The organism is Amycolatopsis dongchuanensis (genome assembly GCF_039542405.1).
GTDB classification, from domain to species: Bacteria; Actinomycetota; Actinomycetes; order Mycobacteriales; family Pseudonocardiaceae; genus Amycolatopsis_E; species Amycolatopsis_E sacchari.
The window spans coordinates 56,676-110,300 of sequence record NZ_BAABIB010000088.1 but is presented as its reverse complement, the minus strand read 5'-3'; the positions used below and the strand labels follow the sequence as shown (position 1 = coordinate 110,300).

The 53,625-nt window shown below is 73.1% G+C and carries 58 protein-coding genes and 1 pseudogene (2 of these 59 running past the window's edge); 22 read left to right on the top strand and 37 right to left on the bottom strand.

All coding sequences use genetic code 11. The annotated features are described in order from the left end of the window. Positions 1 to 583, top strand: the end of a protein-coding gene (locus ABFX51_RS23715) for a PucR family transcriptional regulator (protein ID WP_346054965.1). It extends 1,061 nt beyond the left edge of the window; 583 of the gene's 1,644 nt are visible here — the last part of the coding sequence; the start codon falls outside the window, past its left edge; its stop codon occupies positions 581 to 583. Between the two features lie 4 nt (positions 584 to 587). Here the strand turns inward: ABFX51_RS23715 and ABFX51_RS23710 are convergent, their stop codons facing one another. From ABFX51_RS23710 to ABFX51_RS23700, 3 genes are all read right to left on the bottom strand, one after another. Then, positions 588 to 950 carry an STAS domain-containing protein gene (locus tag ABFX51_RS23710; RefSeq protein ID WP_346054964.1) on the bottom strand — a complete coding sequence of 121 codons (363 nt, stop codon included), beginning with the start codon at positions 948 to 950 and terminating at the stop codon, positions 588 to 590. A gap of 125 nt (positions 951 to 1,075) precedes the next feature. Further along, complete coding sequence (locus tag ABFX51_RS23705) at positions 1,076 to 1,474, bottom strand: helix-turn-helix domain-containing protein (RefSeq protein WP_346054963.1); 399 nt, start codon at positions 1,472 to 1,474, stop codon at positions 1,076 to 1,078. 106 nt (positions 1,475 to 1,580) lie between these two features. Further along, positions 1,581 to 2,009, bottom strand: a complete 429-nt coding sequence (locus ABFX51_RS23700) for a pyridoxamine 5'-phosphate oxidase family protein (protein WP_346054962.1) — start codon at positions 2,007 to 2,009, stop codon at positions 1,581 to 1,583. A 196-nt stretch (positions 2,010 to 2,205) separates the two neighbouring features. Here ABFX51_RS23700 and ABFX51_RS23695 point away from each other — a divergent pair, with 196 nt between their 5' ends. Further along, the gene (locus ABFX51_RS23695) at positions 2,206 to 3,084 is read left to right on the top strand and encodes a universal stress protein (protein WP_346054961.1); all 879 of its coding nucleotides are present in this window, start codon (positions 2,206 to 2,208) and stop codon (positions 3,082 to 3,084) included. Between the two features lie 25 nt (positions 3,085 to 3,109). On the opposite strand, the gene ABFX51_RS23690 is transcribed toward ABFX51_RS23695, so the two are convergent. The 5 genes and pseudogenes from ABFX51_RS23690 to ABFX51_RS23670 form a co-directional block, all read right to left on the bottom strand. After that, the gene (locus ABFX51_RS23690) at positions 3,110 to 3,364 is read right to left on the bottom strand and encodes a hypothetical protein (RefSeq protein ID WP_143249771.1); all 255 of its coding nucleotides are present in this window, start codon (positions 3,362 to 3,364) and stop codon (positions 3,110 to 3,112) included. Between the two features lie 74 nt (positions 3,365 to 3,438). After that, a pseudogene (locus ABFX51_RS23685) lies at positions 3,439 to 3,723 on the bottom strand (SCO6045 C-terminal-like domain-containing protein); the annotation flags it as partial. A 36-nt stretch (positions 3,724 to 3,759) separates the two neighbouring features. Beyond that, complete coding sequence (locus tag ABFX51_RS23680) at positions 3,760 to 4,563, bottom strand: MbnB/TglH/ChrH family RiPP precursor modification enzyme (RefSeq protein WP_091504289.1); 804 nt, start codon at positions 4,561 to 4,563, stop codon at positions 3,760 to 3,762. Beyond that, positions 4,563 to 5,453, bottom strand: coding sequence for a TIGR04222 domain-containing membrane protein (locus ABFX51_RS23675; protein WP_091503661.1), 891 nt, complete (start codon positions 5,451 to 5,453; stop codon positions 4,563 to 4,565). Before ABFX51_RS23675 ends, ABFX51_RS23680 begins: the two co-directional genes overlap by 1 nt. Before the next feature lie 43 nt (positions 5,454 to 5,496). Beyond that, positions 5,497 to 5,904 carry a hypothetical protein gene (locus ABFX51_RS23670; protein WP_091503663.1) on the bottom strand — a complete coding sequence of 136 codons (408 nt, stop codon included), beginning with the start codon at positions 5,902 to 5,904 and terminating at the stop codon, positions 5,497 to 5,499. A 241-nt stretch (positions 5,905 to 6,145) separates the two neighbouring features. On the opposite strand from ABFX51_RS23670, the gene ABFX51_RS23665 reads away from it, so the two are divergent. Further along, the gene (locus tag ABFX51_RS23665; RefSeq protein ID WP_346054960.1) at positions 6,146 to 7,072 is read left to right on the top strand and encodes a TauD/TfdA dioxygenase family protein; all 927 of its coding nucleotides are present in this window, start codon (positions 6,146 to 6,148) and stop codon (positions 7,070 to 7,072) included. A gap of 39 nt (positions 7,073 to 7,111) precedes the next feature. Beyond that, positions 7,112 to 7,777, top strand: a complete 666-nt coding sequence (locus tag ABFX51_RS23660; RefSeq protein WP_346054959.1) for an HAD family hydrolase — start codon at positions 7,112 to 7,114, stop codon at positions 7,775 to 7,777. On the opposite strand, the gene ABFX51_RS23655 is transcribed toward ABFX51_RS23660, so the two are convergent. Genes ABFX51_RS23655 through ABFX51_RS23635 form a run of 5 tightly spaced genes read right to left on the bottom strand, consistent with a single transcriptional unit; the run spans position 7,774 to position 10,978 of the window. Beyond that, positions 7,774 to 8,466 (bottom strand): ABC transporter permease, encoded by a 693-nt coding sequence (locus ABFX51_RS23655; RefSeq protein WP_091503668.1) that lies wholly within the window; start codon positions 8,464 to 8,466, stop codon positions 7,774 to 7,776. The genes ABFX51_RS23660 and ABFX51_RS23655 overlap by 4 nt on opposite strands. Further along, positions 8,463 to 9,278, bottom strand: a complete 816-nt coding sequence (locus tag ABFX51_RS23650; RefSeq protein WP_091503669.1) for an ATP-binding cassette domain-containing protein — start codon at positions 9,276 to 9,278, stop codon at positions 8,463 to 8,465. Before ABFX51_RS23650 ends, ABFX51_RS23655 begins: the two co-directional genes overlap by 4 nt. Then, positions 9,275 to 9,610 carry a PadR family transcriptional regulator gene (locus ABFX51_RS23645; RefSeq protein ID WP_091503671.1) on the bottom strand — a complete coding sequence of 112 codons (336 nt, stop codon included), beginning with the start codon at positions 9,608 to 9,610 and terminating at the stop codon, positions 9,275 to 9,277. The genes ABFX51_RS23650 and ABFX51_RS23645 overlap by 4 nt, the downstream gene beginning before the upstream one ends. Positions 9,611 to 9,643: 33 nt before the next feature. Further along, positions 9,644 to 10,648, bottom strand: coding sequence for a glycoside hydrolase family 172 protein (locus tag ABFX51_RS23640; protein WP_091503673.1), 1,005 nt, complete (start codon positions 10,646 to 10,648; stop codon positions 9,644 to 9,646). Positions 10,649 to 10,654: 6 nt separating this feature from the next. Next, entirely contained in the window at positions 10,655 to 10,978 is a 324-nt protein-coding gene (locus ABFX51_RS23635; protein ID WP_091503674.1) for a putative quinol monooxygenase, read from the bottom strand. 135 nt (positions 10,979 to 11,113) lie between these two features. Between ABFX51_RS23635 and ABFX51_RS23630 the strand changes: the two genes are divergently transcribed. Continuing rightward, a complete protein-coding gene (locus ABFX51_RS23630; RefSeq protein ID WP_091503676.1) occupies positions 11,114 to 12,121 on the top strand; it encodes a Rieske (2Fe-2S) protein in 1,008 nt (335 codons plus the stop codon). Here ABFX51_RS23630 and ABFX51_RS23625 read toward each other — a convergent pair. Continuing rightward, a complete protein-coding gene (locus ABFX51_RS23625; protein ID WP_091503677.1) occupies positions 12,118 to 12,708 on the bottom strand; it encodes a TetR/AcrR family transcriptional regulator in 591 nt (196 codons plus the stop codon). The genes ABFX51_RS23630 and ABFX51_RS23625 overlap by 4 nt on opposite strands. A gap of 43 nt (positions 12,709 to 12,751) precedes the next feature. On the opposite strand from ABFX51_RS23625, the gene ABFX51_RS23620 reads away from it, so the two are divergent. Further along, the gene (locus ABFX51_RS23620; RefSeq protein ID WP_346054958.1) at positions 12,752 to 13,549 is read left to right on the top strand and encodes a class I SAM-dependent methyltransferase; all 798 of its coding nucleotides are present in this window, start codon (positions 12,752 to 12,754) and stop codon (positions 13,547 to 13,549) included. Here ABFX51_RS23620 and ABFX51_RS23615 read toward each other — a convergent pair. The 6 genes from ABFX51_RS23615 to ABFX51_RS23590 form a co-directional block, all read right to left on the bottom strand. Further along, complete coding sequence (locus ABFX51_RS23615) at positions 13,530 to 14,021, bottom strand: MSMEG_6728 family protein (RefSeq protein ID WP_346054957.1); 492 nt, start codon at positions 14,019 to 14,021, stop codon at positions 13,530 to 13,532. The two genes, ABFX51_RS23620 and ABFX51_RS23615, sit on opposite strands and share 20 nt — an antisense overlap. Before the next feature lie 16 nt (positions 14,022 to 14,037). After that, entirely contained in the window at positions 14,038 to 15,513 is a 1,476-nt protein-coding gene (locus ABFX51_RS23610) for an FAD-dependent oxidoreductase (protein ID WP_346054956.1), read from the bottom strand. Then, on the bottom strand, positions 15,510 to 16,193 hold the full coding sequence (locus ABFX51_RS23605) for a class I SAM-dependent methyltransferase (RefSeq protein WP_346054955.1): 684 nt from the start codon (positions 16,191 to 16,193) through the stop codon (positions 15,510 to 15,512). Before ABFX51_RS23605 ends, ABFX51_RS23610 begins: the two co-directional genes overlap by 4 nt. 85 nt (positions 16,194 to 16,278) lie before the next feature. Next, complete coding sequence (locus ABFX51_RS23600; protein WP_346054954.1) at positions 16,279 to 16,593, bottom strand: lycopene cyclase domain-containing protein; 315 nt, start codon at positions 16,591 to 16,593, stop codon at positions 16,279 to 16,281. After that, entirely contained in the window at positions 16,590 to 16,907 is a 318-nt protein-coding gene (locus ABFX51_RS23595; RefSeq protein WP_091503686.1) for a lycopene cyclase domain-containing protein, read from the bottom strand. Before ABFX51_RS23595 ends, ABFX51_RS23600 begins: the two co-directional genes overlap by 4 nt. A gap of 18 nt (positions 16,908 to 16,925) precedes the next feature. Continuing rightward, a complete protein-coding gene (locus ABFX51_RS23590) occupies positions 16,926 to 17,882 on the bottom strand; it encodes a phytoene/squalene synthase family protein (protein WP_346054953.1) in 957 nt (318 codons plus the stop codon). A 263-nt stretch (positions 17,883 to 18,145) separates the two neighbouring features. On the opposite strand from ABFX51_RS23590, the gene ABFX51_RS23585 reads away from it, so the two are divergent. Further along, positions 18,146 to 19,045 (top strand): hypothetical protein, encoded by a 900-nt coding sequence (locus ABFX51_RS23585; RefSeq protein ID WP_346054952.1) that lies wholly within the window; start codon positions 18,146 to 18,148, stop codon positions 19,043 to 19,045. Between the two features lie 2 nt (positions 19,046 to 19,047). Here the strand turns inward: ABFX51_RS23585 and ABFX51_RS23580 are convergent, their stop codons facing one another. Together ABFX51_RS23580 and ABFX51_RS23575 are read right to left on the bottom strand one after the other, a co-directional pair. After that, the gene (locus ABFX51_RS23580; RefSeq protein ID WP_346054951.1) at positions 19,048 to 19,191 is read right to left on the bottom strand and encodes a hypothetical protein; all 144 of its coding nucleotides are present in this window, start codon (positions 19,189 to 19,191) and stop codon (positions 19,048 to 19,050) included. Positions 19,192 to 19,392: 201 nt separating this feature from the next. Next, entirely contained in the window at positions 19,393 to 19,752 is a 360-nt protein-coding gene (locus ABFX51_RS23575) for a hypothetical protein (protein WP_346054950.1), read from the bottom strand. A 339-nt stretch (positions 19,753 to 20,091) separates the two neighbouring features. On the opposite strand from ABFX51_RS23575, the gene ABFX51_RS23570 reads away from it, so the two are divergent. Together ABFX51_RS23570 and ABFX51_RS23565 are read left to right on the top strand one after the other, a co-directional pair. Continuing rightward, entirely contained in the window at positions 20,092 to 21,765 is a 1,674-nt protein-coding gene (locus ABFX51_RS23570; protein ID WP_346054949.1) for a PHP domain-containing protein, read from the top strand. Further along, positions 21,747 to 22,334: a hypothetical protein gene (locus ABFX51_RS23565; RefSeq protein WP_346054948.1), complete on the top strand. Its 588-nt coding sequence runs from the start codon at positions 21,747 to 21,749 to the stop codon at positions 22,332 to 22,334. Before ABFX51_RS23570 ends, ABFX51_RS23565 begins: the two co-directional genes overlap by 19 nt. Here the strand turns inward: ABFX51_RS23565 and ABFX51_RS23560 are convergent. Then, positions 22,325 to 22,957 carry a TetR/AcrR family transcriptional regulator gene (locus ABFX51_RS23560; protein ID WP_091503695.1) on the bottom strand — a complete coding sequence of 211 codons (633 nt, stop codon included), beginning with the start codon at positions 22,955 to 22,957 and terminating at the stop codon, positions 22,325 to 22,327. The genes ABFX51_RS23565 and ABFX51_RS23560 overlap by 10 nt on opposite strands. A 127-nt stretch (positions 22,958 to 23,084) precedes the next feature. Between ABFX51_RS23560 and ABFX51_RS23555 the strand changes: the two genes are divergently transcribed. The 3 genes from ABFX51_RS23555 to ABFX51_RS23545 are packed head-to-tail and all read left to right on the top strand — an operon-like array spanning position 23,085 to position 27,043. Continuing rightward, complete coding sequence (locus ABFX51_RS23555) at positions 23,085 to 24,566, top strand: flavin-containing monooxygenase (protein WP_346054947.1); 1,482 nt, start codon at positions 23,085 to 23,087, stop codon at positions 24,564 to 24,566. Positions 24,567 to 24,578: 12 nt separating this feature from the next. Further along, positions 24,579 to 26,084, top strand: coding sequence for a long-chain-fatty-acid--CoA ligase (locus ABFX51_RS23550; protein ID WP_091503698.1), 1,506 nt, complete (start codon positions 24,579 to 24,581; stop codon positions 26,082 to 26,084). Next, positions 26,081 to 27,043 carry a phosphotriesterase family protein gene (locus tag ABFX51_RS23545; protein WP_091503701.1) on the top strand — a complete coding sequence of 321 codons (963 nt, stop codon included), beginning with the start codon at positions 26,081 to 26,083 and terminating at the stop codon, positions 27,041 to 27,043. The genes ABFX51_RS23550 and ABFX51_RS23545 overlap by 4 nt, the downstream gene beginning before the upstream one ends. A 1-nt stretch (position 27,044) precedes the next feature. Here ABFX51_RS23545 and ABFX51_RS23540 read toward each other — a convergent pair whose 3' ends face one another. Then, on the bottom strand, positions 27,045 to 27,713 hold the full coding sequence (locus tag ABFX51_RS23540; protein WP_346054946.1) for an esterase/lipase family protein: 669 nt from the start codon (positions 27,711 to 27,713) through the stop codon (positions 27,045 to 27,047). Positions 27,714 to 27,954: 241 nt separating this feature from the next. Between ABFX51_RS23540 and ABFX51_RS23535 the strand changes: the two genes are divergently transcribed. Further along, positions 27,955 to 29,988 carry an AMP-binding protein gene (locus ABFX51_RS23535; RefSeq protein ID WP_346054945.1) on the top strand — a complete coding sequence of 678 codons (2,034 nt, stop codon included), beginning with the start codon at positions 27,955 to 27,957 and terminating at the stop codon, positions 29,986 to 29,988. Here ABFX51_RS23535 and ABFX51_RS23530 read toward each other — a convergent pair. The 6 genes from ABFX51_RS23530 to ABFX51_RS23505 all read right to left on the bottom strand — a co-directional run bounded on the left by ABFX51_RS23530 (position 29,985) and on the right by ABFX51_RS23505 (position 34,374). After that, positions 29,985 to 30,989, bottom strand: coding sequence for an aldo/keto reductase (locus tag ABFX51_RS23530; RefSeq protein WP_346054944.1), 1,005 nt, complete (start codon positions 30,987 to 30,989; stop codon positions 29,985 to 29,987). The two genes, ABFX51_RS23535 and ABFX51_RS23530, sit on opposite strands and share 4 nt — an antisense overlap. A gap of 95 nt (positions 30,990 to 31,084) precedes the next feature. After that, positions 31,085 to 32,014: a non-homologous end-joining DNA ligase gene (ligD, locus tag ABFX51_RS23525; protein WP_346054943.1), complete on the bottom strand. Its 930-nt coding sequence runs from the start codon at positions 32,012 to 32,014 to the stop codon at positions 31,085 to 31,087. Between the two features lie 98 nt (positions 32,015 to 32,112). Further along, the gene (locus ABFX51_RS23520) at positions 32,113 to 33,054 is read right to left on the bottom strand and encodes a sigma-70 family RNA polymerase sigma factor (RefSeq protein WP_245782823.1); all 942 of its coding nucleotides are present in this window, start codon (positions 33,052 to 33,054) and stop codon (positions 32,113 to 32,115) included. A gap of 76 nt (positions 33,055 to 33,130) precedes the next feature. Beyond that, positions 33,131 to 33,718: a TetR/AcrR family transcriptional regulator gene (locus tag ABFX51_RS23515; RefSeq protein WP_346054942.1), complete on the bottom strand. Its 588-nt coding sequence runs from the start codon at positions 33,716 to 33,718 to the stop codon at positions 33,131 to 33,133. Next, a complete protein-coding gene (locus tag ABFX51_RS23510; protein WP_346054941.1) occupies positions 33,715 to 34,194 on the bottom strand; it encodes a GNAT family N-acetyltransferase in 480 nt (159 codons plus the stop codon). The genes ABFX51_RS23515 and ABFX51_RS23510 overlap by 4 nt, the downstream gene beginning before the upstream one ends. Before the next feature lie 51 nt (positions 34,195 to 34,245). Then, on the bottom strand, positions 34,246 to 34,374 hold the full coding sequence (locus ABFX51_RS23505; protein WP_346054940.1) for a hypothetical protein: 129 nt from the start codon (positions 34,372 to 34,374) through the stop codon (positions 34,246 to 34,248). A gap of 190 nt (positions 34,375 to 34,564) precedes the next feature. On the opposite strand from ABFX51_RS23505, the gene ABFX51_RS23500 reads away from it, so the two are divergent. After that, on the top strand, positions 34,565 to 34,951 hold the full coding sequence (locus ABFX51_RS23500; RefSeq protein WP_091503714.1) for an STAS domain-containing protein: 387 nt from the start codon (positions 34,565 to 34,567) through the stop codon (positions 34,949 to 34,951). A gap of 10 nt (positions 34,952 to 34,961) precedes the next feature. Here the strand turns inward: ABFX51_RS23500 and ABFX51_RS23495 are convergent, their stop codons facing one another. Next, positions 34,962 to 35,114: a hypothetical protein gene (locus ABFX51_RS23495; RefSeq protein ID WP_177228477.1), complete on the bottom strand. Its 153-nt coding sequence runs from the start codon at positions 35,112 to 35,114 to the stop codon at positions 34,962 to 34,964. A gap of 12 nt (positions 35,115 to 35,126) precedes the next feature. Continuing rightward, positions 35,127 to 35,309, bottom strand: coding sequence for a hypothetical protein (locus tag ABFX51_RS23490; protein WP_091504290.1), 183 nt, complete (start codon positions 35,307 to 35,309; stop codon positions 35,127 to 35,129). A 59-nt stretch (positions 35,310 to 35,368) separates the two neighbouring features. Here ABFX51_RS23490 and dinB point away from each other — a divergent pair, with 59 nt between their 5' ends. The 3 genes from dinB (at position 35,369) to ABFX51_RS23475 (ending at position 38,732) form a co-directional block, all read left to right on the top strand. Continuing rightward, a complete protein-coding gene (dinB, locus tag ABFX51_RS23485) occupies positions 35,369 to 36,565 on the top strand; it encodes a DNA polymerase IV (protein WP_346054939.1) in 1,197 nt (398 codons plus the stop codon). 68 nt (positions 36,566 to 36,633) lie between these two features. Continuing rightward, a complete protein-coding gene (locus tag ABFX51_RS23480) occupies positions 36,634 to 37,542 on the top strand; it encodes an SRPBCC family protein (RefSeq protein ID WP_346054938.1) in 909 nt (302 codons plus the stop codon). A gap of 14 nt (positions 37,543 to 37,556) precedes the next feature. After that, entirely contained in the window at positions 37,557 to 38,732 is a 1,176-nt protein-coding gene (locus ABFX51_RS23475) for a zinc-dependent alcohol dehydrogenase (RefSeq protein WP_346054937.1), read from the top strand. A 21-nt stretch (positions 38,733 to 38,753) separates the two neighbouring features. On the opposite strand, the gene ABFX51_RS23470 is transcribed toward ABFX51_RS23475, so the two are convergent. The 3 genes from ABFX51_RS23470 to ABFX51_RS23460 are packed head-to-tail and all read right to left on the bottom strand — an operon-like array spanning position 38,754 to position 41,503. Beyond that, on the bottom strand, positions 38,754 to 39,764 hold the full coding sequence (locus ABFX51_RS23470) for an LLM class flavin-dependent oxidoreductase (protein ID WP_346054936.1): 1,011 nt from the start codon (positions 39,762 to 39,764) through the stop codon (positions 38,754 to 38,756). A 37-nt stretch (positions 39,765 to 39,801) separates the two neighbouring features. Beyond that, the gene (locus ABFX51_RS23465; protein ID WP_346054935.1) at positions 39,802 to 40,416 is read right to left on the bottom strand and encodes an FMN reductase; all 615 of its coding nucleotides are present in this window, start codon (positions 40,414 to 40,416) and stop codon (positions 39,802 to 39,804) included. After that, a complete protein-coding gene (locus tag ABFX51_RS23460) occupies positions 40,409 to 41,503 on the bottom strand; it encodes an LLM class flavin-dependent oxidoreductase (RefSeq protein WP_091503724.1) in 1,095 nt (364 codons plus the stop codon). Before ABFX51_RS23460 ends, ABFX51_RS23465 begins: the two co-directional genes overlap by 8 nt. 1,279 nt (positions 41,504 to 42,782) lie before the next feature. Between ABFX51_RS23460 and ABFX51_RS23455 the strand changes: the two genes are divergently transcribed. The 5 genes from ABFX51_RS23455 to ABFX51_RS23435 all read left to right on the top strand — a co-directional run bounded on the left by ABFX51_RS23455 (position 42,783) and on the right by ABFX51_RS23435 (position 46,808). Further along, positions 42,783 to 43,772: an alpha/beta hydrolase gene (locus tag ABFX51_RS23455; protein WP_346054934.1), complete on the top strand. Its 990-nt coding sequence runs from the start codon at positions 42,783 to 42,785 to the stop codon at positions 43,770 to 43,772. 21 nt (positions 43,773 to 43,793) lie between these two features. Further along, the gene (locus ABFX51_RS23450; RefSeq protein ID WP_346054933.1) at positions 43,794 to 44,732 is read left to right on the top strand and encodes a helix-turn-helix domain-containing protein; all 939 of its coding nucleotides are present in this window, start codon (positions 43,794 to 43,796) and stop codon (positions 44,730 to 44,732) included. A 74-nt stretch (positions 44,733 to 44,806) separates the two neighbouring features. Beyond that, positions 44,807 to 45,100: an ArsR/SmtB family transcription factor gene (locus ABFX51_RS23445; RefSeq protein ID WP_091503729.1), complete on the top strand. Its 294-nt coding sequence runs from the start codon at positions 44,807 to 44,809 to the stop codon at positions 45,098 to 45,100. Between the two features lie 22 nt (positions 45,101 to 45,122). Beyond that, positions 45,123 to 46,127 carry an LLM class flavin-dependent oxidoreductase gene (locus tag ABFX51_RS23440; protein WP_091503730.1) on the top strand — a complete coding sequence of 335 codons (1,005 nt, stop codon included), beginning with the start codon at positions 45,123 to 45,125 and terminating at the stop codon, positions 46,125 to 46,127. A gap of 270 nt (positions 46,128 to 46,397) precedes the next feature. Beyond that, complete coding sequence (locus ABFX51_RS23435; protein ID WP_346054932.1) at positions 46,398 to 46,808, top strand: STAS domain-containing protein; 411 nt, start codon at positions 46,398 to 46,400, stop codon at positions 46,806 to 46,808. 16 nt (positions 46,809 to 46,824) lie between these two features. Here the strand turns inward: ABFX51_RS23435 and ABFX51_RS23430 are convergent, their stop codons facing one another. Both ABFX51_RS23430 and ABFX51_RS23425 read right to left on the bottom strand, forming a co-directional pair. After that, positions 46,825 to 47,697: a TauD/TfdA dioxygenase family protein gene (locus tag ABFX51_RS23430; protein ID WP_346054931.1), complete on the bottom strand. Its 873-nt coding sequence runs from the start codon at positions 47,695 to 47,697 to the stop codon at positions 46,825 to 46,827. 14 nt (positions 47,698 to 47,711) lie between these two features. Continuing rightward, on the bottom strand, positions 47,712 to 53,625 hold the 3' portion of the coding sequence (locus ABFX51_RS23425; RefSeq protein ID WP_346054930.1) for an amino acid adenylation domain-containing protein. It continues 2,762 nt past the right edge of the window; the window shows 5,914 of its 8,676 coding nt (coding positions 2,763-8,676); the start codon falls outside the window, past its right edge; it ends in the stop codon at positions 47,712 to 47,714.

Sequence of the window (53,625 nt, the reverse complement as noted above, 5' to 3'; positions counted from 1 at the left end):
GCACCCGCGGTGCGCCGCCGCGCTCGTCGGCGACGTCGCGTACGGCCTGGTTCCGGTGGCGCGCACGGGAGATCCCGAGCAGCGCGCGGTGCGCATCGCCTCCGACTTCCTGGACCGGGTGGGGGAGCGGGTGCGTGTCGTGGCGGGGATCGGGCCGGTCGCGCAGGACGGGGCGGGGCTGGCCGAGGCGCGGGCGAGCGCCGACCGCGCGCTGCGGGTGCTCCGCTCGGAGCGGGCGGGCGGGCGCCGGGTCGCGCGGCTGGCCGACGTGCACGTCGAAGCGCTGCTGCTGGAACTGCGGGACCTGGTGACCGCGCGGGGTGACCGGCCGACGGGGCCGGTGGCGCGCCTGTTCGCCTACGACGAGGAACACGGCACGAGGCTCGTCGAAACGCTGCGAGCCTGGCTGGACGCGTTCGGTGACGTGATCGCCGCCTCGGCCGCGGTTTACGTGCACCCCAACACTTTCCGCTACCGGCTGCGCCGCCTCGCCGAGGTGGGCGGCATCGACCTCACCGATCCGGAGGCCCGCTTCGCGGCGATGCTGCAGCTGCGGGTCGTCGCCCCGCCGCGTTCCGTATAACGACCTATACGGCCAGGGAATTCAGCGCGGCGTCCAGGGTGTCGTGGACGACCAGCACCTGGTCCAGTCCCACGAGGCTGAGGACGCGCCGGACCAGTCGCGTCGAAGCGACGACCCGGACGGCGAACCCGTCCCGGCGGCCGCGGGTGAACAGCCCCGCGACCACGTCGACGCCTGCGGCGGACAGGAACCGGACCCGGCCCAGGTCGAGCACCAGAGCGGCCGGGGCCTCCGCGGTGGCCAGCGCCAGCGCCCTGGACAGCACGGCGACGCTGGAGACGTCGATCTCGCCGTCCGCGGTGAGCACGCGCACACCGGTGCGGGTCCACGTCGTGGTGACGGAGAGCAACGCGTGTGGTGCCACCACGGAAGGGCACGACAGAGGGTTCACAGGACCTCGGCTCGCTGGCAGGAATGGTCTGGCGAGCCACCGCTGCTTTATAACCGTGGCGCGTCCAGCTTAGCCCACGTCCGGCCTCGCCGTCCGCCACCTCAGGGGCGCGCCGGCTGCGGGATGCGGAGCTGTCCGAGGACCGGGCCGGCGGGCAGGTGCAGCGCGGCGCAGGCCGCCCGGACGTACTGGACGGGGCAGGGCTCACCGGAGTCGACGAGCGCGGGGAGGTCGACCCGGAACAGCCGGGCCAGCGCGAGGAGCGTGTCCTCGTCCCCCGGTACCAGGCGCCCGTGGAGCCAGCCCTGGACGGTGGCCTCACGCCGGCCGGTCGCCGTGGCGAGCTGGGCCGCCGTGAGCCCCCGGGCGGTGACCAGCGCGCGCACCCGGCAGGGGGCGACCCGCCCCGCCTCGTGGCCGGTGCCGTGGCAGCGCACCACCCGGGCCCGCCGCAGCAGGGCGTCCGCCCGGAAGCGGGGCGCGGGAACGTGTGGAGCCATGATCGTGAATGGTCCGGACCGGGCGGGCAAAAACCACCCTTCCCGGTGAAAATGGACACAAAGGACCGTCCGGAGTGGACGTGTCCGCGCGCGGAGCGGCGCCGCCTCAGCTGGCGGCGGCGTCCGTGACGGCGCCGGGTTCGGCCAGCCGCAGCAACCGGCCGCTGACGATCTCGATGGGGATGCGCAGGAAGTGCGAGCGCTCGCCGTCGGCCCACGGCCGGTGCCCGGGGCCGGACAGGGCGACCAGGTCGGCCACGTCGGTCACCGGTTTGACCTTGCCGATCACGACCACGCTCCAGCCCGTGTGCGTCGCCGGGTCGATGCTGTCCACCTCGAAGGCCACGACCTCCTTGGTGAGCCTCGCGATCGAGCCCGAGCGGCTGGTCCGCACCACGATGTCCCCGTCGTGCAGGAAGAAGTTCACGGGCCGGACGGTGGGGAGTGCGTTCTCGGAGAACGCCAGCCTGCCGACGGGCTGGGTGGCCAGCAGCTCCACGCATTCCCTCGGCGTCAGCGGCCGGATCTCGCTCATGACCGCTCCGTCCGGACAGTAGGCACCATCAACATCGACATCCAGTCTGCCCGCCTGGCGAGCGCGGGCAGGAGGGTCCTTGGTCCTCAAAGTCCGGGACGGTCTTCCGCAGCGGTGCGTTTTTCCCGTTCCTACCGTGGATCCCGGCCCCGCTACCGGGGGCCGGACGTGGTGACCGGGAACAGGGAGAAGAGCGATGACTGACCTCAACGGCGCGATCGTCGCCGGTGTCGACGGTTCCGCGCAGGCGCTGCGGGCCGTCCGGTGGGCGGCCGCGGAAGCCGCGCCCCGCAACCTCGGGCTGCACCTGGTGTCCGGGGCCGAACCGGCGCTGGGCTACTACGGCGCCGGGCTGCCCGTGCCGCCGGAGTCGGTCGACGCCGTCGAACAGCTCGCGCGCACGCAGCTGGCCGAGGCCGCGGCCGAGGCGCGCAAGGTGGCGCCGGGCCTCGCCGTGACCACCGAGCGTGCGCAGGTCCCGCCGGTGCCGCTGCTGGTCGACGTGTCGAAGCGGGCGCACTCGATCGTCCTGGGCGCACACGGCCGCGGCGGGTTCGCCGGCATGCTCGCCGGTTCGACCGCGACCGCCGTCGTGGCACGCAGCGACTGCCCCGTCGTGGTGGTCCGCGGCGAGGAGCACGAGGGCGGTCCCGTCGTGGCCGGCGTCGACGGCAGCCCGGGGAGCGTGGCGGCGCTCGGGCAGGCGTTCGACGAAGCGGCGTGGCGGCGCGCCCCGCTGGTCGCGGTGCACGCGTGGCGCGACGTGGACTACGCGCTCGGCGCGCCGCTCGAGTACGCGCTGATCGAGGTCGAGCCCAGCGAGCGGGAACAGGCGCGGGTGCTCGCCGAAAGCCTGGCCGGCTGGCAGGAGAAGTACCCGGACGTCGAGGTGGAGCGCGTGGCGGTCAAGGACCGCCCGCGCCACTGCCTGCTGGAGTGGAGCGCCGAGGCACGGCTCGTCGTGGTCGGCAGCCGCGGCCGCGGCGGGTTCCAGGGCCTGCTGCTCGGCTCGACGAGCCAGGCGCTCGTGCAGCACGGGCGGGCACCGGTGATGGTGGTGCGGGCGCGCGGCTGACCCTTTGTCCACAGTGGACGGAGGTTCAGCTGTTCTCCCGCAGCCGCACGTCGTCGGCCCGGGAACGGGCCACGCGCAGGCCGGGGCACCAGCCGGAGGTGGTGGTGCTGTACCGGCGCCGGTTCGGCGGCGGGGCGAGGTGGCCGTGCAGGTGCCATTCGCGCCCGTCGAAGGCCCAGTGCAGCAGGTCCTCCTCCCACGGCCGGTCCAGCAGCGCCTGCCGCTGCGCCAGCTCGTGCTGCGTCGCCAGGAACTCGCGGATTCGTGCCAGGAACCTCATGTCTGCCAGGGTCCCCGGAACGACGGTGTACCACGAGTGGCAGTCCGGCACGTTGTCGTCAAAATGCTGCCACGTCACCGCCACCAGCGGCGGCGGAGGTGCCCCTGCCTCCGCGCCCACGCCACGAAGGCGCGCGCGTCCTCCCGCGCGCGAACGCCTTCCGTGCGCGGGTGCGCACGGGCGTACTCGGCGAACAGGTCCGGAAAGCGCTCTCCGAGCCGCCGGCACTCGTCCGGCGCCAGCTTCGCCACGACCCGGCCGCGCTTGGCCCGCAAGGCGGCGGACTCGACGCGCAGCCGTTCCTCGTCGAAGCCCTCCGGTGGCGGTGCCCCGGTGAGCAGGGCCCGCGGCAACGCGGCCTGCGCCGCCGCGAGCCGGTCCCGCCGCGGCTGTTGTCATCCCGTGCCCAGTGCCGCGCGGATGGCCGCCAGTTCGGCGGCCAGCTCGCTGTCGGCGGGGAAGTCGTCGTCGCGTTCGAGCAGGACGCCCGGCGGATCGGTGCGGGCCGCCAGCTCGGTGAGCAACGCCAGCACCTCCGGCCGCACCGGGTGGGCGTGCGTGTCGTGGTACACGCCGTCGTGCTCCACGCCCCCCGCGATGTGCGTGTACGCCAAGCGTTCCAGCGGAAGCTCGTCCAGCAGCGCCACGGGATCGGTGCCCAGGTTGCGGGCGTTGGCGTACAGGTTCGCCACGTCGACGAGCAGCAGGCAGCCCGTCCGCCCGGTCAGCTCGGCCAGGAACTGGCCCTCCGTCAGCTCCGCGTCCGGCCACTCCAGCAGCGCCGCGATGTTCTCCAGCGCCAGCGGCACGGAAAGCGCTTCCTGGACCGCGCGGACGTTGGCCACCAGCACGTCCAGCGCCTCCCGCGTGCGGGGCACCGGCAGCAGGTGCCCGGAGTCCAGCCCGCCCGCGCGGACGAAGCACACGTGATCGCTCACCAGCGGCGCGTCGAGCGCCTCGGCCAGCTCCGCCAGGTGCCGCACCCGCGCCGGGTCCGGTGGTTCCGCGCCGCCGAGTGACAACGACACCGCGTGCGGCAGCACCGGCGTGCCGCGTTCCCGCAGCACCGCCAGCGATTCGGGCAGCCGGTCCGGCCGCACGTTCTCGGCGACCACCTCGACGAAATCCACGCCCGGCAGCCGTTCGACGGTCAGGTCCAGCTCCGGCCGCCAGCCGAGCCCGACACCCAGCGCGCCCATCAGCCGCCGCACCCGCCTCCGCCGCACCCGCCGCCACCGCACGAAGAACCGCTGTTGCACGACGACCCGCTGCTGCACGACGACCCGCTGCTGCACGACGACCCGCTGGAGTCACCCCCGGACGACCCCGGGTAGCCGGTCGCGCGCAGCTGCTGGGCGATCGCCTCGTCCGGGTAGGCCACCAGCCCGCCCGCGGCGACCAGGCCCACCGCACCCGCCAGCACCGGTACCCGGATGTGGCTGTGCCGCCGCGGTTCGGCGCCCAGCACGGCCGAGCGCACGTGGGCACCGGCCCGGCTCAGCCACCGCGCCCGCGGCCGCAGCGCGACGCCCGCGGCGACGGCCGCCAGCACCACCAGTACGACCAGGAACCCGACCGGCCGGTGCAGCCGGATGCCGTTCACCAGCCGCGCCACCCCCAGCGCCACGACGGCGAGCAGGGGCAGCGCGGTCACGAACAGGGTGCTCACCCGGGGCGGGACGAGCAGCCCGCGCTCGGTGAGCGACGCCTGGACCGCCCGCACCGGAGCGGAGGTGCCCAGCACCGAACGGACCTGCCGCAGCGTGCTCCCGCCGCGTTCCTTGACGTGGTCGAACACGGCCTGCCGCAGCGGGGAGCCGGTGGCACGCCTGCCCACCGCCCGCAACCGGCCGCCCCGCTGCACGCGCAGCCGCTCGGCGTGCACCAGCGCGGCCACCGCCGTGTCGACGAGGCGCTTCGGGCCGCCGACCAGGAAGGCCGCCTCGTCCACGGTCAGCATGGCCTGCGCGCCCGCGGCCGGCCGCCACGCCAGCAGGTACCGCAGCGCGGCCGTCAGCGCGCCCGCGACCAGCAGCGCGCCCACGTACACGCCGAGGAACTGCGGCCCCGACAACCCCCAAGGCTCCATGGCGGGAGCCTAACCCGGGAAAAGGATCTTCCGGGGCGAAACGTCAGTAGTCGTCACGACCTGTTATCTGCTCCTCGAGCAGCTCGGCCGAGCCGGTCACCAGTTCCAGCGGGTCGGTGAACTCGTTGATGTCGAGGTTCTTCAGCGGCAGCGAATGCCGCAGCACGAGGTACTCGCCCATGACGACGGCGCCGCCGACGACGGTGGTGTGCCCGATCTCGGCCAGCACGGAGTGCAGGTCGCACTCGTCCACGCGCGCGAACGGCGTCGCGATCTGCACCCACTCCTCGCGCTTGTCCAGCACCTCGCGCGCGATGACCACCATCTGGGTGCGTTCCTCGTCCTCCGGGTCCTTGCGGAAGCGCAGCCGGATGCGCAGCTCCTCCGGCTCGTCCCGGATCACGCGATACGACTGCCGAATGAACGTCACGAGCTCGCGCCAGGTCGCCACCCGCGCTCCCTTCTCGCCGGACCGACTGCGGATCGTGAGCAGTCAAGCACACCGGGCGGGCGGCGACGAGTCCCGGGATGTGAACGGGGTTGACCGGGCGCGCGGTGGCTGGCGACCATCGGTGCCATGTCGAACGTGACCGCTCTCCTGCGGCGCCGTGGTCGCCTGGGCTCGCCGCCGCACTGACCTCGCCGCCGCTTTCCCTTCACCCGCAAGCCTTTTCTCGAGCGAGGAGTTCGACATGACGGTGGACACCCGTGCCCTCCTGCGTCCCGCCCGCGTCCCGGATCCCGGCATCCTGGAAGGCCCGCGCGTGCTGCGCCGGCTGCCCGAAGGCGTCGAGTCCCGGCCCTACGACCTGTTCACGCTGCGCCCGCTCGGCCGGGTCATCGGCGCCGAGATCGAGGGCGTCGACCTCGCGCGGCCGCTCACCGCGCCGCTGCGCGCGGAGCTGAACCGGGCGCTGCTGGAGTGGAAGGTGCTGTTCTTCCGCGACCAGGACATCACGTCGGAACACCAGCGCGCGTTCGCGAGGAACTGGGGCGAGCTGGAGACGAACCCGTTGCTGCCCAAGGGGAACTCCGACGAGGTCACGCGGTTCGCCCGCGACGCGCGGATGCCCGCGTTCGAGAACATCTGGCACACCGACGTGACCTTCCGGCCCAACCCCGCGCTCGGCTCGGTGCTGCGGCTGGTGCGCGTGCCACCGCAGGGCGGGGACACGATGTGGGCCGACATGGCCGCCGCCTACGACAACCTGCCCGCCGGCGTGCGGGAGCGGATCACCGGCCTGCGTGCCGTGCACGACTTCGTGCCCGGGTTCGTCCGCTTCTCCGACCCGGAGTTCCTCGCCGCGCGCCAGGCCGAGTTCCCGCCCGTCGAGCACCCCGTCGTGCGCACGCACCCGGAAACGGGGCGCCGCACGCTGTTCGTGAACCCGGCCTTCACCACGCACATCGTCGGCCTGCCGCGGGAGGAGAGCGACGAGCTGCTGCGGCTGCTTTTCGTGCAGGCGCACGTGCCGGAGTTCCAGGTGCGGTTCCGCTGGACCGAGAACGCCGTGGCGTTCTGGGACAACCGCGCCACCCAGCACTACGCCGTCAACGACTACGCACCGCACGCCAGGATCGCCGAGCGCGTCGCGATCGCGGGGGACCGGCCGTACTGACGGGTTTGTCCCGGGGGCGCCGAGGGCAATCCTGGCCGCATGAGTCGTGTACTGGTCCTCGACGTGGACGGCACCCTGGTCGACACCAACTACCACCACGCGCTGGCGTGGTTCCGCGCCTTCCGGCGGTTCGACGTGACCGTGCCGGTCTGGCGCATCCACCGCGCGATCGGCATGGGCGGGGACCAGCTGGTGCCCACCGTCGCCGGGCAGGACGTCGAGGACCGCCTCGGCGACAGCGTGCGGGACGCGTGGAAGAAGGAGGTCGACGCGATCCTCGACGAGGTGTGCCCGATCGAGGGTGCGCGCCGCCTGCTCGAAGCCGCCCGCGACGCCGGGTACACCGTCGTCCTCGCCAGCTCGGGCAAGCCCGACCACGTCGACAAGTACCTCGACCTGCTCGACGCACGCGAGCTGGCGAACGACTGGACCAGTTCCGGCGACGTGTCGGAGACGAAGCCCGAGCCGAACCTGATCGAGGTCGCGCTGCGCAAAGCCGGTGACGACGAGGCCGTCGTGGTCGGGGACTCGGTGTGGGACTGCCAGGCGGCGGAGCGGATCGGGCTGCCGTCGGTCGCCGTCCGCACGGGCGGGTTCGGGGAGCGGGAACTGCGCGACAACGGCGCTTCCCGGGTGTACGAGAACCTCGACGACCTGCGTGCGGACCTGCCGAACCTGCCCACGGGGAAGCCCCGCCGGAGCTAACGCGCGGACAGGAACCGCACGTGGGAGTGCCGCCGCAGCCGGATCCTCGTCGCGATGGCCACGACGGCCAGCAGCGCCACCGCGCTGAGCACCCCGTGCACCAGCCCGCGCGCGAGGTAGGCCGCGCCCACGTGGTCGATGGCGTAGGTGCCGATCTCCCGGCTGAACCAGAACGGCAGCACCCTGGCGAGCGGGCTTTCCGGATCCGCCATCATCTGCAGGCCCACCACGGCCAGCAGCACCAGCGTGCCCTCCAGCTCACGGGGGAGCACGGCGCTCAGCGCCAGCCCGAACGGCGCCGACACCAGGATCGTGAGCGCCATGATCAGCGCGATGGAGCCGTAGCGGACGTCGTGCTGGTCCACCAGGACGAGCACGAAGTAGGGGGCCGCCAGCACCGCGCCCGTCAGCCACAGCGCGACGAGCCTGCCGAGGCAGAGGTGGCGGCCGCGGTAGCCGGACAGGCGCAGCCGCGGTTCGAGACCCCGGCTCGCGTTCCCGGCGAACAGCGCCGCCGTGCTCAGCGCCCAGCCGAGGCCGAGGCACACGAAGCGGATGGACTGGCCGAGGTGGTCCCCGCGCCTGCTGAGGTAGAACGCCAGCGGCAGCAGCAGGAGGATCACCAGCACCGCCCGGCGCCGCAGCAGCTCCCGCAGCGCCATCTCGCACACCGTGCCGATCTTGGTCATGCCACCGCCCTCCGCGCCGGGGTCAGGTCGAGCACCAGGTCCACGTCGTCGATCCGGTCCAGCAGGTGCGTCACGACGACGACGGCCTTGCCCGCGTCCCGCCACCGCCACAGCAGCTGCCAGAAGTCGAGGTAGGTGCCCCGGTCGAAGCCCTGGTAGGGCTCGTCGAGCAGCAGCACGTCCGGCTCGCCCAAGGTCGCGAGCAGCAGGTTCAGCTTCTGCCGCGTGCCGCCGGAGAGGTGGCGCGCCTGGCCGGCGTCCCGCGGGTCCCAGTCGAGGTCCGCGGCCCTCCGGCGCCCGGTGCCGATCGCGTCCCCGCGTGCCATGCCCCGGCCGGCGCCGACGAGGACGAAGTGCTCGTCGGGTACGAGGAAGTCCGCGGTACCACCGTCCTGCGGGCAGTAGCCGAGGGTGCCGTGCACCCTGACCTCACCGGTGTCCACTCGCGACAGTCCCGCGCAGGCACGCAGGAAGGTGCTCTTGCCGCAGCCGTTGGCACCCACGACGGCCGCGATCTCACCGGCGCGCACGGTCAGGTCCACCCCGTCGAGCACCGTGCGGCGGCCGAGCCTCTTCGTGAGGCCGCGGACCTCCAGCAGGACGTCCCCGGCGGGACGCCGCGGGCGCCCGACGCTGTCGGCGACCGCGGTCGCGTAGGCGGCGGGGGAGCCGAACACCCGGACCGGGTGCCCGCCGCTCTCGCGCAGGTGCGCCGCCGCTTCGGCGAGCACGCCCCGCGCGGTCTCCGGTGGCACTCCGCGCCGGTGCAACTCACCGGCGAGCGCGGAGAACCAGTCGTGGTGCCCTCTCATGCCTGCCCCTTCCCGAGGATCGAGGCCACGCCACGGGAGAAGACCTCCCAGTCGGCGGTGAGCTCCCGCAGGGCCCGCCTGCCCGCGGTGGTGGCGCGGTAGTACTTGCGGGCGGGACCGGTCGTCCCCTCCCGCCACACCGACTCGACCAGGTGGTCGCGTTCCAGGCGCAGCAGCAGCGGGTAGAGCGTGCCGCCGGGGATCTCGCCGAGCCCGGCCGCGGCGAGCTCCCGGGCGAGTTCGTAGCCGTACGACTCGCGCCGCGCCAGCAGCGCCAGCACGCAGGGGGCGAGCACGCCTCGCAGCCACTGGGCCCGCCGGTCGGAATCCATGCGGACAAGCTAGCGCACCACTAGGTAGCGGTCCTACCTAGGCTGGGCGTACCAGTACGCCGTGGTCGAGACGGCGGCGTTCGCCAGCGGCAGGTAGCGGCCGCCGGACTGCCAGCCGAGCGCCTGCAGCGTCACGCGCAGGTCCTGGGTGAACGTGACCGGGTCGCGCACGTGCCAGCGGTACGCGCCGAAACGCTGGTCCGGCTGGTAGATCTCGTCCGGCGGCAGCACCTGGTGCAGCCCCAGCCACTGGGTCGAGTACGTCGCGTACCGGCCGCCGAGGTCGAAGTTCCACGCGCCGCCGAAGTAGTCCTCGGTGCCGGTGCCGCAGATCGTCGGGAACTCCTGGTCGCCGTCGAGGTAGAACTTGATCTCGCCCTCGCCCCACCAGCCGGGCACCCGCGGTGCGATCGCGAGGTACGTGCCCGCGTACTGCCCGGGCCCGGTGACGCCGTCGAGCAAGGTGTGGACGGCGGGGGAACCGAGCGGGTCGCTGCTGCGCCAGGCGGCGTGCAGGTGTGCGGCGTCCGGCGGCAGTTCCCGCAGCCGGTAGCTGATCTGGTGGTACACGGGTACGTCGGCCCCGCTGGTGTTGCCGAGCGTGATCCGGGCGCGGCGGTGGAAGGGCATGGGCCAGTAGCTGTTCAGCCCGCCCGCCGGCGCCACGACGATCATTTCGGAGTCGAGGAGCGCGAGTTCCGGCCAGGCGGTGCCGAAGAACGCGCCGAGCGGCACGTCGACCGCGGGGTACTCCTCGTCGTCCCAGTACATCCGCAGGGTGAGCGACTGGAGCCTGCTGACGTCCGTGGTGAGCCAGAGGTGCGTGACGATGCCGGGCCCGGTGAGGTCGGCGAGCGTCGCGGTACCGCCGTCCGGCAGGATGATCGACGGCGAGACCTTCCAGCCCCGGCCCAGTTCGCGCGCAGCCTCCGCACCGGTGCCTTCCGTCGCCCTGGCGCCGCCGCCCTTGGCGCCGTCGGGGTTCTCGGGGCTGACCGAACCGGCGGTGCCCGGCCACAGCCGCCACAGCTCGTCCACGACGGGCTACCGGACGGCCATCTCGCCCAGCTCCGACCAGCCCTCCTGCGGGACCGAGAAGTTCACGATCCGCGGCGTCTCCGCCAGGTGCGGCGGCAGTTTCTCCTGCGCGGCCTTGAAGTGGGCGGACTGCACGTGCGCGGCACCGGCGTCGTCGTCCTTGAACGCCTCGACGAGCACGTACTCGGTGGGGTCGTCGAGGCTGCGCGACCAGTCGAACCACAGGCAGCCCACCTCCCCGCGCGTGGCCTCGGTGAACTCGCGGGAGATCTCCGGCCACTGGTCGGCGTACTCGGGCTTGATCCGGAACTTCGCGGTGATGAAGATCATTTCGCTCCTCGTTCGCTGCGGCTGCCCTGCCTCCCCGTACTGTCCCAGTCCCGCTCGCGCCGCGTCCACCGAAGAGATGCGCGGGGCAGGCGCACCGGGGAGGATGGACGCGCACACCAGCGGAAAGGAGCGCACGTGGCGCAGCTCGGGTTCCCCCGGAAGTGGCCTTCCCGGTGGCCGGTGCAGCCGACGCCGCGGGAGCTGTGGTCGGCGCAGGAGCCGACCTTCAAAGCCGCCTCGCCCGCGGTGATCGAGGCGGCCGCGAAGCGTGCGGAAGCGCGTCCGTCGGGCAACTGGTTCGCCTTCGCCGCGAGCAGCGACGTGCGGCCCGGCCGTCCGTTCGGCACGCGGATCGCGGGGCGGGAACTGGTCGCCTGGCGTGACAGCGCGGGAAAGCTGGTCGTCGGGCCGGGGGAGTGCCCGCACCTCGGCGCGCCGCTGGCGGACGGGCGCGTCGTGTGCGACACGGTGGTGTGCCGGTGGCACGGGCTGCCGGTCGGCGCGAACGGCAAGTACGGCTGGGAACCGGTGCCCAGCCACGACGACGGGGTGCTGGTGTGGGCCCGGCTCGACGGGCCCGGCGGCGAGGAACCCCTGCCCGCGCCGGTGCTTCCCGCGCGCCCGGCGGCGCCGGGCAGCGTCGCGGCGGTGACGCGGCTGGTCGGTGTGTGCGAGCCGACCGATGTGGTTGCCAACCGGCTCGACCCTTGGCACGGCTCGTGGTTCCACCCGTACTCGTTCGCGCACCTGACCGTCCGCTCGGCACCCGCGGTCGACGCTGCCGAGGAGGACGACCGGTTCGTCGTCGACGTGACCTTCCGGGTCGGGCCCGGCCTCGGCGTGCCGGTGCGCGCCGAGTTCACCTGCCCCGAGCCGCGCACGGTGGTCATGACGATCATCGAGGGCGAGGGCACCGGCAGCGTCGTGGAAACACACGCGACCCCGCTGGGGCCGGGCCCGGACGGCAGGCCGCGCACGGCGGTGCTGGAGGCGACGATCGCGACCTCGCCGCGTCCGGGGTTCGCGCTGGCCCGCCGGGCCGCGCCCGCGCTCCGGCCGTTGATGCGCCGTGCTGCGACGCGGTTGTGGCGCGACGACCTCGCCTACGCCGAACGCCGCTACGCCCTGCGGGAGTCGCGTTAGGACGGTCGTGCCCCGGCGAGCACCGTCGTCACGGCCTTGTGGACGGCGGCGGGTTCGGGCCGCGGCCCTTGCCGGTCGGCGAACAGCAGGTGCGTGCCGCCGAGCAGGGTGCCGGCGAGCACGTGGACGTCCGCGTCCGGCGCGAGACGGCCGAGGTCCCGTTCGGCCGCGAGGTAGGCGGCGAGCAGGGTGCCCGCCTCGCTCAGGATCGGCACACCCGTCGGAACGTGCTCGCGCAGCCGCGCCCGCAGCTCGTCCCGGAAGGTGATGAGCGGGATGATCGCGACGGCCACCGAACCGAACAACTCCGTCAGCGCCTCCGTGACGTTCCCGGCGACGTCGCCGGTCCCGGCGGCCTCACGCAGGGCGGTGAACCGCGGCCGCATGCGGTCGACGCGGTCGAGCACGAGCTCGGCGAGGAAGCCGTCGAAGTCGGCGAAGTGCTTGTGCAGCACGCCTTTCGCGACGTCCGCTTCGGCGGTGACCGCGCGGCTGGTGAGCGCGCCCGGCCCGTCCCGCAGCAGGATGCGCTCGGCGGCGTCGAACAGCTGGGTGCGCACGTCGCGCAGGTGGACCCCGGTCGGCATCGCCGTCCTTTCCTAATGGGCGCTTGCCCACTATGGTGGGCGCATGCCCACTTTACCTCAGCAGCCCCACGAAGCCCGGGAGATCGCCGAGTCGTTCGGAGGAGACCCCGAACGCTACGACCGGACACGGCAGCCTTACCCGGAAGCACTGGTCGAACGGGTCGTGGCCGCGAGCCCGGGCCGGGAGTTCCTCGATGTCGGCTGCGGCACGGGCATCGAGGCCCGGCAGTTCCAGGCGGCGGGCTGCCGGGTGCTCGGCGTCGAACCCGACGCGCGGATGGCCGGCTTCGCCCGGCAGCGCGGCCTCGAGGTGGAGGTCGCCAAGTTCGAGGACTGGGATCCCGCGGGCCGCTCGTTCGACGCGCTCGTCGCGGGCACCTCGTGGCACTGGGTCGATCCCGTCGCCGGAGCGGCCAAGGCCGCGCGGGTCCTGCGGCCCGGCGGGCGGGTGGCGCTGTTCTGGCACGTGTTCGACCTGCCGGAACCCGTCCGGCAGGCGTTCGTCGCGGTGTACGAGCGGGTGGTGCCGGACTCGCCCTTCGACGTCCGGAAGCTGCCGAAGCGCGCGATGGACGTCTACCGGCCGGGGCTGGACAGGACGGCGGAGAAGTTGCGGAACACGGGCGCGTTCGGCGAGCCGGAGCGGTGGCTGTTCGACTGGCAACGCACCTACACGCGGGAGGAGTGGCTGGACCAGCTGCCCACGCACGGCATGTTCACCCGGCTGCCACCGGAGAAACTGGCCGAAGTGACGCAGGCGGTCGGGGCCGCGATCGACGAGCTGGGCGGCGACTTGACCATGCCCTACACGACGGCGGTCGTCACCGCGGTTCGGGACTAGCCGTCCGGGGCTCGCGGTCGGAAGCGGGCCAGACGTAGGGGATGTCGTCGGGCACGTCGGGGAACCAGCGGCCGTAGTGCTCCGGGTCCTTGCGCACCAGCGCCGACTGGTGGCTGCGGTGGAAGTCCTGGTCGCCGAACCACGGCGGCATCTCCCCGGCCTCCAGCAAGGAAACCTCCGTGCGCACGAGCGTCAGCCCGGTCGCCTGCCGCAGGTCCTCGGTCAGCTTCACCGCGCACGTGTCCTCGCGGCCCGAGGCGGTCCACACCTCGCACATCTGCAGGCCGTACCGGGTCAGCGCTTCCTCGTAGCCCCACCACATCTTGACCGCGGGGTGGTGCCGCCAGCCGTAGCCCGGCACCGTCAGCGCCCGCAGCACCTGCAGCGTCTCGACCCGCTGCTTGCCCAGCCGGCGCGGGTCCAGGACCCTGGCGGTCGCCGCGAAGTCCGGGTACGGCAGGAAGGTCTGCACCGGGTCTCCCTCTCTCTCACCGCAGGCGGGCCAGCGCCCGGAGCGGCCCGAACCGCCCGCGCACGGGCACGGTCGTGAGCGGGTGCCCCGCCGTGCCCCAGCCGGCGAGCAGCCGGTTCGCCGCCAGCCAGCCCGTCGTCGCCGCGCGTTCCATCAGCGCGACGGGGAGGTCGGCGCGCACGCCGTCGCCCGCCAGTGCCAGCCCCGGCACCGGGGTGGCGACGGCCGGGCGGCGGAAGTACGTGCCGGGCGCGAACAACGGGCAGTCGGCCCGCCACTCCTCCCGGTCGCCCACGATCGTCGCCTGCTGGGTTTCCGGATAGATCGCGTGCAAACGCGCCAGCAGCTCCTTGCCGGTCGTTTCCCGGTCCGTCGCCGCGTACGCGTGCAGTTCCACCACCGAGCCGGCGCTGTGCGCGGCCCACGCCGCCGCGTCGGCGTCGTAGCGGTCCAGCACGCTGATGTTGTCCAGCGGCGGCAGCCCGCCCGTGGCGAGGAACGGCGGCCGGTCGGCGCGTACCGGCCGGTCGAGCCACAGCCGGCGCACCAGGAACGGCGGCGCGGTCTCCTGCGCGGCGATCTGGTCACGCCATTCCGGCGGCCCCAGCGGGGACGCGGCGACCAGCTCCCGCAGCGCGGGGATCTCCAGTGCCAGCACCACTCCGTCGACCTTGTACGAGGCGTCCGCCGTGTGCACGGCGAAGCCCGGCTCGACCGCCGTGACGGGCGTGGCCGGGTGCAGGCGGGCGCCGAGCGCGGCGAGCCGGTCGGTGACCGGGGTCCAGAGCGTGTGGAAGGGTTCGCGCGGCACGTCGAACAGCAGGCCCTCGGCCGAGCCGAGGAAGTACAGGTGGAACATCACGGCCAGCTCGGCGGCCGACAGGCGCTGCGGTGACGCGAAGAAGCTGCGTGAGAACACGTCGAACGCCAGGTGCCGCGCCGCTTCGGGGAACCGGATCCGCGCCAGGAAGTCGGCGGCGTTCTCCATGTCGAGGCGTTCGTAGGTCTCCGGCACGCGGACGTCCACAAGGGACAGTGCGGCCCGCATGTTCACCTTGCGCAGGCCGGACAACGTGAACGTGGAGCTGCGCAGGGCGAAGCCGAACGCGTTCCACGGCGGGGTGCGGGGCAGGCCGCGGAAGGTGTCGGTGTGGCCGTGTTCGTCGAGCAGCGGGTAGTCGGTCACCGGCCGCAGTTCGACATCCGCCCGGGCGAGCAGCGCACGCAGGTTGTAGTACTGGCGGAAGAACGCGTGGAACCCGCGGCTCATGCCGACCGTGCTGCCGTCGGGCAGCTTCGTGGTCCAGCCGCCGACGCGCCCGCCCCAGTACGGCTCACGCTCGAACAACTCGACGGTGACCCCGCGCTCGGCGAGCGCCGTGGCCGCCGTCAGCCCGGCGATCCCGCCGCCGACGACCGCGACGCGCTTCGGTTCCGGGACGCGCGGAGCGCCGGCAGGCGCGGCGAACTGCACCCGCTTCCGGTCCCTCATGCCTTTTCCGCCCGGAACGTGTGCACGATCCCGCGCTGCCAGCCGGTCATCGTCGTGGTGCGGACGCCGGTGAAGCCGGTGCGCCGCAGCCGTCCGGCGAACTCGGTCGCGCCGTCGAAGCCGAGCACGCTGCGCCACAGGTAGCGGTACAGCCCCGCGTCACCCCCGACGACCCGCCCCAGCGGGATGATCACCGACCAGCACACCGCGTGCCACGTCAGGCGGGCGCGGAGGCTGTCAGCGACGCTGTAGTCGTGCACGACGAGCACCCCGCCGGGCCGCAGCAGGTCCAGCATCGCGGCGAGCGTGGTGTCCGGATCCGGCAGGTTCCGGATCAGGTACGCGGCGAAGATCGCGTCGAACGGTCCCGTCACGCCGGAGGACGCCAGGTCCTCGACCCGGCTGTGCACGAACTCCACCCGGTCCGGCCAGGACTTCCGCCGGGCCTGCGCCAGCATCCCCGCCGAGGCGTCCATACCGACGACCTCCGCACCGGGTAAGACATCCAGCACCGCGGCGGTCGACGCGCCCGTGCCGCAGCCCGCGTCGAGCACGCGCCGGGCGCCGGCGGGGATCGCGGCCGTCGACCGGCGGAGGTGCGCGTGGTAGCCGGGGTTGAGGCCGACCAGCCGGTCGTAGGCGCGCGACCCGCGGTCGAACGCCGTCGCGAGCTCGGTCATGCCGCCTCCTGATCGGACGCGGCAAGCCGCGGCAGTGCTATGACGTCGGCGAGCATGGTGCCGATGATTCGCTCGCAAGCTTCGCTCATGCCGCCTCTTCCTTCTTCTTCGCGCGCAGCCAGCACAGCAGGGTCAGGGTGACGAGGCTGAAGCCGAACAGGTAGTCCTCGACCGGGATGTCGAACGGGAAGCGCAACCCCGTCATCTCGTCGGGGTTGTAGCCTACGATCGGATCCGGCAGGCGCGTGAGCCAGCCGTCGACCGGCACCTGGAACGCCACGACGATCACCATCGAGATCCAGTAACCGGGCCGCCGGAACAACCCCGTGCGCAGCCACAGCAGCTCGGCCGCCACGACCGCGGGCACGGACAGCACCGCGGGCAGCGTGTAGCCCATCATGCGCGGATCCTGGCGAGCATCCGCTCCACGGTCTCGAACGTCAGCAGCCCGCACAGCGGGATCACGACGAAGAACAGGGCCTCCTCCAGCGGGACGCCGAACGGCAGCGTGATCCCCACCAGGAAGCGCGGGTCGTAGTGCCACACCTCACCGGCGATCGCCAGCACGTCCCACACCAGGAACACCGCGGCGGCGGGCAGGACCGCCTTCGCCAGCCGCGCCGGGCGGCGGTACACCCGCGACCCCGTCAGTTCCAGCGGCAACGTCACCAGCAGGCACGCGGCCAGCACCAGCAGGTACTGCAGGTGGTCCATCCTCCCGCCCTTCCCGTCTCATCCAGCGGCACCAGGACTGCCCGCGGCCACCCCGGCGGAAACGCGCGCCCACAGCGCCCGCGTCGCGGCGCTGCCCGCCAGCGCGAGCCGCGCCGGGTTGCCGACCGTCGCCCTGGCCCGGAACACGTTGTGGTCCCCGGCCTCGATGCGGTCGAGGATGCGAGCGTAAAGCGTGTACGCGGTGGCCACACACGGTCGCGACACGGGGTCGAGCAGCGCGATGCCCGGCTCGGCACGGCGGTACACCGCACGCGTGAACGCGATCTGGTCGGCCAGCGCGCGGCGCACCCGCGGGTCGAGCCGCCCGGTGCGGCGGCACCAGAACAGCAGCTCGCGGTCCACGCCGTAGGCGGCGAGTTCGTCGGCGGGCAGGTACACGCGGCCCCGGTCGAGGTCCTCGGCCACGTCACGCAGGAAGTTGGTCAGCTGGAACGCTTCGCCGAGGGCCGCGGCGTGCGGGGCGGCCTCGGCGGGGTCGCAGACGGTGCCGAGCACCGGCAGCAGCTGCAGGCCGATCACCTCGGCCGAGCCGTGCACGTAACGGCGCAGCCCGGCGCGGTCGGGGTAGCCGGTGACGGTGAGGTCCATCCGCATCGACGCCAGGAACGCCCAGTACAGCTCCTCGTCGATGCCGAACCGCCTCGTGGTGTCGACGACGGCGGCGAGCACGGGATGCGTGGAACGGCCGGTGCGCAGGCCCTCGGCCAGCTCGTCCCGCACCCGGTCGAGCCGGGCGGCGACGTCGGCGCCCGGCTCGGGGTTGTCGACGATGTCGTCGGCGTGGCGGGCGAACCCGTAGAGGGCGTGGATCGCGGGACGTTGCCGGGGGTGCAGCAGGCGGGTGGCCAGGAAGTAGGTGCGCCCGTGCCGCGCGTTGAGCGCACGGCACCGGGTGTACGCGTCGTGCAGCCGCGGATCGGTGATCCGTGCCGCCGCGAACTCTCGCCGGGTCAAGTGCCGCTCCAGGATCTCGAGGTGTGTCCGGTGGTGCCCGGGGTACCCCGGGTTCGCACGAAGTGACGCACAACCGTTGCAACCATAGCGAGGGAGCCGGTCATGAGCAGCGCGCCGCCGATCCGTCCGGACCGTCCACGGGCGAGCGCCGCGACCGGGCGCGCCCCCCTCGTGCGGGGGGCCAGAACTTTTCCCGGGCAATATTGCACTCTATATTGCCGGGCAGGAGCCGCCGCAGCACCGAGCACGGGAAGGCGGATCGGATGACCGACGAGGACGCGGCCGTCGCAGTCGAGGTGGCGCGGACCGCGGACCTGTGCGCGCTCGCCGCCGGCGCGGACGAGCCCGGGCAGCTGGCGGAGTTGCTCCAGACCACACCGCATCCCGAGGAACTGGTCGCGATGTGGGCGCGGCTGCTGGTCACGCTGGTCCCCGAGGACCGGACGGCCGAGCTGGTCGACCAGCTGTGGCGCGAGGACGACAGCGAGTGGCTCATCGCGGTCGAGCACTTCCTGGACTACGCGCACCGGCGGCAGCCGGGCACGCTCGCCAGGTTCACCGCCGAGGTCACGGCGTGGCCCGCGGCGAGCCAGGCGGCGTTCGCCGGGCTGGTCCTCGCCGCCATCGCGGACGCGCTACCCGAGGGCATGGTGCCCTCGCACTACCTCGTCGCCCGCGGGCTGGTCGTCGAGGCGGCCGCCTCGGTCGGCGCTCCCGAGCTGGCCGACGCGCTGGCCGGGCTCGTCGCGCTCGGCTGGCGCGAACCGGGCGCGCTGCCCGCCGCGCGGCTGGCGTACGACCTGGCGCGGCACGTCGAGCAGGAGCTGCCGGGTCTCCTCCCGCGCAGGCAGGCGGTCGCGGCGCTCGCGCTGGTCGTCGGCGGGTTCCGGGAGCCGGGCGAGCCGGTGGTGGTGCGCCTGCACGACGGTTCCGGCGTGGTGACCGACGCGGACGAGCCGCTGGGGATCGTGGACCAGTCGCGGCGCGCGACGGTGGTCGCGGCCCGCGTGGTGCGGCACGCCGGGAGAGGTGAGATGCGGCGGCTGGAGGCGGAGCTGACCGCACACGCCCCCGCCCCGCACGACCTGCTGCCGGTGCTGCTGGCACTGGCGCTGGCCGCGGCGGCGTACGTCCGAGAGGACGTGCGCGTCGGCCGCCCCTGACCTCAGCCGACGAGCAGGCCGCGTTCCCGCACGAGGTCCCACGTGTGCACGGGCAGATCCGTCACGGTGAACACGTCCTCGACGCTGAGGAACCGGCCGCCCAGCCCGTCCCTGCCGTCGACGACGGCGCGTGCCTGCTCGGGCAATACCGCTAAGTTTAGGCGAGTTTCCGCAGCTCAGAGGCGTTTGGAGGCGTCGCCCACAGAGCGGTCACACCCCGACAGAACAGTTGCCTCGATTGAAGATTCCCCTCAACCGCAACGGCGACTGTCTCAAGTGGAGAACCGCCTAACCGGCGGGAACGACTGAACAGAGCCTCCGATAACGCCCTGACCAGGTAAAACGTACTAACTTAGCGGTATTGCCTGCTCGGGGGTGAGCTCGCAGATCCGAGCGAGCACCTCGGCGGGCGCGGAGTTGAGGTCGACCAGGCCGCCGTCGTCGTAGCCGCGCTCCAGGTCCGGCCGCCCGATCCCCAGCTCCTTCGCGAGCAGGGGATCGCGGGCGGCGAGGTCCCGCGCCTGCTGCCGCCGCGCGCGGGCGGCGAGCACTCGCGCTACCGCGGGATCCTCGGCGGGCGGCGGGGTCGTGGCGGTCCGGACCTGCTCGTTCCGCAGCCGCACCTGCCGCACCGAGGCCGTCGCCGTCGCCGCGATCGTCACGATGGTGCCGACGGTTTGCGCGGCGGAGGAGCTGGTGTTCAGCAAGGCGAGGTCGGCCGCCGCGAGCGCCCCCGTAGACCAGCGCCTCGAGGTAGACCCGGCGGCGGTGCAGCCGTCCCGCGGCGTGCAGGAACGGCACCCACGCGAACAGGCCCACGGTCACGATGGTCAACGGCAGGTACCACCAGCCCGTCAAGCGGACCAGGCGCGGACTGGTCATCGTGCTCCCCTCTCGCGCGGAAATCGCATCCCCGCCCGCCCGCGTTACGGGCCTGAGCCCGCTCGACGCTCACATGGTCACATGGCTACCCCGACATGTCCCGGCCCCCCGGCGCACCACCGCCGTTCACGTGGGGTTCGCCCTCGGGGGCGACGCTTCCGGGCGTGACCCACGACCACTCCCATCCCCACCACCACCATCACCACGCGGACGACGAGCTGACCCCGGCCGCCGACGTGTCGATCCCCGACGAGGAGCTGAGCCCGGCCGAGCGGTCCCGGCGCTCGGTGTTCCGCCGCGCCGGGCTGCTCGGCGCGGGACTGGCCGCGGGCAGCGTGCTGACCGCCGGCACCGCGGCCGCCACGGGCAACCGCGTCCCGCGTGGCGGCTACCTGTGGCTGGCCGGCGACCACCACATCCACACGCAGTACAGCTCCGACGCCAAGTACCGCGTGCTCGACCAGGTGCGGCACGCCAGCGCGCACGGGCTCGGCTGGATGGTGATCACCGACCACGGCAGCCAGCAGCACGCGAAGATCGGCGTGGAAAAGGTCAACCCGGACATCGTCGCCGCACGGCAGCGGACGCCGGACACGCTGGTGCTCCAGGGGCTGGAGTGGAACATCCCCTCCGCCGAGCACGGCACCGTCTTCGTGCACCCCGGCCGCAACGAGGTGGCGCTGCTCAAGGAGTTCGAGAACTCCTACGACGGTTCCGTGAAGGGCGCCTCCGGCAGCAGCCCCGCCAACGAGGCGCTGGCGATCGCGGGCGTCAACTTCCTCGCCGACGCCGTGCGCCGCCGCCGGATCCAGGACGCCCTGTTCCTGGCGAACCACCCGGCGCGCAAGGGCATCGACTCGCCGCACGAGATCCGCGGCTGGCGCGACGCGGCGCCGAACATCGCCGTGGGCATGGAAGGCGCGCCCGGTCACCAGGCCGCCGGCCTGCCCGCGCCCCACGGCCCGGGTGGCGCCCGCGGCATCTACGACAACAGCCCCGGCGCGGACTCGTTCCCCGGCTACCCGCTGGAGAGCTACCGCACGTGGGGCGGGTTCGACTGGATGACCGCGACCGTCGGCGGGCTGTGGGACAGCCTGCTCGCCGAGGGCAAGCCCTGGTGGATCACGGCGAACTCCGACTCCCACAACGTCTACGCCGACAACTCGGTGCGCGGCCCCGGCACGAACTTCGACGCCAACGGCTACCACAACGACCCCGTCTACGGCGGGGACCTCAACCTCGGCGACACCGACTTCTGGCCCGGCTACTACAGCCGCACCCACGTCGGCGCCACGGACTTCTCCTACGCGGCGGTGATGGACGGCATCCGCGCCGGGCGCGTGTGGGTGGACCACGGCGGCCTGCTCAGCGGCCTCGACGTCCAGCTGCGTGCCCGCGACGGCTGGAACTCCGTGCCGCTGGGCGGGATGCTGCACGTGCGCCGCGGCACCGCGGTGGACCTCGTGATCACGATCGACCTGGCGAACGGGCCGAACTGGGCGCAGTTCGTGCCGGTGCTGGCGCGGCTCGACGTGATCCAGGGCGCCGTCAAGGGTCCCGTCGCCGACCGCGACACGTTCGTCGCGCCGGACACCCGCGTCGTGAAGTCGTTCGAGGTGGGCAAGGGGACCGGGCAGGTGCGCTTCACCTACTCGCTCGGCAAGGTCTCCGCGCCGCTGTACGTGCGGTTGCGCGGGACGGACGGCAAGCGGTCCGCGGTCGGGTTGCGCGGTGCCGCGGTGGACCCGGCAGGCCCGGCGATGGACACGCCCGGCAACGCCGACCCGTGGCAGGACCTGTGGTTCTACACCAACCCGATGTGGGTCCTGCCCTCGTGACCTGCTTCGGCATCGACACCGGCACCCGCACGCTCCGGGAGGCGGACCACCTCGCCCACGAGGTGGCCGCACGGCTGCGCCTCCCGGAGCGGGCGGTGGTCTGCACGCACCTGATCCGCTCCGGCGAGCCGCACGTCGCGGTGTCGCTGGCCGTGCCGCCGGGCTTCGGCGGGTTGTGGAACGAGCTGACGCGGTACGCCGAGCACGGGACGGCCGGAGTCGCGGGCGGCACCGGCCGGTCCGGCCGCCCCGAACTGGCGGAGGCGGCGGCCGCGGCCGCGTGCGAGCACGAAGCGGGGAGCGGCGGCCGGGCGGTGGTGTTCTCCGGATCCGCGCTGCTGACCGGGACGCTACCGGTTTCGGACGTGCTCACGCGGACGGCGATCACGCGGGTGGTCAGCATCGGCGGCCCCGTGCCCGGCGACGACGACCTCCTCGACACGAGGGACCACGTCCGTCCCGAGTGGAGGGACGGCGAGCTGGTGCTGGCGGTGACGTCGATCCACAGTGGACGGTTCGCGCCGTTCGAGGTGCCCAACCCGACGCCCTGCTGCGCCGATCACGCGTAGATCGCGCGGAGCCACACTTCCAGCAGCACGTCCACGACGCCGGTCTCCGCGACCGTGGGTTCCTCCGCGGCGAAGGTCGCGTGCAGCACGCGCTCGTTCATCAGGTTCAGCACGGTCGCGAGGTCACGGGCGGAGCGGCCCGGGGGAGCGGCGCCGCGCTCGCGCTCGGTCTCGATCGCCGCCGCGGTGCTCTCGACCCACCGGTCCATCACCTTCGACCAGAGCTCCCGCACCTCCGGCAGCGTCGCCCTCGCTTCGCCGACCGCGAGCGCGACCGCCCGGTGTGCCCGGAACGTCTCGTAGAAGGCGTTGATGCAGCCGCGCCAGCGCTGCGCCGTGTCGTCGGCGGGCTGCGCCAGCACCCGCTGCGACGCCTCGTCCGCCTCCTCGACGACCCGGTCCAGCAGCGCGAGCAGCACCGCCTCCTTGCCGCGGAAGTAGAAGTAGAACGTGGGGCGGGAGATGCCGGCGCCCCGCGCCAGGTCGTCGATCGAGATGTCGCGCAGCGGGCGTTCCGCCAGGAGACGCTCCGCCGTCGCCAGGATCGCCAGCTCACGGTCGTCACCGCTCGGTCGCGCGCCCCGGCGCCCCCGGCTCGTCCGGTTCCCCTCCTCGCTGGACATGCGGTCACTCTAGCGCGGCTGAGCTGGCTCGACAGTGTGTCGACTGATTCGACGCCCTGTTGACTGCCTGATCTACCGTCGGTAGGTTCCCGATCAGGCCGCAGGAGTCCTGACGAGGGGAAGTCGCATGGCAGCCGAGCACTTCGACGTCGTGATCGTGGGCGCCGGGCTCTCCGGGGTGGGCGCCGCCTGCCACCTCCTGCGGGAGGCGCCTGGCAGGACGTTCACGATCCTCGAAGCACGGGATGCCATGGGCGGCACGTGGGACCTGTTCCGCTACCCCGGCATCCGGTCCGACTCGGACATGTTCACCCTGGGCTACGAGTTCCGCCCCTGGCCCGAGGCGAAGGCGATCGCCGACGGCCCCGCCATCCGCGACTACATCCGCGACACCGCCCGCGAGTACGGCGTCGACCGGCGGATCCGCTTCTCCCACAAGGTCGTGCGTGCCGAGTGGTCGAGTGCGGACGCGCGCTGGACGGTCGAGGCCCGGCGCTCCGACACCGGCGAGACGGTCGAGTTCACCTGCGGCTTCCTGTTCACCAACTCCGGCTACTACGACTACGACGAGGGCTACACCCCGGAATTCCCCGGTGTCGAGGACTTCCGCGGCACCGTCGTGCACCCCCAGCACTGGCCCGAGGACCTCGACTACGACGGCAAACGGGTCGTCGTGATCGGCAGCGGGGCCACGGCCGTGACGCTCGTGCCCGCGATGGCCGAGCGCGCCGGGCACGTGACGATGCTGCAGCGCTCGCCGAGCTACGTGCTGGCTCTGCCGGGCACCGACCGGCTCGCGGACCGGCTGCGCCGCGTCCTGCCGGCGCGGGTCGCCAACCCGGTGATCCGCTGGCAGCACGTGCTGGGCGCCGCCCTGTTGTTCCGGTTGTCGCGCAGCCGCCCCGAGCTGGTGAAGCGCTTCCTGCGCAAGGCGGTGCAGCGGCAGCTGCCGCCCGGCTACGACGTCGACACGCACTTCAAGCCGTCCTACGACCCGTGGGACCAGCGGCTGTGCATCGTGCCGGACGGCGACCTGTTCCGCGCGGTGCGGCACGGCCGCGCGTCGGTGGTGACCGCGCGCATCGACCGGTTCACCGAGCACGGGATCCGCCTGGAGTCGGGTGAGGAGCTGGCCGCGGACCTCGTCGTCACCGCGACCGGGCTGAACCTGCTGCCCGCGGGCGGCATCGCGCTGACGGTCGACGGCACCCCGGTGGACCTCGCGAAAACGGTGTCGTACAAGGGCATGATGCTCTCCGGCGTGCCGAACTTCGCGATGACGGTCGGCTACACCAACGCGTCGTGGACGCTCAAGGCCGATCTCGTCGCGCGCTACGTGTGCCGCCTGCTCAAGCACATGGATGAACACGGCTTCGCCCGCTGCACCCCGAAACCGCCGCCCGGGCCGCTGCCGGAGGTGCCGTTCATCGACCTCAAGTCCGGTTACGTGCTGCGCAGCCTCGGCAAGCTCCCCAAGCAGGGCGAGTCGGCGCCGTGGCGGCTGTACCAGAACTACCCGCGGGACGTCCTGCTGCTGCGCTGGGGCCCGCTGGAGGACGAGGGCGTCGAGTTCGCCCCCGCCACGTCGAGGAGCACCGCGACGGTCTGAGAGAGGAACACCATGAGCTTCACGCTGGCAACGATGCTGCGGGAGTCGAGACTGGCGGCGCCGGACAAGGTGCTGTGCCACTTCGGCGACACGTCGTTCACCTACGCGCAGGTGGACGAGGTGTCGGGCCGGGTGGCGGCGAGCCTGCTCGCGCTGGGGCTGCGGCGCGGGGACAAGGTCGCGGTGCACCTGCCGAACCTGCCCCAGTTCCTGTTCACCTACTTCGGCATCCTCAAGGCCGGGCTGGTCATGGTGCCGCTCAACCCGTTGCTGCGGGCCGCCGAGATCACCTACCACCTGTCCGATTCGGACTCCCGGCTGCTGATCACGTTCGAGTCCTTCGCGCCGGAGGCCGCCAAGGCGGCGTCCGAAGTGGACGTTCCGCTCTACGTCGTCACCACGCCCGGCAACGCGCAGCCCGCGGGCACGCACCACTTCGACGAGCTGTACTCCAGCGCGGACACCGGCGACCTCGTGCCCACCAACGCCGACGACACGGCGGTGCTGCTCTACACGAGCGGCACCACCGGGCGGCCGAAGGGCGCCGAGCTGACGCACTTCCAGCTGTACATGAACTGCACGGTCAGCGGTGAGCTGTTCGGCTTCCGCGACGACGACATCGGTGTCGCCGTGCTGCCGCTGTTCCACGTGTTCGGGCTGTCCAGCGTGCTCAACGTCGCCGTCCGCTACGCGGGGACCGTCGTGCTGGTGCCCCGGTTCGACGCCGGCGCCGTGCTCGACGCGATCGAACGGCACCGCTGCACCGTGTTCTCCGGCGTGCCGACGATGTACCACGCCCTCGCCCACGCCGACCTCGGCGGACGCGACCTGTCGTCGCTGCGGGTGGGTTCGTCCGGGGGCGCGGCGATCCCCGGCGAGACGATCCGCGCGTTCGAGGAGAAGTTCCCCGGCGTCGTGATCCTGGAGGGCTACGGGCTGTCGGAGACGGCGAGCACCGCGACCTTCAACCGCAGCGCCGAGGAACGCAAGGTGCTCTCGATCGGCAAGCCGATCTGGGGCGTGGAGGTCCGCGTCGTCGACGAGTTCGACCGGCCACTGCCGCCCGGCCCCGACCACGTCGGGGAGATCGTCATCCGCGGGCACAACCTGATGAAGGGCTACTACAAGCGGCCCGAAGCGACCGAGGAGGCGTTCCGGGGCGGCTGGTTCCACACGGGCGACCTCGCCTACGCCGACGAGGACGGCTACTTCTTCATCGTCGACCGCAAGAAGGACCTGATCATCCGCGGCGGCTACAACGTGTACCCGCGGGAGATCGAGGAGGTGCTGTACGAGCACCCGGCCGTGGGCGAGGCGGCGGTGATCGGGCGGCCCGACGAGAAGCTGGGGGAGGAGGTGGTGGCCGTCGTGAGCACGACGGGTGAGGTGACGCCGGAGGAGATCGTGGCGTACTGCCGCGAACGGCTCGCCGCCTACAAGTACCCCCGCGAGGTGCGCATCGTCGGCGAGCTGCCGAAGGGCCCCACCGGCAAGATCCTGAAGAAGGAGCTGCGGTGACGGCGGTGCCCACGGCCGGCGGCGTGGTCGACAGCGCCGACCTCGGCCGCACCTACATGCACGAGCACATCTTCACGCTCACCGCCGACGTGCAGCAGAACTTCCCCGAGGAGTGGGGGGACGAGGAGACGCGGGTCGCCGACGCCGCGGACAAGCTGAAAGCGCTTGCCGCGCAGGGGGTCCGCACGATCGTCGACCCGACCGTGATCGGGCTGGGCCGGTACATCCCGCGCATCCAGCGGGTCGCGGAGCGGGTGCCGGAGCTGAACATCGTCGTCGCGACCGGGATCTACACCTACGAGAGCGTGCCGCACTTCTTCACCCACCGCGGCCCGGCGGTGGGGCGGCCCGAGCCGATGGTGGAAATGTTCGTCCGCGACATCACCGAGGGCATCTCCGGCACCGGCGTGCGGGCCGGGATGCTCAAGTGCGCGATCGACGCGCAGGGCATGACCGCCGGCGTGGAGCGCGTGATGCGGGCCGTCGCGCAGGCGCACCACCGCACCGGGACGCCGATCACCGTGCACACGCACCCGTCGTCGCGGACGGGGCTGGAGGTCAAACGCGTGCTGTGCGACGAGGAGGGCGTCGACCCGGGGCGGGTCGTGCTCGGGCACAGCGGCGACACCACCGACTGCGACCACCTGGCCGAACTGGCCGACGCGGGGTTCGTGCTGGGGATGGATCGGTTCGGCATCAACCTGGAGACCACGTTCGAGGCCCGCGCCGACACCCTCGTCGAGATGTGCCGCCGCGGGTACGCGGGCAGCATGGTGCTGTCGCAGGACGCCTCGTGCTACATCGACTGGATCGAGCCGGAGCTCATGGCGCTGCTGCCGCAGTGGCATTACCTGCACATCGCCGACGAGGTGCTGCCGTACGTGCGCGAGCGCGGCGTCACCGAGGAGCAGATCGAGACGATGCTCGTCGGCACGCCGCGCCGCGTCTTCGAGGGCTGACTCAGGTGGCGAGGAAGGCTCGCACCTGGGACAGGACGGCCGCGTCGGTGAGGTACCCGAGGTGGGTCTGGCAGGCCACGTAGTTGTTGGCCGCCCCGCTCAGCGCGGTGCTGGTGTAGGGGATGATGATGCCGTCACACGGCGAGTACCAGGTGGCGAACCGCGTCGGCCCCGGGGTTTCGTCGCCCGAGGTGACGGTGGCGATGAACGACGAGCCCGGGTACATCTCCTGGCAGGAAGGGTAGATCAGGCACGCCCCGGCGTAGGTGGTGCCGTGGTTCGCCCCGGCGAGCGAGGCGACGTGGGCCACGGACGCGGTGCCCCCGAGCTGCTTGACGTACCAGTCCGTGACGAGCCCGCCCATCGAGTGGTTCACGATGTCCACTTTGGACGCGCCGGTCCGCTGGCGCACCTGGTTCACGTACGCGGCCAGGCCCGCGGCGCTCGTGCGGTTGGACTGCGCCCAGTTGTAGTCGTAGGCGTACAGCTCGTCACCGCTGTACCCGGCCGCGGCGAACAAGGCCTCCGCGGTCACCCAGTTCGACGCGTTTCCGGTGTAGCCGTGGACGAAGATGACGGGGGTGTGGGTGGCGGCCCGCGCGGTACCGGCACCGGCGAACGTCAGCGCGGCCGTGCACACCGCGAGCAGAACGCCCAGAACGCGACGCATGGAACCTCCTCGTCGAGGGAACAGGGGGTCTCCGAGTGTCCTGCGCCCGGCGCGGCGGGGGCATCGGTGAAACAGCCGGTCCCCGCGAGGAACGATCGGGCAGTGCGTCCGCGTGTGCGGGGCAAACGCGCGCTCCGCCACTCACCGGCAGCACGAAAAACCGTGGTGGGGTCGTGCCGGGGACCCGAAAAACGGGCGTTCGCGTTGACCTGGGACCATCCGCACCCCTAGCTTCGGGCGAATGCCGGATTGCGTCAGCATCGACGGCCACGTCGACTCCCCGCGTCGTGACGTGTGGCGGGTGCTCAGCTCACCCGACCTGTACCCGCGGTACTTCCGCGGGGTGGGCTCCTGCGAGCGGTCGGGCCCGCTGGCGGGGCGTGGCGCCCGCTACCGGATCCGCCTGAACCTGTGTGGCGCGCCCGTCGAGCACGAGCTGCGGGTGCTGGTCAGCCGCAAGGAGGAGCAGCTCGTGCTGGACAGCGAGGGCGGCACCGCGGGCTCGGTGTCGCTGCAGCTGTCCGACGAGGGTTCCGGGACCCGGGTGAAGTGCCTGTTCTTCCGCCCGCCGGGCGGCGGCCGGACCAGCGCAGGCAGCCTGAAGGAGTGGGTGCTCGACGGCCTGGCGCGCATCGGCAGGCACCTGGCCGACGTGCCCGAGAAGGTGCCGCCCCCGCGGCCGCCGACGGCGCTGCAGATCGCGAACACCCTGGTCGCGGCGGGCATCCTGAGCCCGGCGCGGCCCGACCGCGTGCTGCGCCAGCTGCGGGCGGCGAGCCGGTGGGGTGCGACGCTCGCGGGAGGCTACACCGCCGCCGCGCGCACGGCCCCCAAGGAGGTCGCGATCGTCGACGACCACGGCCAGCGGTGGACCTTCGCCGAGCTGTCGCAGTTCGCCGACCGCTTCGCCGGGGTGCTGCGGCGGATGGGCGCCGGCCCGGAGGGCAAGGTCGCGCTGATGGCGCGCAACTCCGGTGAGCTGGTGCTGACCCTGCTGGCCTGCGCGAAGCTCGGCGCGGACGCGGTGCTGCTGAACACCGGCCTCGCCGCGCAGCAGGTGCTGGAGGGCGTCGAACGGCACGGCGCGGTGATCGTCGTCGCCGACCCGGAGTTCACGCCGCTGCTGGCCGGGCTGCCCGCGTCGACGGCCTGGATCGGCACGGACACCATCGCCGCGCTCGTCGAGCGGGCGCCCGACGTGGAAATCGACCCGCCCGAGCAGCCGGGCCGCCTCGTCGTGCTCACGTCGGGCACGACCGGCGCGCCGAAGGGCGCCAGACGCCCGACACCGAAAGGCCTGTCGGCCGTGGTGGCGTTGCTGTCGCGGATCCCGTTGCGGACCAGCGACCGGATCCTCATCGCCGCACCGCTGTTCCGCACGTGGGGATTGTCGGCGCTGCAGGTCGGGATGCCGCTGCGGGCGACCGTCGTGCTGCAGCGGCGGTTCGACGCGGAGGAATGCCTGCGGGCGGTTTCCCGGCACCGCTGCACGGCGATGTTCGTCGTGCCCGTGATGCTGCAGCGGATCCTCGCGCTGCCGCCCGAGGTGCGGGAGCGCTACGACACGAGCAGCCTGCGGGTGGTCGTGAGCAGCGGTTCCGCGCTGCCCGCCGCGCTCGTCACGAGCTTCCTGGAGGAGTTCGGCGACGTCCTCTACAACTTCTACGGCTCCACCGAGGTGTCGGCGGCGGCCATCGCGACGCCCGAGGACCTGCGGTGCTCGCCGGCGACGGCCGGGTACCCGCCGCTCGGCTCGCGCGTGGCGGTGCTCGGCCCGTCCGGCGAACCACTGCCGCCGGGGGAGGTCGGCTGGATCCACGTGGGCAACGACCTGCTGTTCGACGGCTACACCGACGGCAGCGGACGGCCGGTGCGCCACGGGCTGATGGACACCGGCGACCGCGGCTACCTCGACGCCGACGGCAGGCTCTTCGTGTCCGGCCGCGCCGACGACATGATCATCTCCGGTGGGGAGAACGTGTTCCCGCGCCCGGTGGAGGAGGCGCTCGCCAGGCTGCCGGGGGTCGTCGACGCCGCCGTCGTGGGGGTGCCGGACCCCGAGTACGGGCAGCGCCTGGTGGCGTACGTGGTGAGCGATCCACGCGCCGGGCTGACCGAGGACGGCGTGCGCGAGTACCTCAAGCACCGCGTGGCGCGGTTCGCGCAGCCGCGTGAGGTGTTCTTCGCCGCGGACCTGCCGCGCACGCAGACGGGCAAGGTGCTGAAGCGCTTCCTCGCCGACGACGGCTGGCTCGCGGGGCAGGGGATCCGCTAAGGCGTGTCCTGGCTCCGGGCGACCTCGGCGGTGTGCGCGGGGAGGTAGCGCTCGCCCATCACCTGGTCGCTCAGCGGGTCCAGTGCGGCCAGCGCCTCGGCGTCCAGGGTGAGCTCCAGCGCGGCCGCGTTCTGCTCCAGCCGGGCCGGGCTGCGAGTGCCCGGAATGGGCGCCAGCGCGACCCCGAGCCGCTCGGCTTGCGCGTACACCCAGGCCAGCGCCACCTGCGCCGGGGTCGCCCCCAGCCGGGTAGCCACCTCGCGCACGGTCTGCGCGATCTTCTCGTTGGCCGCGCCCGCCTCGCCGGCGAAGCGGGGGTTGGTGCGCCGGAAGTCCTTCTCGCCCAGCGTGGCGCGGTCCAGGGTGCCGGTCAGGAACCCCCGCCCCAGCGGCGAGTACGGCACCAGCCCGACCCCCAGCTCGGCCATCACCGGGACGACCGCCTCGACGTCGCGGGTCCACAGCGAGTACTCGCTCTGCACCGCGGTGATCGGGTGCACCGCGTGCGCGCGGCGCAGCAGGTCGCCGTCGACCTCGGACAGGCCCAGATGGCGGACCTTGCCCGCCTCGACCAGCTCGGCCATCGCCCCGACGGTTTCCTCGATCTCCACGTCCTGGGGCGGGCGGTGGGCGTAGTACAGGTCGATCACCTCGACGCCCAGCCGCAGCAGCGAGGCGTCGCAGGAGCGCAGCACGAAGTCCCGGGAACCGCGGATGCGGCGTGCCCGGTCACCGGCGCTGCGGTCGATGCCGAACTTCGTGGCCAGCTGCACCTGGTTCCGGCGGCCGTGGATGGCCCGGCCCACCAGCACCTCGTTGTGCCCGCTGCCGTAGGCGTCGGCGGTGTCCAGGAACGTGATGCCCAGCTCCAGGGCCCGGTCGATGGTGGCGAGGCCGCCCTCCCAGTCGGCGGCGCCGTAGCTCTCGCTCATCCCCATGCAGCCCAGGCCCATCGCGCTGACGGTGAGGCCGGGTGAGCCGAGCGTGGTTCGGGTGATCATGCGCGGACGCTCCTTCATCCCGGCGGACCGGGGACTTGGCGGACGCCGCCGACCCTAGGAGCTGGTGCGCGCTCCAGGTCAACCTGGGAAAGCGCTTACTCCAGCCCGTCCCGGTCCGCCCAGTCCAGCAGGGTTTCCAGCGAGTACACGGCCTCGTCGATGCCCTCGTGCAGGTCGCCGAGCTTCGCGAACCGGGCGGGGACCGTGGCGATGGTGCATTCGCGGGGTTCGACGTCGTCGATCTCGTCCCACGTGATCGGTGTCGACACCGTCGCCTCCGGCACGCCGCGCACCGAGTACGCGGAGGCGATGGTGTGGTCGCGCGTGTTCTGGTTGTAGTCCACGAACACCAGCGCCGGGTCGCGGTCCTTGCGCCACCACGTGGTCGTCACGTCGTCGGGGGCGCGCCGCTCGACCTCGCGCGCGAACGCGAGCGCCGCGCGCCGGACCTCCTGGAACCCCCAGCGCGGCTCGATGCGGACGTAGACGTGCAGCCCGTCCCCACCCGAGGTCTTGGGCCAGCCGACCGCGCCGAGTTCGGCCAGCACCTCCTCCACGACGTGCGCCACGCGCCGCACGCGGGCGAAGTCGGCCTCCGGCCCGGGGTCCAGGTCGATCCGCCACTCGTCCGGCCGTTCGGTGTCGGCCCGGCGCGAGTTCCACGGGTGGAACTCCACAGTGGACATCTGCACGGCCCAGAGCACGCTCGCCAGCTCGGTGACGCACAGCTCGTCGGCGTACCGGTCGTAGCGGGGGAAGTGCACGCGCACGGTCTCCAGCCACGGCGGCGCGCCGTGCGGGATCCGCTTCTGGTGCACCTTGTCGCCGCTGACGCCCGACGGGAACCGGTGCAGCATGCACGGCCGCTCCCGCAGCGCGCGGACGATGCCGTCGCCCACCGCGAGGTAGTACCGCGCGAGGTCCAGCTTCGTCTCCCCGCGCGCCGGGAAGTACACGCGGTCCGGGTGCGACAGGCGCACGGTCCGGTCCCCGACCTCGAGCTCCACCGCGTCGTCCTTGGCCATACCGGGAATCTAGCCGGAAAAGGCGGCGGTGGCCGGACGAAAAAACGCCCGCGACCCCCGGGTTCCCGGGGATCGCGGGCGTGCTCGCTCCGCAGGGGTCAGCCGGCCACCGGCATCAGCGCCTCACGCCGCTGCGGGTCACGCAGCTCCGTCAGCGCCTCCTGCTCCAGGCGCCGGGCCTGCGCCCGGGTCACCCCGACCTGCTCGGCCGCCTGCTGCAGCGTGCGCTGCCTGCCGTCGGCCAGCCCGTACCGCAGCGAAATGACCTTCTTCGCCAGCGGGGGCAGGGACTCCAGCGCCTCGTCGAGCAGCACGGTGGTCGCCTCGCGGGCGATCGCGTCGCCCACTGGGTCGTCCTCGGTGCTGCCGATCAGGTCGCCCAGCTCGACCTCGCCGTCGCCGATCGGCACGTCGAGGCTCGTGGTCACCCTCGCCACCGACTTCAGCTCGACCACCCTGGCCTCTGGCAGCGACGCGGCCGCCGCCAGCTCCTCCACCGTGGGGTCGTGGTCCAGGTCCCGCCGCAGCGCCGCCTCCGCCCGCTCGAGCTTCGCGAGCTGGTCGCTGGCGTGCTCGGGCACGCGGATCGCGCGGCTGCCGAAGGCGATCCCGCGCTGCATCGCCTGCCGGATCCACCACATCGCGTACGTGGAGAACTTGTAGCCCTTGGCGTAGTCGAACTTCTCCACCGCGCGGATCAGCCCGAGGTTGCCCTCCTGCACGAGGTCCAGCAGCGGCATCGAGCGCTCACGCCGCTTGCGCGCGGCGGCCACCACGAGCCGCAGGTTGGCCGTGATCATGTGGTCCTTGGCCCGCGCGCCGTCGCGGACGACCCGCTCGAGGTCGCGCCGGTCGAAGGTCAGCTCCTGCTCACCGGCGTCGGCCCGCCGGAGCAGCTCCTCCGCGTACACCCCCGCCTCGATCCGCTTGGCGAGCTCGACCTCCTCGGTCGCCGTCAGCAGCGGCACCGACCCGATCGCGTCCAGGTAGACGCGCACACTGTCGGGTTCCTCGGTCCGCCGTTCGGTGCGTCTCGCCATGATCATCACCCCCTTCCGGAACGTCCGCCTTGTTCAACGAACGAACCGTCTGCCGAATTCCATTCGGCCCGGGGTGTCAGGCGTGTTCGACGGCACCGTCCAGCAGGGGGCCCAGCTCCTTCACGACGGTGTCGAGGGGGGCGACGTCCTGGTGCGCCCGCGCCAGCACGATCGCGCCCTCCAGTGCGCTGATCATGACCAGCGCCAGCGAGGCGGCGCGCCCGGCGGGTACCCCCATCGCCGTCAGCTCCTCGGCGAGCGGGCCGTGCCAGTTCCGGAAGGCCTTGCTGACCGCCGCGCGGAGCCGCTCGCTGGCGGCGACGGTGTCGGCCGTGGCGGCGACGAGCGGGCAGCCGGTGGCGAATCCCGCCGAGGTGAACTCGTCGCGCCACTGCGCGACCAACGCCTCGTACAACCGGGCAGGGGTCTTTTCCACCAGCCGGTCGGCGTACTGGCGGACCTTCTTCGCCACGTACGTGCCCGTCCACGCGATGGCCTCGTCGACGAGCTGCTCCTTGCCGCCGGGGAAGTAGTGCTGCAGCGAGCCGCGGGGCGCCTCCGCGCGGGCGACGACCTCGCGCATGCCGGTGCCGCTCACGCCCTGGGTCCGGATCAGCTGCGCGGCGCTGAACACCATGCGCTCACGCGGCGAGTACGTCTTCATGCCACCACCTCCATGACGTCTGTCATGGTACCCGGGGCGAGGCGGCTGTACTCCTGTTCGGACTGCTCGAAGGAGGCGACCGCGGTGAAGCCCTGCTTGTGCAGCAACGCCCGCGCGGCGGCGTTGTCCGGCTGCACCGTCGCGTGCACCGTGCGGCCCGCCCAGCACCGGGACCGCCACAGCCAGTGCGCCAGCTCGCTGCCGACGCCCTGCCGTTGCCACGGATCGGCGACGAGCAGGCCCAGCTCGGCGACGGCCGGTTCCGTCGGCACGAGGTTGAGCAGCCCAGCGGGCGCGCCGTCCACCCACGCGAGGGCGCGGTGACCGGCCAGCAGGTACCGGCGGTACCGCCGCCAGACGTCACGCGGGTCGGGGCGTCCGGGCAGGAAGAACCGGCGGCCCAGGCTCGTGGGCGAGCACGCGAGGAGGAGCCGCTCCACGGCGGGGGCGGTCGGCTCGGTTATGACAGCCGTCATGGAACCCAGTAGAGCACGGAAGTGCCGCGAGCGCCATGACGGCTGTCATAGTCACTCGCGGCCGCGCACGATCGTGGGCTCGAACTCCGCGTCGTCGTAGACCGGTTCCGCGGGGGCGGGCACCGGCAGCGGGCTGTCGTCCTCGAAGGGGCTCTGCGGCCGTGGGATCGCGATGTCCATGATCACTCCATACCCGGCGATGGCGACCTCGGACAGGGGTTGCCTTCCGGTACCGGGAAAAACCGCCGGATCGGGGGGCGGCCGGACTCCGGTGAGTGGTGCGTGCGGCGGGTGTGTCGATAGGCTTTCCGTGTGCGGTTGAGCCCCCAGCCGTCCGCGGGTGTGGTGCTTGCGAGGAGGACCAACTGCCATGATCCAGCCAGCGGAGAACCGCGTGCCCCGGCCCCGCCGGACACCGGACGCGCTCGAGTTCGTCATCCGGTCCCCGGGCCCGGGCCAGGTCGTGCTGGAGGTGGCGGGTGAGGTGGACATGACCACCGCCCCGCAGCTGGCCGACGCGCTCGCCGTGCAGCTCGCCCGCGACGTGCGCGTGGTGGTCGTCGAACTGGCGCGGGTGAGTTTCCTGGGCTCGTCGGGGCTCGCCGTCCTCGTGAACGCCTACCGCTCGCTGGCGGACGGCAAGGCGCTGCGCATCGTCGCCCCCACGCGCGCGGCGTACCGGGCCTTCGCCCTCACCGGCCTTGCCGAACAGCTCCCGGTCCACCGCTCCTTCGACGACGCGCTCGCCTCGCTGTAGGCGGTTTAGCTCACCCCTGCTGGGGGTCGAAGTCGTCGTGGGGATCGCCGGTGGAGGTGCCCTGCTCGCCGCGGCGGACCTCGCGTTCCTCCTGTGAGCCGGTGTCGTCCGGGCGCCGCGTCTGCCGGCCGGTCTGCTGGTCGTCCTCGGTCTTCTTGTCCATGCCGGTGCCTCCTCAGGCGGTTTCCTCGGGATGACGGCGCTCGACGGGCTCGGGCGCCTCGGTGCGCCGGTCGGAGTCGCGCAGGATCTCCCTCGCCTGGTCCTCGGGAGCGCTGCTGCCGACCCGGTCCTCCTCGGGCAGGAGGTGGGCCCTGGTCTCCGCGCGCTCGTCGAGGTCGTCGCGTTGCTCGTCCATGTCCACAGCTGTTACCCGCGGCCGGAGACCCCGAAACTGTCGGACCCCCGTGCGAACATGTGTTCGTGTCAGAAGAGGGCCCGATCCTCCACGCCGACCTCGATGCGTTCTACGCCTCGGTCGAGCAGCGGGACGACCCCGCGCTGCGGGGCCGTCCGGTGATCGTCGGCGGCGGGGTCGTGCTCGCGGCGAGCTACGAGGCCAAGGCGTGCGGGGTGCGCACGGCGATGCCCGGCGGCCTCGCCCGTTCGCTGTGCCCGCAGGCCGTCGTGGTGCCGCCGCGGATGTCGGCGTACACCGAGGCCAGCCGCGCGGTGTTCCGGGTCTTCGAGCACACCACACCGCTCGTCGAGGGCCTGTCGATCGACGAGGCGTTCCTCGACGTGGGCGGCCTCGCGCGCATCGCGGGCAGCCCGAGCCGGATCGCGGCGCGGCTGCGGCAGGACGTCGCCGAGCAGGTCGGGCTGCCGATCACCGTGGGCGTCGCGCGCACGAAGTTCCTCGCCAAGGTCGCCAGCGGAGTCGCCAAACCGGACGGCCTGCTCGTGGTGCCCGTCGACGGCGAGCTGGCGTTCCTCCACCCGCTGCCCGTCGAACGGCTGTGGGGCGTCGGCCCCGTCACCGCGGGCAAGCTGCGCCGCCGTGGCATCACCACGGTCGGGCAGGTGGCGCGGCTCGGCGAGGCGACGCTGGTGTCCATGCTCGGCCGCGGCACCGGGCGCCACCTGCACGCGCTGGCCTGCAACCGCGACCCGCGCCCGGTGCGGACGGGGCAGCGGCGCCACTCGATGGGGGCGCAGCGCGCGCTCGGGCGGCGGCGTCGCTCGCCGGAGGAGCTCGACGCCGTGCTGGCCGCGCTCGCCGAACGCCTCGCGCGGCGCCTGCGCGCCGCCGGCCGGGTGTGCCGCACGGTCACCCTGCGCCTGCGTTTCGCGGACTTCGGCCGCGCCACCCGCTCGCACACGCTCCGCGACCCGACCACCCACACCGCCGTCATCCTCGCCACCGCGCGCGAACTGCTGGCCGCCTCGCGGTCGACGGTCGAGGACCGCGGGCTCACCCTGCTCGGCCTCACGCTGTCCAATTTGGACGATCACGGCGCCGTGCAGCTCGAACTCCCCTTCGGCGGCAGCGATCCCGGCGCGCTCGACGCCACCGTCGACAGCATCCGCGGCCGCTTCGGCGCGGTCGCGATCACCCGCGCCACCTTGCTGGGCCAGGACGAGGGCCCCTCGGTGCCCCTGCTGCCGGACTGAGCGTTTCTCCCGCCGCCGCACCGGGTACCAGGTCGGCTCGCGAAACACCGACAGCGAGGTGCGACGAAATGAACAAACGACTTCCCCGGAGGCTGGTGGACGGGCTCGGGGTGTTCAGCCTCGGGCTCGGTGCCGCGCAGCTGACGGCGCCGGGCGCGGTCAACCGGCTCATCGGCGCCGAGGACAACCCGGCGAACCGCGCGCTGCAGCGCTGGGCGGGCGGCGCCCGCGAGTTCGCCGCGGGCGTGGGCCTGGAGTCCCGGCGGATGACCGCGCTGTGGTTGTGGGCCAGGGTCGCCGGGGACGCGTTCGACCTGACCGTGCTGAGCCGCCTGCTCGGCAGCGCCCGCGACGGTGACGCCCGCCGCCGTGCCGCGATCGCCACCGCGGCCGTCGCGGGCGTGACGCTGGCCGACCTTGCCGCCGCCACCACCGTCGGCCGCCGCGGCGGCCGCACCCCGGTCCACGCCGCGGCCCGGATCACCGTCAACCGGCCGGTGAGCGAGGTGTACGCCGCCTGGCGGAAGCTCGAGAACCTGCCCCGCTTCATGACGCACCTGGCCGAGGTGCGGCAGCTGGGCGACGGCCGCAGCCACTGGCGCGCGTCGGGCCCGGCCGGGCTGGACGTCGAGTGGGACGCCGAGATCACGAGGGAGCGCGCGGACGAGCACCTGGCGTGGGAGTCGGTCGGCAAGGCCACGGTGCGCAACTCCGGGCGCGTCGACTTCCGGCAGGCGCCGGGCGGCCGCGGCACCGAGATCCGCGTGCACCTGGACTACGACCCGCCGGGCGGCGCGGTCGGCGCCGCCGTGGCGAAGCTGTTCGGCGAGGAGCCCGACCAGCAGGTCCGCGACGACCTCCGCCGCTTCAAGCAGCTGCTGGAGGTCGGCGAGGTGGTCCGCTCGGAGGGCAGCCCCGACGGGCCCGACGTGCGGGGCCTCGCCACACAGCACCCCGCACAGCCGCTGCCGGTCTGACGAGAGGGAAAACCATGCGAGCCAACACCTGGCAGGGCAAGACCAAGCTGAAGGTCCAGGAGGTGCCGGACCCGCGGATCCTCAACGCCCGCGACGCGATCGTGCGGGTCACCTCGACCGCGGTCTGCGGCTCGGACCTGCACCTGTACAACGGGTTCATCCCGACGATGCGCAAGGGGGACATCCTCGGCCACGAGTTCATGGGCGAGGTCGTCGAAGTGGGGCGCTCGGTGACGACGCTGCGCCCCGGCGACCGCGTCGTCGTGCCGTTCCCCATCGCCTGCGGGCACTGCCGCGCGTGCGAGCGCGGGCTGACGTCGGTGTGCGAGAACTCCAACCCGAACGCCGCCGTCGCCGAGAAGCTGATGGGCCACTCGCCGTGCGGCATCTTCGGTTACTCGCACATGCTCGGCGGCTACGCGGGCGGTCAGGCCGAGTACGTGCGCGTGCCCTTCGCCGACTTCGGGCCGTTGAAGATCGAGGACGGGATCCCCGACGAGCAGGTCCTGTTCCTCTCCGACATCCTGCCCACTGGCTACATGGGCGCCGAGATGTGCGACATCAGCCCCGGCGACGTGGTCGCGGTGTGGGGCGCGGGCCCGGTCGGCCAGTTCGCGATCGCCAGCGCGAAACTGCTCGGCGCCGAGCGGATCATCGCGATTGACCGGTTCGACTACCGGCTGCGGATGGCCCAGGAGAAGGCGGGGGCGACCGACGTCGTCAACTACGAGGACCAGCCGGTGCTCGAAACCCTCGACGAGCTGACGGCGGGACGCGGCCCGGACGCCTGCATCGACTCCGTGGGCCTGGAGGCGCACGTCGACGTCACGCCCCTGCACGCGTACGACCGCGCGAAGCAGACGGTCAAGGCCGAGACCGACCGCCCGCACGCGCTGCGCGAGGCGGTCATGGCGTGCGCGGCGGGCGGGGTCGTGTCGGTCATCGGGGTCTACGGCGGGTTCGTGGACAAGTTCCCGATGGGCGCGTTCATGAACAAGTCACTGCGCATGCGCACCGGCCAGGCCCACGTGCACCGCTACCTCAAGCCGCTGCTCGACCACATCAAGGCGGGGACGATCGACCCGAGCTTCGTCATCACCCACCGCATGAAGCTCGACGACGCCCCCAAGGCGTTCAAGATCTTCCGCGACAAGAAGGACGACTGCGAGAAGGTCGTGCTCACCCCGTGACGGCCGGGTTCCGGGCGCGGGTCAGCGCCAGCCCGCGCCCGGGGCCACGTCACGCAGGATCGACTCCAGCAGGTGCACGTTGTAGTCCACGCCCAGCTGGTTCGGCAGCGTCACGAGCACCGTGTCCGCCGCCCGCACCGCCGCGTCCTCCGCGAGCTGCTTGGCCAGCACGTCCGGTTCGCCCGCGTAGGACTTGCCGAACCGGGCGAGCCCGCCGTCGAGCCAGCCGACCTGGTCCTCGCTGTCGCGTTCGCGGCCGAAGTAGTAGCGGTCGGTGTCCGTGGTGATCGGGATGACGCTGCGGCTGACCGAAACCCGGGGTTCGCGGCCCCAGTCGTGCTTCGCCCACTCCTCGCGGAACAACGCGATCTGCTCGGCCTGCAGCTCGTCGAACGGCACGCCGGTGTCCTCGGTCAGCAGCGTCGAGCTCATCAGGTTCATGCCCTGCTCGGCGGTCCACCGCGCGGTCGCGCGCGTGCCGCTGCCCCACCAGATGCGCTCGGGGAGGGTCTCCGACCGCGGTTCGATCACCAGCCGACCACGGCGCCCGCCGGTCATCCGCGGGTCGGCCTCGGCCACCCCGGCCCCGGCGATGGCCAGCCGGAAGATCCGGGCGTGCTCCCGCGCCATGTCGGCGTCCGTCTCGCCCTCGCCGGGCACGTAACCGAACGCCGACGCGCCGTTGAGCGCCGGCTCGGGGGAGCCGCGGCTGATGCCGAGCTGCAGCCTGCCGCCGCTGATCAGGTCGGCCGCCGCGGCCTCCTCGGCCATGTAGAGCGGGTTCTCGTACCGCATGTCGATCACGCCGGTGCCCAGCTCGATGCGCGACGTGCGGGCCGCCATCGCCGACAGCAGCGGGAAGGGACTGGCGAACTGCGGCGCGAAGTGGTGCACGCGCAGGTACGCGCCGTCCACGCCCAGCTCCTCGGCCGCGACGGCCAGCTCGACCATCTGGGTGAGCGCGTCGGCCGCGGTGGGCGTGGCCGTGCCCGGCCCGTAGTGCCCGAACGACAGGAACCCGATCTTCTTCACAGCAGCTACAACTCCTCCGGTGTCACGGAATTCCCGCTCACAGGTCCCGCATCATGTCGGCGAAGCTCGGCACCGCGCCATACGGGTCCGCCGGGGCCTCGGTCACGCCACCGGCGATCCTCTGCGCAAGCTCGCGGCCCGCGCGCTCGATGCGCTTGGGCAGCGGGTTGACGCTGTCGGCCTCGCCGGCCCAGTCGTCGGTCGCGGCGAAGACGCCGGTGGGCACGGTGTCCGTGCGGAGGTAGGTGAACAGGGGCCGCAGGGCGTACTCCAGCGCGAGCGAGTGCCGCGCCGTGCCGCCCGTCGCGCCGAGCAGCACCGGCTTGCCCACCAGGGAGTCCTTGTCGAGGATGTCCACAAAGGACTTGAACAGGCCCGTGTAGGACGTGGTGAAGATCGGCGTCACCGCGATCAGGCCGCTCGCGCCGGTCACCTTCTCCAGCACCCCGGACACCCCGCCCGAGGGGAAGCCGGTGAGCATGGTGTTGACGACGTCGTGCGCGATGTCGCGCAGCTCGACCGTCTCCACGCTCGCCGTCTTCCCCGGCGGCAGGGCGTCCACGGTCGCCTGGGTGAGCCGGTCGGCCAGCAGCCGCGTGGACGACGGCTGGCCCAGCCCGGCGGAGACGGCCACGATCGTGAAGTCACTCATTGTCGGCCTTCTTCCTGGCCTCGGCGACGCGCTCGGCGTGGCTCGGCGGGTTCGCCGGCACGTGCGCGGGGCGCTTGGCCTCCATCTCCTTGCGCAGCACCGGGACGACCTCCTCGGCGAGCAGGTCGATCTGCTCCAGCACGGTCTTGAGCGGCAGGCCGGCGTGGTCGATCAGGAACAGCTGCCGCTGGTAGTCGCCGACGTGCTCGCGCATCTCCGCGTACCGCTCGATGACCTGCTGGGGGCTGCCGACGGTCAGCGGCGTGGCGGCGGTGAACTCCTCCATCGACGGGCCGTGCCCGTACACCGGGGCGTTGTCGAAGTACGGCCGGAACTCGTTCCACGCGTCCTGCGAGTTCTTGCGCATGAACACCTGGCCGCCGAGCCCGACGATCGCCTGGTCGGCCTTGCCGTGCCCGTAGTGCTCGTAGCGCTGGCGGTAGAAGTTCACCATCTGCTTGGTGTGCGACATCGGCCAGAAGATGTTGTTGTGCAGGAAGCCGTCGCCGTAGTAGGCGGCCTGCTCGGCGATCTCCGGGCTGCGGATGGAGCCGTGCCACACGAACGGGGGCACGCCGTCGAGCGGGCGCGGGGTCGCGGTGAAGCCGTGCAGGGGAGTGCGGAACTTGCCCTCCCAGTCCACGACGTCCTCCTCCCAGAGGCGGCGCAGGAGCGCGTAGTTCTCCAGCGCCAGCGGGATGCCCTGGCGGATGTCCTTGCCGAACCACGGGTACACCGGGCCGGTGTTGCCGCGGCCCATCATCAGGTCCATCCGGCCGTTCGAGATGACCTGCAGCATGGCGTAGTCCTCGGCGATCTTCACCGGGTCGTTGGTGGTGATCAGCGTCGTCGAGGTGGACAGGACGATGTTCTTCGTGGTGCCGGCCAGGTAGCCCAGCAGCGTGGTGGGCGAGGAGGCCACGAACGGCGGGTTGTGGTGCTCGCCGGTGGCGAAGACGTCCAGGCCGGCCTCGTCGGCGTGCTGCGCGATCTTCAGCATCGAGCGCACGCGCTGGGTGTCGTCGGGCGTCTCGCCGGTCGTGGGATCGGTCGTCACGTCGCTGACGGTGAAAACTCCGAACTGCATCGGGTGCCTCCTCCTCGGGGGTTCTGCCCGAGTAAACGTCTCGCGCGGAAGAATATTTCCCGCGAGAAGAATCGGTGGTCGCGGGGGTGCTCGCCGTGGGTGCGGGGACTGGGTCGGCGGTTGGGAGGCCGGATGCCGAAGCCGGTGTTGGGTGTGAGCGTCGAGCGGGATCGGGCGCGCGACGGCGCTCGAGTTCGCGGCGCGGGGTGCGCGGGTCGTGTGCGCGGCCCGGGGCTGCCCGCGCTGGAGACGCTGGTGGGGGACGTCCGGGGGTGGGTGGGCAGGCCGTCGCGGTGCCCGCCGACGTGACCGATCCGGTCGCGATGCGAGCCCTCGCGGACGCGGCGGAGCGGGAGTGCGGGCGGATCGACATCTGGGTCAACGGCACCGGGGTGGCCGCGTGGGGTGAGGTGGAGCGGATCACGGAGGAGTTCGGGCGGGTGCTACCGGTGGTGAGGCCGCGGCCGGTCGTTGGTGGCCGCCGGGGCGGCGGTCGGTCGTGGGTGGCGGCGGTGGGCAGTGGGGCCGCGGCCAGTCGTGGTGGCGTCGGTGAGGTGAGGTTGCGGCCCGTAGTTGGCGGCCGCCGGGATGGCGGCACCGTCGGCGCTGCGGGCGATGGCGCCCCGCCGCCTCCGGTGGGTGGTGCGAGTGGCTCCGGTGCTCCGCCGCTCGGGGCGGCTCGCGGGTGCTCTCGGAGACGGCTCGGCTGGTGATGTCAGGGCTCGCCGGGCGGTCGTCCTCGCCCGGCCGCGTCTCACCGACACCTCCCGTCACCTGACTCAGCGCCCGCTGTCCGCCCCGCGGTGACCCTCGCTCGGCCACCTCGCCCTTGCCCATTCCCGGCCCCCCGCCTGGCCACCCCGACCCCGCTGCCTGGCTCCGCCTCCCTCCACCCCGGCCCGCGCCCCACCCGCCACCCCGGCCTATAGCCGCCCGGCCGCCCGGACAACGGCCTCGCGCCATCCCGGCCCGCCCGGCCGCCACCCGGCCTGGCCACCCGGACTACAGCCGCCCCGGCCCGCCCATCCGCCACCCCGGCCTGGCTCCCCGGCCCGCCCATCCGTCACCCCGGCCTGGCTCCCCGGCCCGCCCATCCGTCACCCCGGCCTGGCCACCCGGACTACAGCCACCCCGGCCTGCAGCAGCCCGCCCACCCCGGCCACCCCCACCCGACACCCCGCCACCCGGCGGGCAGGTTCCGCCGCCTGGCGCTGGGCGTTCCCCCGAGAATGGCCGTACCGGCCACCGCGGGGTGGCCCCGCAGCACTGGGAGAGCCCGATGACGAGCACCGTGGACGCACGCCCCCCGGTTCCCTTCGACCCCGAGCTGGCCGCCGCACTGGCCGCCCTGCAGCAGCGCCGGGGACCGCTGGTCTTCACCGCCGAGACGTTGCCCGCGCTCCGGGCGAGCCGGGGCGAGGAGGAGCTCAGCCTGGCCGAGCTCACCCACGACGGCGCGTTCACCGTCGAGGAACGGGCCGTGCCCGGGCCGGCCGGGGCGCCGGACATCACGCTGCTCATCTGCCGTCCCACGGCCGTGGCCCAGACCACCGGTGTGCTCTACGTGATCCACGGCGGCGGCATGGTCATCGGCAGTCACCGCGGCCGCGAGGTCGGTGAGATGCTGGGGCTGGCGGAGGAACTGGGGCTCGGCGTCGTGTCCGTCGAGTACCGCCTCGCACCCGAAAACCCTTTCCCCGCCGGGCTGGAAGACTGCTACGCCGGTCTCGTGTGGACGGTCGAGCACGCCGGGGAACTGGGCTTCGAACCGAACCGGATCGTCGTTGCCGGGGCGAGCGCGGGCGGTGGGCTGGCGGCGGCCACCGCGCTGCTGGCCCGTGACCGCGGCGGCCCCGCCCTGCTCGGGCAGCTGCTGCTGTGCCCGATGCTCGACGACCGCAACGACACCTACTCCGCCCACCAGATGACGGGCCTCGGCGTGTGGGACCGGGAGGCGAACGCGTTCGGCTGGACCGCGCTGCTCGGCGACGCCCGTGGCGGCCCGGACGTCTCGCCCTACGCCGCACCCGCCAGGGCGACGGACCTGTCCGGGCTGCCTCCCGCCTTCATCGACGTCGGTTCGGCCGAGACGTTCCGCGACGAGGACATCGAGTACGCCAACCGGATCTGGCGCGCGGGCGGGCAGGCCGAGCTGCACGTGTGGCCCGGCGGCTTCCACGGGTTCGACCTGCTCGCACCGGAGGCCACCGTGTCGCGCACCGCCCGCGAGCAGCGCCTGCCGTGGCTGCGAAGGGTGTTCGCCCGCTGAGCGAGGGGGCACGATGGGGGGATGAGGGATCTGCTGGGCAGGCTGGCGGCGCTCGATCCCGACGCGGGCGCCGCCGTCGAGGTGATCGCCTACTTCGACCAGCTCGCCGAATCTCGTGCGGGTCTGGAGTCGGTCGTGCGGGGCGCCGCCGTGCTCGCGGGCGTGCCCGCCGGGTTCTCCGACGGCGGCGCGATCCGGATCCGGGTCACACCCGACGGCGTTCCCCAGCGGCCGTCCCCGCCGGAACCAGGCTGGCCCAGCGTCCCGGCCGGGACGGGCACGCTCTGGCTGGAGCGGTCCGGCCCGCCCGGCCCGATCGACGCGATGATCCTGGAGCGGGCCGCGAAGGCCGCCCGCGGGGCGACCGCTCCCGCGCTGGTCACGGTCCTCGTCGACGCGTCCGCAAGCGAGGACGCCCGGCTGCGCGCGGCCCGAGGACTGGGCCTCGACGGCACGCTCCGCGCGCTCGCGCTGGCCTCCGGCGTCCCGGTCGTGCAGCGGGTCACCGATCCGCTCCCGGCAGGCCGGGTCGGCGTCGGCCCCTCCGGTGCCGTGCTCGCCCTGCCCGGCTCCTGGGCAGCGGCCCGCGTGGCGCTGCGCTTCACCGCCGAGGGCACCGAGCAGGACCCGGGCCCGCGTGTGGTGCACGCCGCCGAGCTGGGCGGCCTCGCGGTGCTCGCCGGTGCGGTCGGCCCGGACACCGAACCCGTGCCCGACGTCCGCGCCCTGGAACGCGCCGCGTCCGAGGGTCCGTGGGTCCTCACCACACTCGTCACGGTCGCCGACAGCACGAGCCTGCGGGCCGCCGCGGCAGAACTCGTCGTCCACCACTCGACGCTGCAGGACCGCCTGGACCGGGTGGAGCACGTGCTGGGCTGGTCCGTCCGCGAACCACGGGGGCGGCTGCGCCTGCAGCTCGCGCTGGCCCTGCGGCGGCTGCACCGGACCCCGCCGCGGTGAGCGGGGTCATGGTGCGCTGGCACGGCGACCCGGAGTAATTTCGTTAATGAGCGAAATACCGAAGGAAGGCGCGCGTGCTCGACGAGTGCAAGGCACTGGCCAACGAGACCCGGTTGCGCGTCCTGGAGTGGCTCAAGGACCCGCAGGCGAACTTCCCCGCCTGCCAGGGCGAGACGGCCGAGCTCGGGGTGTGCGTCGGGCTGATCCAGCAGAAGGCGGGCACCTCGGCGTCGACGATCTCGGCGCACCTGGCGATCCTGCACCGGGCCGGGTTCCTGCGGGCGACCCGGCGCGGGCAGTGGACGTACTACCGGCGGGACGACGAGCGCATCCGGGCCTTCACCGAACGACTTCACCGCGTCCTGTAGGCGCACGAAAGGCAGCCGCACCATGCCCACCGCACTGTCCGTACTCGACCTCGCCCCCATCGCGCCCGGCCAGACCGCGCGCGACAGCTTCGCGGCCAGCGTCGCGCTCGCCCAGGCGGCGGAGCGCAGCGGCTACACGCGGGTCTGGTACGCCGAGCACCACAACATGGCCTCGATCGCGTCGTCGGCGACGAGCGTGCTGATCGGGCACATCGCCGAGCACACCGAGACCATCCGGCTCGGCGCGGGCGGCATCATGCTGCCGAACCACTCGCCGCTGGTGATCGCCGAGCAGTTCGGCACGCTCGAGTCGCTGTTCCCCGGGCGCATCGACCTGGGCCTCGGCCGCGCGCCCGGCAGCGACCAGAACACGATGCTGGCGCTGCGGCGTGACCCGATGTCGGCCGACTCGTTCCCGCAGGACGTGCTGGAGCTGCAGGGTTTCCTCGCCGGGCGCTCGCGCGTGACGGGCGTGCAGGCGGTGCCGCGGGGTGAGGGCGTCGTGCCGCTGTACATCCTGGGCTCGTCGCTGTTCGGCGCCCAGCTCGCCGCGCAGCTCGGCCTGCCCTACGCCTTCGCGTCGCACTTCGCGCCGGACGCGCTGCACCAGGCCGTCGCCCTGTACCGCGAGAACTTCCGGCCGTCGGACCAGCTCGCCGAGCCGTACGTGATCGCCGGCGTCAACGTGTTCACCGCGGAGGACTCCGAGGAGGCGGCGGAGCAGGCGAAGGTCGCCTACCGCAACCGGACCCGGAACTTCATCTCGCGCGGTCCCGGCGGGGCCACCCTCACCGACGCCGAGGTCGACGCGTTCCTCGCCTCGCCGGGCGGGCGCCAGCTCGCGTCGATGACGAAGTACACCGCGAAGGGTACGCCCGACGAGGTGCGCGCGTACCTGGAGAAGTTCGCCTCGGACGCCCAAGCCGACGAGCTGATCACCGTCCACCAGGCGATCGGCATCGAGGACCGGATCCGGTCGGTCGAGCTGACCGCCGCCGCGATGGCGCTGGAGCCCGCCCGCGGCTGAGCCCGTCCTCTGTGGACCGGTCACCGAGTGGAGGGGCCGTTCCCGGAATTCGCTCGGTGGTGGCATTGGCTCCGGTACCCGGAAGTGCCAGGCTGGACGGGTGCCGGCGCGGCCGGCACCGAAGCTAGAGCCGAAAGCAGACGTCGCGGACCGCCGGGCAGGCTTCGCGGCAGGATCCGGGGCCGGGGTGCCACCACACCCTGCCCAGGCCTCCGGCCCCGGATCCCTGGATCCGCGAGACCCTGGATCCGCAAGGACAGGAGGCGCATCGTGCTCGAACGGCGTGGGGAGTCCGGGCCCCGGTTGCGCGTGCGGACGGGCCGTCCGGTGCCCGCGGTGGTCGTCGTCCACGTGGACGGCGAGATCGACGCGATGACGAGCCCCGAACTGGAAGCCGTGGTGCGGGAAGCGGCCGCCACGCTGCCCGAGGTGCTGGTGCTCGACGTCCACGACGTCCGGTTCTGCGGCGCGAGCGGGGTCGGCGTGCTGCTGCGGGCGCGGGACCTCGTGGCCGCCGCGGGCGGCACGCTGCGGCTCGCCGGTGCCCCGGCCGCGGTCCGCCGCCCGCTGGAGGTGCTGGGCCTGGCCGGGGAGTTCGAGACGTGCACGCGCGCGGTCGTGACGCTGCCCGCTCCGCGCCGCCCGGTCGAGTACGACGTGTGGGACGCCGGTTTCCGGTGACGTCCGATGTGGACGGTCAGGCCTTCGGCGGCCCGCCGTTGATCGCGACCCGCTTGCCGTAGCGGGTGAACGGGTAGTAGTCGTAGGTGGCGTGGTGCTGCACGCACCGGTTGTCCCAGAACACCAGCGTGCCGGGCTGCCAGCGGACGCGGCAGGTGAGCAGCGGCCGCCCGGGCACCAGCGCGAACAGGAAGTCGAGCAGCGCGCGGCTCTCCTCGGCCGACAGCTGGGGGATGTGCGTGGTGTAGGCCGGGTTGACGTAGAGCAGCTTGCGGTCGGTCTCGGGGTGCCGCACCACCACGGGGTGTTCGTTGACGGGCATGTCGTAGCCCGGCGGCGGGGTGTGGCCGCGCCACGCGAGGCTGTTGTCGTGCACCGCCGTCAGACCGTCGAGAAAGCGCTTCATGGCGGGGGAGAGCATGTCGTAGGCGAGGTGCATGTTCGCGAACAGCGTGTCGCCGCCGCTGCCGCCCTCGGGCACCTGCGTGATGTGCAGCATCGAGCCGAGTGAGGGCTCCGCGTCGGCGGAACCGTCGGTGTGCCAGCCGTTCCCGGCGACGTTCGCGGCCTCCGGGCTGGTGCTGATCTCCAGCACGTACGGGTCGCCCTCCTCGGGCGGCGGGTTCACCGGCCGCAGCTCGCCGAAGTGCCCGGCGAGGCGCTTGTGGTCGTCCTCGGAGATCCGCTGGTCGCGGAACACCAGCACGTGGTGGTCGAGGAAGGCCTGCTTGACCTCGGCGAGCTGCTCCTCGCTCAGTTCACGGGACAGGGCGAGGCCCGACACCTCGGCGCCCAGCACCGCCGTGAGGGTGGTGACCCCGATCGTGCGGTACTCCGGACGCGGCCTCGTCGTGATCCGCGCGACGGCGTCCAGTTCGTACTGTTCCATGGGTTTCCTTCCCTTCACGGCTCGCCGAGGGGCGCGGCGAGCGTCCGGACGTGGGGCGGTTCGAGCAGCTCGTAGTGCGTCGTGTCCAGGTGGTGCCACTCGCACCCGCCGGTCAGCAGGTCCTGCCACGGCTCCGGCCGCTGGGGGACGGCGGGCAGCCCGTCGGTCGGCCGGGTGGCGAACCAGAGGCGCGAGGGCGTCGCGGCCAGGCGTGGCAACCGGTGCGTGGCCATGCTGGCGAGGTTGGCGCGGCAGCAGCGGGCGAGGCGTTCGGCGTAGGCCTGCGCAGGGGCCTCGGCGCTGCCCAGTTCGAGGGCGAACACCCTCGCCAGTTCGGTTTCGTCGTACTGGCCCAGTGTGTGCCCGGCATCGGGCGCGGGCGGGTCGAACAGGTGCAGCGCGGCGACGGGCCGTCCGGCGGCTTCGGCCTCGGCCGCCATGCCGAGCGCGACCCACGAGCCGAACGACCAGCCGCCCAGCTGCCACCGCCATTCGTCGTCGGGGAAACGGGACTGCAGCGCGGCGTGGTAGCGGCGGGCCCGTTCGGCGAGCGGCCACTCCGGCGGCACGGGCGCGCGCAGGGCGGGGTCGGCGATCAGGCACACGGTGAGCCGCGGGTCCAGGGCCGCCACCAGCGGGCGGTAGGCCTGGATGTCCCCGCCGACCGGGTGGACGAGGCACAGCACGTCCCGGCCGGTCCCGTGTTGCCACACCTCGACCCGCACGTCCTCGGTGCCGGCGGCCCCGGCCGCGGCTTCGGAGATCCGGGCGAGGAGACCGGTGAGCGTCACCTCGGGGCCCAGCCAGGACAGGTCCAGGTCGACGCCGAAGTGCCGCTTCACGGTTTCGACGAGGTCGAGCATGGTCAGCGAGTCGGCTCCGAGGTCGGTCAGGGGCACCTCGGGATCCAGTTCGTCGACGCCCAGGGCCGAACGGAGTTCACGGGCCAGCACGTCGCCGGTGGCCTCGGCGGGCTCGACGGCGGGGGCGTCCGTGGCGGGGGAGTAGAACGCCCGCGCCGCGTCGAGGTCCACAGTGGACACCAGGACGTGGGGCACCCGCGCGGACAGCGCACGGGCGAACATCCGCTGCCCCTCCTCGACGGTCAGCCCGACGGCGAGGTGCGCCTGGTGTCGCCGGTCGCCCGCCAGCGCGTCCACGGCCATGCCGGTTTCGCGCCACACGTCCCACGCGACGCTCAACCGCTCCGTCGGCTCCTCGGGCCGGTGCTGCGCGAACGCGTCGAGCACGCCGTTGGCCGCCGCGTAGTCCAGCTGCCCGAGCCCGCCGAACCGGGCCGCCATGGAGGAGCAGTAGACGGCGAGCGCGGGCCGGTAGCGCTCGATGAGCTCCTCCACCACGAGCGCGCCCCGCAGCTTCGCCGCCGTGCCCTGGTGCGCGGTGGCGGGATCGCGGTGGCTGAGCAGGCCGCCCGCCGCCGTCCCGGCCGCGTGCACGACGGTGTCGAGCCGAGGGCCGATCAGCGTGGCGAGGTCCGGCCCGGTGGCGAGATCCGCGGTGAGCAGGCCGATCCGGTCGGCCCACTGCTCCAGTTCCTCGGGCAGCTGCGGGTGCCGGGCCAGCAGCAGCACACGGCCGGGGGTGTGGGTGAGTAGCCACCCGGCGATCGCGCTGCCGATCCCGCCTGTGCCGCCGAGGACGAGGTGTACGGCGGCCGGATCGAGGGACACCGGCATCGCGTCCGAAGTGGACAGTTGTGTCGTCGTTTCGGTCCACCAGTACCCCTGCCGCAGCGCGGCCCGTTCCGGCGGCGGGGTGCCGGTGACCAGGCCCGCGATCGCGGGTGCCCAGCGCCCGAGTTCCCGGTCCGGCAGGTCGAGCCAGTGCCCCGGTACGCGCGTCTCCTGCGGGCCGACCGCGGCGATCCCGGCGAGCAGCCCCGGCCAGGGGTTCCGGACTTCGCCGTCCGCGGGTAGCGCTCCCCAGGACAGCCACCACGTGCGCATCCCTCCCGCGACCGGTTTGCCGGCGGCCGCGCGCAGGAGCGCGGCCGGGGTGTCGAGGCAGGCCCAGCGGGCGTCCCCGTCGAGGGGCAGTGCGTGCAGCCAGTCCAGCCCTTCGGCGTCGCCGAGGGCGTCGAGGAGATGGCCCAGCGACACGGGATCTGCCGGATCGACCTCGAAGGCGTCCGGCCCGCGCTGGACGAACCCGGAGCCGGGCGTCACGCGCACGACACGGGAGAAGTGCTGGTCGAACGCGTCCGGAGACGGGGTCGCCGTCATGAGTACGGCGGTACGAGGGCTGCGCGGCAGTGTGCTCGCCCTGCGGAGACGGGCCCAAGTCGGCTGGTGGAGCCAGTCGGATTCCGGGCGGCGCAGGGGGCCTTCGGTGGGCCGGAAGTGGTAGTCGGCGAGGTCGAAGGCCGGGGGCGGGAAGTTCCACGGCGCGGGCGCCGGGCCCTCCGGCCAGGTGATCGTGTGCCCGGCGAGCCACGCGTCCGCCAGCTCGGAGGGCGAATGGTCTGCGGCGGCGATGGTGTCTCGAGGGGTCACGAAGACCGGCTCGGCCGAGCGCAGCCATGCGGCGGCCGTTGCGGCGTCGGGACCGGCGGAGGCGAGGCGCCAGCGGTGAACGGCGCGTCCGGCCTGCACGTGCCGCAGCACCTGGGGGTAGCTGTCGGGATGGGCGTCGAGGTGGTCCGCGATGCGGGCGGCGTCCGTGCGCAGGGCCGTCTCGCTGCTGGCCGAGAGGACCAGGCAGCCCGGTGCCGACCGCGGGTCCTCCGTCGCGGGTCCCGCTTCCAGCACCACGTGGGCGTTCGTCCCGCCGATGCCGAAGCTGCTCACGGCCGCGACCCGCTCCCGGTCCGCGGGCCACGGGCGGGCCTCCGCCGGCACGAAGAACGGCTCGAAGTCCGCGCCGAACCGCGGGTTGGGCGCGCGGAAGCCGGGCGTGGGCGGCAGGACGCCGTGGTGCACGGCGAGGGTCGCCCGCACCAGGCCGACCACGCCCGCGGCGGCGCCGAGGTGCCCGAGCTGGCTTTTGACCGTGGACAACGCCGTGCGCCCCGGCTCGGTCTCGCCGAGCGCCTGCCGCAGCGCGCTCACCTCGACCGGATCGCCGAGCCGCGTGCCGGTGCCGTGCGCCTCCACGTACGCCACTTCGCCACCGCTGCGGCCACTGCGCCGTAGCGCGGTGCGGATGACCTCGCGCTGGCCCGCGACCGACGGGGCGCCGTAGCCGAGTTTCGCCGCGCCGTCGTTGTTGATCGCCGAGCCGGTGAGCACCGAGTAGACCGTGTCGCCGTCCTCGCGGGCGCGGCTGAGCGGCTTGAGCACGACGATCCCGGCGCCGCTCGCCCCGACCGTGCCGGTCGCGTCGTCGCCGAACGACCGGCAGTACCCGTCCTCGGAGAAGATGTGCTGCGGCCGGTACCGGTAGCCCTCCCACAGCGTCGGATCGACGAGGACACCGCCCGCGAGCACCACGTCCGCGTCGTCCTGCCGCAGCAGCCCGGCGGCCAGGTGCACCGCGACGAGCGAGCTGGAGCACGCGGACTGCGCGGTGAACGCCGGGCCGGTGAGGCCGAGGTGGTAGGCCGCCTTGGTGGCGAGGAAGTCCTTGTCGTGGTGCAGCGCGAGCTGGAACGGATCGGGCAGCTGCCCGGGATCGGCTTCGCGCAGCATGGTCTGGAAGTAGGTGTTCTCGCCGCAGCCCGCGACGAGCCCCACCCGGGCCGCCGACGGGTCGGCGATTCCGGCGTGGGCGAGCGCCTGCACGCAGGTGAGCAGCAGCTGGCGCTGCTGCGGGTCCATCAGCGCGGCGTCGCGTGGGCTGATGCCGAAGTGCGCGGGGTCGAAGCCCAGCGGATCGGCGAGCCTGGAGCGGGCGCCGACGAGGCCGTCGGGCGCGTCGAACTGCTCGATGCCGCTGCCGCCCGTGCGCACCAGGTCCCAGAACGCGGCCAGGTCCGGGGCGCCGGGCAGCCGTACGGCCATGCCGATCACCGCGATGGGCTCGTCCCGCGCGTCCCGCTGTGCGTGTTCGGCTTGCGGTGCGGCATCTTCGAGGAACCGGGCCAGTGCACGGATCGTGACGTGCTCGAACAGGTCCGCGACGGTGAAGTCCAGGCCGAGTTCGGCGGTGCAGCGCAGCTGGAAGCGCATCAGCGCGAGGCTGGACGCTCCGGCCGCGAAGAACGTCTCGTCCGGTTCGGCGGAGGCTCCGGTGACCTCCTCGAACACCGTGGCGAGGCGGGCTTCCAGCGCGCTGCGCGCGGTGGCCGGTGCCGCGCGGCGCAGGTCCTGTCCCGGCGCGTGCGGTGCCGCGGCCCGGTCCACCTTCCCGCTCGGTGTACGGGGCAGCTCCGGCAGGACGCGGAACCGGTCGACGCGCAGGTGGGCAGGCAGCAGCGGCGCGAGGTGGGCGCGCAGCTCGTCGGCGCTCGGGGCTTCGTCGCGGACCTGCAGGCAGGCCACGAGCTGGTCGCCGTCGCGGGCGACGACGGCGTTGACTACCGCCGGATGCCGCAGCAGCGCCGTTTCCAGCTGTCCCGGCTCGACGCGGTAACCGCTGATCTTGAGCTGGTCGTCGACCCGGCCGGCGAAGTGGAACAGCCCGTCCTCGCCGAGGTGGGCGAGGTCGCCGCTGCGGTAGTACGAGTCGGCCGTGAACCGGCGCTCGTTGAGCGCGTCGTCGCCGAGGTAACACCGGCGGACGAAAGGACCGCCGATGAGGAGCTCGCCGACCTGACCGGGCGGCAGGTTCTCGCCGTCGGCGTCCACCACCCGGAACACGGTGTTGGCGATCGGCCGCCCGATCGCGGGGCGGTCGGGCCACCGCGCCGGATCGCCGTCGAGGCACAGGCCGCTGACGACGTGCGTCTCTGTCGGGCCGTAGTGGTTGAACAGGCGCGCACCGGGCAGGCCCGCGAACCAGCGGCGGAGGGCATCGGTGCACACCAGCTGTTCCCCGGCGGTGATCACCTCGCGCAGGCGCGACGGGTACCGGCCGAGCCGGACCCCGTGCTCGGCCAGCAGCTGCAACGCGACGGAGGGCAGGAACAGCCGTTCGACGCCCGCCGATTCCAGCTGCGCCAGCAGTGCGGGCAGGTCCTGCCGCCAGCCGGGGCGCACGAGGTGCAGGCAGCCGCCGCCACACAGGGTGCCGAAGATCTCCTGGAACGACACGTCGAACGACAGCATCGAGAACTGCTGTGTCACGGCGGGCGTGCCGAGGCCACCCTCGCCGGCCTGCCACTGCAGCAGGTTGGCGAGCGTCCGGTCCCAGACCCGCACGCCCTTGGGCACACCGGTCGAGCCGGACGTGAAGAGCGTGTAGAGCGGCCGGTGGCCTTCGTGTGGCGGGAGCGGGGGTGTTCCAGCCGTGGACAGCGTGATCCGGTGGCGCCGGACGCCGGGGTCGAGCGCGTCGAACGCCGCCTCGTCCTCCTCGCGCAGCAGGACGCACAGCGGTCCGACCTGGTCGAGGACCTCCCGCAGCAGGGCGGGTGGGTACGCCGGGTCCAGCGGTACCGCGGTGAGGTTGAGCCTGGCCAGCGCCAGCAACGCCACCACGTGCTCGACCGACGGTGCGCAGAACAACGCCACGTGAGCGTGGTCGTGGTGGGGTAGCGCGGCCAGTTCCGCGGCCAGCGCGGAGGCGTAGGCGTCGAGGCGGGCGTAGGAGATCGGCTCGCCGTCGTGCACCGCGGGCGCGTCGGGCGTGGCGGCGACCTGGCGGGCGAAACCCTCGGCGATCGTGGTGTAGGCCAACGGCATCTCCGGGCCGCGCACGTCCTGGCGGTACGGGGCGGCGAGCTGCCTCGGGGTCGCGGTTCCGGCGAGCGCGTCCAGCGCGCGGGGGAACAGGTCGGCCATCGCGGCGATCTGCGCCTCGCCGAACCGGTCGTCCGCGTACTCCCACAGGCACTCGAAACCGTCGCCGCGGTCCACTACCGACATCGTC

Excerpts from the sequence above, each read along its gene's own strand:
- ABFX51_RS23660 (WP_346054959.1), top strand. The coding sequence starts at position 7,112 with ATGAGTCGTGTACTGGTCCTCGACGTGGACGGCACCCTGGTCGACACC.
- ABFX51_RS23585 (WP_346054952.1), top strand. The coding sequence starts at position 18,146 with ATGACCGACGAGGACGCGGCCGTCGCAGTCGAGGTGGCGCGGACCGCG.
- ABFX51_RS23500 (WP_091503714.1), top strand. The coding sequence starts at position 34,565 with ATGATCCAGCCAGCGGAGAACCGCGTGCCCCGGCCCCGCCGGACACCG.
- ABFX51_RS23550 (WP_091503698.1), top strand. The coding sequence starts at position 24,579 with ATGAGCTTCACGCTGGCAACGATGCTGCGGGAGTCGAGACTGGCGGCG.
- ABFX51_RS23515 (WP_346054942.1), bottom strand. The coding sequence starts at position 33,718 with ATGAAGACGTACTCGCCGCGTGAGCGCATGGTGTTCAGCGCCGCGCAG.
- ligD (WP_346054943.1), bottom strand. The coding sequence starts at position 32,014 with ATGGCCAAGGACGACGCGGTGGAGCTCGAGGTCGGGGACCGGACCGTG.
- ABFX51_RS23440 (WP_091503730.1), top strand. The coding sequence starts at position 45,123 with ATGCCCACCGCACTGTCCGTACTCGACCTCGCCCCCATCGCGCCCGGC.
- ABFX51_RS23465 (WP_346054935.1), bottom strand. The coding sequence starts at position 40,416 with ATGAGTGACTTCACGATCGTGGCCGTCTCCGCCGGGCTGGGCCAGCCG.
- ABFX51_RS23625 (WP_091503677.1), bottom strand. The coding sequence starts at position 12,708 with ATGCCGACCGGGGTCCACCTGCGCGACGTGCGCACCCAGCTGTTCGAC.
- ABFX51_RS23490 (WP_091504290.1), bottom strand. The coding sequence starts at position 35,309 with ATGGACGAGCAACGCGACGACCTCGACGAGCGCGCGGAGACCAGGGCC.
- ABFX51_RS23675 (WP_091503661.1), bottom strand. The coding sequence starts at position 5,453 with ATGGAGCCTTGGGGGTTGTCGGGGCCGCAGTTCCTCGGCGTGTACGTG.
- ABFX51_RS23600 (WP_346054954.1), bottom strand. The coding sequence starts at position 16,593 with ATGATGGGCTACACGCTGCCCGCGGTGCTGTCCGTGCCCGCGGTCGTG.
- ABFX51_RS23450 (WP_346054933.1), top strand. The coding sequence starts at position 43,794 with ATGAGGGATCTGCTGGGCAGGCTGGCGGCGCTCGATCCCGACGCGGGC.
- ABFX51_RS23700 (WP_346054962.1), bottom strand. The coding sequence starts at position 2,009 with ATGAGCGAGATCCGGCCGCTGACGCCGAGGGAATGCGTGGAGCTGCTG.
- ABFX51_RS23480 (WP_346054938.1), top strand. The coding sequence starts at position 36,634 with ATGAACAAACGACTTCCCCGGAGGCTGGTGGACGGGCTCGGGGTGTTC.
- ABFX51_RS23645 (WP_091503671.1), bottom strand. The coding sequence starts at position 9,610 with ATGGATTCCGACCGGCGGGCCCAGTGGCTGCGAGGCGTGCTCGCCCCC.
- ABFX51_RS23560 (WP_091503695.1), bottom strand. The coding sequence starts at position 22,957 with ATGTCCAGCGAGGAGGGGAACCGGACGAGCCGGGGGCGCCGGGGCGCG.
- ABFX51_RS23595 (WP_091503686.1), bottom strand. The coding sequence starts at position 16,907 with ATGGACCACCTGCAGTACCTGCTGGTGCTGGCCGCGTGCCTGCTGGTG.
- ABFX51_RS23430 (WP_346054931.1), bottom strand. The coding sequence starts at position 47,697 with ATGGAACAGTACGAACTGGACGCCGTCGCGCGGATCACGACGAGGCCG.
- ABFX51_RS23535 (WP_346054945.1), top strand. The coding sequence starts at position 27,955 with ATGCCGGATTGCGTCAGCATCGACGGCCACGTCGACTCCCCGCGTCGT.
- ABFX51_RS23540 (WP_346054946.1), bottom strand. The coding sequence starts at position 27,713 with ATGCGTCGCGTTCTGGGCGTTCTGCTCGCGGTGTGCACGGCCGCGCTG.
- ABFX51_RS23690 (WP_143249771.1), bottom strand. The coding sequence starts at position 3,364 with ATGAGGTTCCTGGCACGAATCCGCGAGTTCCTGGCGACGCAGCACGAG.
- ABFX51_RS23455 (WP_346054934.1), top strand. The coding sequence starts at position 42,783 with ATGACGAGCACCGTGGACGCACGCCCCCCGGTTCCCTTCGACCCCGAG.
- ABFX51_RS23705 (WP_346054963.1), bottom strand. The coding sequence starts at position 1,474 with ATGGCTCCACACGTTCCCGCGCCCCGCTTCCGGGCGGACGCCCTGCTG.
- ABFX51_RS23510 (WP_346054941.1), bottom strand. The coding sequence starts at position 34,194 with ATGACGGCTGTCATAACCGAGCCGACCGCCCCCGCCGTGGAGCGGCTC.
- ABFX51_RS23475 (WP_346054937.1), top strand. The coding sequence starts at position 37,557 with ATGCGAGCCAACACCTGGCAGGGCAAGACCAAGCTGAAGGTCCAGGAG.
- ABFX51_RS23680 (WP_091504289.1), bottom strand. The coding sequence starts at position 4,563 with ATGGGCGCGCTGGGTGTCGGGCTCGGCTGGCGGCCGGAGCTGGACCTG.
- ABFX51_RS23610 (WP_346054956.1), bottom strand. The coding sequence starts at position 15,513 with ATGAGGGACCGGAAGCGGGTGCAGTTCGCCGCGCCTGCCGGCGCTCCG.
- ABFX51_RS23505 (WP_346054940.1), bottom strand. The coding sequence starts at position 34,374 with ATGGACATCGCGATCCCACGGCCGCAGAGCCCCTTCGAGGACGACAGC.
- ABFX51_RS23495 (WP_177228477.1), bottom strand. The coding sequence starts at position 35,114 with ATGGACAAGAAGACCGAGGACGACCAGCAGACCGGCCGGCAGACGCGG.
- ABFX51_RS23695 (WP_346054961.1), top strand. The coding sequence starts at position 2,206 with ATGACTGACCTCAACGGCGCGATCGTCGCCGGTGTCGACGGTTCCGCG.
- ABFX51_RS23530 (WP_346054944.1), bottom strand. The coding sequence starts at position 30,989 with ATGATCACCCGAACCACGCTCGGCTCACCCGGCCTCACCGTCAGCGCG.
- ABFX51_RS23605 (WP_346054955.1), bottom strand. The coding sequence starts at position 16,193 with ATGACCGAGCTCGCGACGGCGTTCGACCGCGGGTCGCGCGCCTACGAC.
- ABFX51_RS23555 (WP_346054947.1), top strand. The coding sequence starts at position 23,085 with ATGGCAGCCGAGCACTTCGACGTCGTGATCGTGGGCGCCGGGCTCTCC.
- ABFX51_RS23655 (WP_091503668.1), bottom strand. The coding sequence starts at position 8,466 with ATGACCAAGATCGGCACGGTGTGCGAGATGGCGCTGCGGGAGCTGCTG.
- ABFX51_RS23620 (WP_346054958.1), top strand. The coding sequence starts at position 12,752 with ATGCCCACTTTACCTCAGCAGCCCCACGAAGCCCGGGAGATCGCCGAG.
- ABFX51_RS23460 (WP_091503724.1), bottom strand. The coding sequence starts at position 41,503 with ATGCAGTTCGGAGTTTTCACCGTCAGCGACGTGACGACCGATCCCACG.
- ABFX51_RS23650 (WP_091503669.1), bottom strand. The coding sequence starts at position 9,278 with ATGAGAGGGCACCACGACTGGTTCTCCGCGCTCGCCGGTGAGTTGCAC.
- ABFX51_RS23665 (WP_346054960.1), top strand. The coding sequence starts at position 6,146 with ATGACGGTGGACACCCGTGCCCTCCTGCGTCCCGCCCGCGTCCCGGAT.
- ABFX51_RS23520 (WP_245782823.1), bottom strand. The coding sequence starts at position 33,054 with ATGGCGAGACGCACCGAACGGCGGACCGAGGAACCCGACAGTGTGCGC.
- ABFX51_RS23635 (WP_091503674.1), bottom strand. The coding sequence starts at position 10,978 with ATGATCTTCATCACCGCGAAGTTCCGGATCAAGCCCGAGTACGCCGAC.